Source organism: Candidatus Chlorohelix sp., assembly GCF_037138995.1.
Taxonomy (GTDB): Bacteria; Chloroflexota; Chloroflexia; order Chloroheliales; family Chloroheliaceae; genus Chlorohelix.
The window spans coordinates 1-57671 of sequence record NZ_JBAXHI010000005.1 but is presented as its reverse complement, the minus strand read 5'-3'; the positions used below and the strand labels follow the sequence as shown (position 1 = coordinate 57671).

Here is a 57671-nt window from a genome sequence, read left to right as displayed (position 1 = left end):
CATGCCATCGCGCAGTTTGGATACGGCTGGCAGCGTTTTTATACATATCGGCGCAATTCGTCAGGCTGTATTAAAGCTGAAATATCGGGGTGTACGGGCGGTATCGGGTGTATTGGGGGCAGAAATGGCAGAGGCAATTAAACAGCGTGGTTGGCTGGATTCGGATTTGTTAATACCAGTGCCTTTGCATCGTACCCACTTGCAAGAGCGGGGATATAATCAGGCAGGGTTACTGGCAGAAAGTATTAGCGAAGTTTGCAAGCTTGAAATAGATGAAATACAACTGGCAAGGATTCGGCAAACTCGCTCACAGATTGGTTTGGGCTTACGCGAACGCGCCGAGAATGTAGCCAATGCTTTTGAGTGGCGTGGCGCTTCACTCATCGGAAAAAACATTTTACTGGTGGATGATGTTTGCACAACCGGGGCTACTCTCAATGCCTGTGCTACTGTTTTGAAGGCGGCAGGAGCCAACCTTGTTAGAGCTATTACCTTAACCCGTGAATAAAAGATTAGAGTTTGCGGCAGGTCAAATGAAAGCCAGTGGCGCGGTTATTGGAGGCGCGGCGATTGTCTTCTAAGTAGGCTAAGCGCCAAGTAGGGTACATGATACCTCTGGCGACCAATGCGGCAAATTTCTTTTGCCATACCGGGCGGTTTCCACTTTGCCAGTCTCGTTGCCAGTAATCAGCAATATCTAAAATCTGACCCATCAGGTGGAAACTGTAGCTTTTATCAACCAGCGTCAAGCCGTTGGCGGCAAACAAGGCGATTAGGTCGGTATCAGTTAGTTGCTGAATATGACCGATGCGCTCTTTTTTCCAACGGGCGATGGGTAAAAGGCGACTATTTCTGAGGCGATAAAAAAGCGTGCCGGGTTGTCCCTCGATGGGGATGAAGGCATGAAAGAGACCGCCCTGTTTCAGCGCTCGCGCTATTTCGCTTACCACGTTGCCAACATCTGGGACATGCTCTAGCACATCGAAAAGCATCACCGCGTCAAAATCAGCATCTGGATAAGGCAATTGCGCTGCATCAGAAATACGATACTCTACCCCATCATTATTGGCTTTGGCTTCAGCAATGGCACGTTGGCTTAAATCACAGCCATGCACCTCTAATTCTGGTCGCAGCTTTTTGAGGGTGCGACATTGTCTCCCTGCTCCACAGCCCACTTCCATAACCTTTGCGCCTGATGGCAACGCAGCGAAAGCAGCCAGAAAACGGCGTAATCGAATTGCGCCGAGGTCTCGCGCAGCAGAATTACCGATGCCGCGCCCCTCAATAATGGCTTCGTTCTCATAATCAAACTGGAAAGCTGCTTCGGTACTTTGCACTATTCAGGAATTAGGGTAATGGTTTCAATTTCAATCAGCGCATCTTTTGGTAAGCGACTAACCTCAACCGTGCTGCGGGCGGGAAAGATAGTGCCACTGAAGAATTCCGCGTAAATTTCGTTCATCTCCGGGAAATCGCTCATGTGACGCAGGAAAACGGTGGTTTTAACCACATTCGCCAATGTACAACCTTGTGCTGCCAACAGGTTTTGAATGTTGATAAACACTTGGCGAGCCTGTTCCTTGATTTCCCAGCCTGTAATTTCACCATTAGCGGGGTCTATCGGCACTTGTCCGCTGGTAAACAACAGATTGCCAACCCGAATAGCCTGACTGTAAGGACCTATGGCGGCTGGGGCTTTATCGGTTTGAACTGCTTTCTTTTCCATATATACTTTCTCCGGGTTTTATAAGACAGATTGCCATGCGGCAGTTAATTCTGGTAAGCCGTTAAAGCTTAAATCGGCTTTAAGCGGGCTTGCAGCATACTCGACAGGGCTGGTAACACCACTCAAGGTTATGATGGTTGGTATATCTAACCGCAACGCGCCCTCAATATCTGTTACAAGATTGTCCCCAATCATAACGGTTTCATGCTTTTGTGTGCCGAGTTGTTCCAGCGCAAGTTCATACATAATTGGTTCGGGTTTGCCTATGATAAAAGGTTTTTGCCCACTGGCAGTTTGTAGTAATGCGGCTACGCTACCCGCGCCCGGAATAAGCCCTTCTTCGGAAGGGAAAACCGGGTCGGCATTGGTCGCAATATAGGTTGCTCCCGCTCGAATTAGCAGAGTTGCTTTACGCAAAGATTCATATACTAGATTGAAATCTGCGCCTTGTATCACGAAGCGAGGGTTTTTGTCATCGAAATAAAAGAGACCGTTTTGTTCATCTTCGCCAAATAGGGTGCGGCGTAACGCTGCCATACCTATCACGTAGATACCTGCCCCTTCCGGCGCAATTTTACGCAAATGTATTATGGTTGCCAGCGGGCTGGTGATAATCTTCTCAGGAGGTACATCCAAGCCCATTTTCAGCAATTTGTGGTGATAGTCGTCCGGGGTCATACTGGCGTTGTTGGTGAGCAACCTATAGCCAATATCGGCACGCGCTAGGAAATCGAAAAATTCCAGCAAGCCGGGTAAGGCTTGGTTGCCGCGATACAGCACCCCATCCATATCCATAAGGGCGTAACGAAAACGGGCGAGAGCCTCTATATTTTGGGGTATAGTGTCCATAATCTCCAACAATTTCAGTCTAAAAACACATTTCTAAGCATAACACAAAGCTGCCTGATTGTGAAATATCAGCTACCTATCAAACGTGCTATCACTAAACCCATAGACAGGCACAAGCCATATACCAGTTCCAGACGACCAGTACCACCTAACGCTTTATTCAAGGCGCGTCCGGTGACGGTGAAAACAAGCTTGATTTGCTGATAGGCGAGCGGCAGTGAGAGCCATACCAGCATTGCCCACCAAGGCGCAACGCCAGACAGGCACATTGCAGGGGCTATTAGGTAAGACAAAGCCGCCAATAGCACATATTCTGCCTTTGCGCCGCTCTCTCCGATTCGTACCGCCATTGTTTTTTTGCCAGCCACCGTATCAGTTTTTACATCGCGTAGATTGTTGACCACGATGATAGCGGTTGCCAGCAAGCCTATCGGTATAGCGCACCACCACGCCAGCGCCCCAACCGTTCCAACCTGTACATAATAGGTTCCGCAAACGGCTACCAAACCAAAAAAGATGAAAACGAAAATATCACCCAATCCGTTATAGCCCAACGGAAAGGGTCCTCCGGTATAGGCAATGCCCGAAGCTATGGATAATAACCCGATGATTACGATAGGCAAGCCGCCTACTATCACCAGATACACGCCCACTAGCGTTGCCAGTCCGAACACCACCCACATTCCGGTGAAAACCTCTTTTGGCGTGAGTAAACCTGCTGCGGTGACTCGCACAGGACCCAATCTTTCGGAGGTATCAGCCCCTTTTTTGTAATCGAAAACATCATTGGCAAAATTGGTGGCAATCTGGATTAACAATGCGCCTGCCAATGCCGCCAACGCCGGGAAAAGGCTGAATCCTTTATCGTAAAATGCGACTGCCGTACCTACCAACACCGGAGCGGTGGCGGCGGGAAGCGTTTTGGGTCGGGAAGCCATTAACCATGCTTGCCGTTTGGTAAGTTTGTTTTTTATCTGTCCTGCGGGTGTCATACTACTCCGTTTTTTTCAATAGTGAATCTTTTAATAGCCGTCGTACCAGCTTTCCGGCTGCATTTCGAGGCAGACTTTTGGCAAAGACTATCCGTTTTGGCACTTTGTAGCGAGCCAGTCGCGCACTACACCATTCTATCAATCCTGTTTCAGTTGCGTTTGTGTTCTCGCGCAATTTTACCACTGCAACAGGAATCTGACCCCACCGTTCTTCAGGAACGCCCACCACGCCCGCTTCTTCTATTACCGGATGCGCCAATAGTACCGCTTCGATTTCAGCCGGGTAAATGTTCTCGCCGCCTGATATTATCAAATCGCTGCGCCTATCCACCACGTAGAGATAGCCGTCCTTATCCAGCCTGCCGAGGTCTCCGGTGTGTAGCCAACCTTCCGCTAAGGCTTGCGTGGTTTCTTCAGGGCGGTTGAAATAGCCCGCCGTCACTATCTGACCACGCACCAATATTTCGCCTACACCGTCAGGGGATGATTCTTTATGCAAGATTTTAATTTCACTTGGGTATAGGGCGCGTCCGGCTGAACCCAATTTTATTAGCGCATCGGCGGGTGAAAGGGTGGCAACTTGTGAGGCGGTTTCAGTCATGCCGTAAGTTTGGGTGATAGGTATATTCAGGGCAGCGCAACGTTCCAGTAAAGGTTTTGGCACAGGACCGCCCCCGGTCAGCACACAGCGCAAGTGGGCAGGGTAGCCACTATCGCTGCTTTCATCCATCATACGTTGGAGCATGGTTGCTACCACCGAAATAATTGTGACGCGATTTTGGATGATAGAGAGATTAATTGCGGCAGGGTCGAATGACTCATGTAAAACTACCGGGATACCGTAAAGTACGCTACGTAGCAGGATAGACATACCGCCTACATGAAAGAGCGGTAAAACCGCCATCCAGCGGTCATCCTGCTGCAAGCCAAGATTAAGGCAAGATGCCAGCGCATTCCAAAGATGGTTGTCGTAGGTAAGCATCACCCCTTTGGGTTTGCCGGTTGTCCCCGAAGAATAGATGATGCTGTGTATTTGGTCTGTGGCGTAATATTCAGCTTGTCGAAAAGTAACAGGCTCTGTTTCTGCCAATTCCTCAAGGCTGAGAATTGGGCAGGTTGTGTATGAAGCAAGTTCAATAGCTTTGGAGGCATTTGGCGCATCATACAGCAGCAAGGTAGGTTGCACATCTTCAAGTTGCCAGCCTAATTCAGCAAAGGTCAAGCGGGTGTTGAGCGGTACTACTATCGCGCCAAGTTGTGGCGTAGCATGCATGGCGCAAACAAAGGCAGGGGTATTGCCCAACAGCAATGCCACTCGCGCCCCTGCTTCTACTCCTTGCGCTGACATCTGCCCGGCATACACCAACGCCTTGTCGTAAAGCTCTGCCCAATGCAACGCCTCATCCTTGAAGATAAGGGCGATATTGTGCGGGGAAGATTCGGCACGCCGCTTCAGCCAGTCCGGTATTAGATTTTGTTCCGGTGTTTGTGTCATTAATTATGATTTTAGGATATTGCTTAAAAACAAGGGGCTTATGAACTTTTAGAAATTAATCCGTAAATATGTAAGAAAACCGGGCGCATCGCGAACCGCCCCTACAAATCGGTTCTCATGAGGGTTGGTTCGTAGGGGCGCATCGCGATGCGCCCGCGTTTGATGGTGAAATCTGGTAGATTTACCCCAATACTCATTTTACGGTTTTAATTGTTAATCTTCATAAGACCCTTGTTTTTATTCCAAATTAAGGTAGGCGCGGGAACTTTTTGAAATTGGGCTTGCGCTTTTCGACATAGGCGGTTTTGCCCTCTATCGCTTCTTCCGACATATAGTAAAGCATTGTGGCATCGCCCGCCAACACTTGCAAGCCCATCTGTCCGTCTAAATCAGCGTTGAAAGCCGCTTTCAGGAAGCGCAACGCAATCGGGCTTTTGTCCAGCATTTCCAAAGCCCATTGGATAGACTCTTCTTCCAGCCTTTCCAACGGCACTACGGTATTTACCAAGCCCATCTGTAGAGCTTCTTGCGCGTTGTATTGGCGGCACAGATACCAGATTTCACGCGCTTTTTTCTGCCCGATGATGCTGGCAAGATATGAAGAACCGAAGCCGCCATCAAAGCTACCCACTTTAGGACCAGTCTGACCGAAGATAGCATTTTCGGCAGCGATAGTGAGGTCGCAAACCACGTGCAGCACATGACCGCCGCCGATGGCATATCCTGCCACCACTGCGACAACGGGCTTGGGCATTACCCGAATCTGGCGCTGGAGTTCTAGCACGTTCAAGCGCGGCACTCCGTCCTTACCCACATAACCGCCTACGCCACGCACTCGCTGGTCGCCTCCAGAGCAGAAGGCTTTACCGCCTGCGCCTGTAAATAGCACCACGCCCACATTCGGGTCTTCATGCGCGTCCTTAAAGGCTTCGCTTAATTCAAAAAGGGTATCAGGGCGGAAGGCGTTATGCACTTCCGGGCGATTAATTGTGATTCGAGCGATACCTTCCTCGCACTTTTCATAGATGATGTCGCCATATTCTCTTGCTTTGTACCACTTTACCAACGGCATTATTTTATCCTCCTTGTAAAAATACAGAACTCACAAACAAGCGTTTTTAAACCTTTAGGAAATCCAGTACCAGACGGTCAAATTCATCAGGTTTCTCCAAATGTACCGCGTGTCCTGCCTCTTGCACAATTTCGAGGCGACTTTGCGGTATAAGTTCGCGCATTTGTTGGGCGATTGCACAGAATTTCAAATCTAGCTCTCCGGCTATGAGCAGAATCGGCATTTTCAGGCTATGTAGTTTTGCATGCAAAGGTTCTTGCATTCCAGTTCCTGCCCCGCGCAAACTGTTAGCCAATCCGATTGGGCTGTTTTGCAGACGGTGCGCCCGTTGCGCTGCTATTATGGCTGGCGACAATTGTTTTTGGCTTTCAAAGAGCGGAATATTTTCCCAATGATTTACAAAAGCTTCCAACCCTTCGCGCTCGATAAAATCTGCCAGTTTGCCATCGCTTTCACGCCGGTTAGCCCGTTCTGCCGGGTCTATTATACCGGGTGTTGCGCTTTCTAGTGCCAATTTTTTTATTCTTTCGGGCGCGGTTGTAGCAATATGCAATGCTTGTCTTCCACCCATCGAATAGCCGAGCAGAACCACCCGCGCTAAATTCAGGGTGTCTAATAGCTTTAGAAAGGCTTCGGTAGTGTGTGGAAGCAAATACAAAGCGGAGTCGGCGGGAGTGGACGAATTGCCGTGTCCGGGCGCATCTATCGCCAGCACATCGGCAAAGCCTGAAAACGCAGCAATATGCGGATTCCAACTAGCCGCGCTGCCGGTAAAGCCATGTAACAGGGCGATGGTTGTACTATGCCCTTCACGGCGGTAGTTGTAGGCTAGAGCCTGCTCCATACCCCCGCTTTTATCCTCTCGGCGATAGGTCCCCAGAACCGACGGTGCTGGATAACATTTTGAGCGCGTGTAGTCGGGACTTCGATTATTTTAAGTCCGGTTTTTGCAAAACTGCCGCTGACCGCTTCTCGGAAGGTTTGCCAGTTAGTGGAAAGGGTGTATTCTGCGCCATACAGAGCCGCGACATGGCGGAAATCCAACCCATGTGGCGTGCCGAATAATAGCTCGAAATTCTCTGGGTAAGAGGCTTGCGGGAGGAAGGAGAAAATGCCGCCCCCATCGTTATTTATCAAAATGATGGTGGCGTTCAATTGGTGCAATTTGGCAGCCAGCAGCCCATTCATATCGTGGTAAAAGGAAAGGTCTCCTATAACTAGCGCCAGAGGCGCACCAATAGCCGCACCCGTTCCCAATGCGCTGGATACCACCCCATCAATGCCATTTGCGCCCCGATTGCACATCAGCCGGATGTTTTTATCAGTGCAGGAGAAAAAGGTATCCATATCGCGCACGGGCATGCTATTGCTGCTAAACAGGATTGCGCCTTCCGGTAGCAATTCGCGCAATTCGGTAAAGATTTTGCCCTCAAACGGTTCTTCCAATTCGCGCATAATTTCCCGAACGGTTTCATGGGAAAGCCGAGAAGCTTCCAACCAACTCGACAACCATCTATTTTCGGTGGTACTTTGGGAGTCGGCAAACTGCAAGCAAAGGTCGCGGCAAATCAAGGTGGGGGCGGCATGGATAATCTCGCTTGCCAACATAGTCGGCTCTTGCCAGCCATCCCCGCTATCCACTACGATTTGAGGACATTCGGAGAAGCGTTTGAGCCACAGCAAAACAGGTTTGGCAGTGGGCATTGCCCCGAAGCGCAGCACAAGGGAGGGCGCGAATCCTGCTATTACCGCCTCATCTCTTAGAAAGGCATCATAATTATCTATTATTAGGCTCTTATCGTGTCTGCCTGTACGCAAACCGGAAAGAGGGTCTGCCAGAATTGGAAATTGCAAAGCCTGTGCTAGTTTTACCAATTGCTCCGGCAACTCCGGTTCGTCAATTGCTCCGCAGATTATTACGCCTTGTTGGTGAGAGGACAGAGCTTGCGCTAAGCTTCCAAGCTCAGCATCGGCGAGACGGCGAGGGGCTTGTGATAGAGTTACATATGCCTTTGCATTGGCGCGTCCTTGCCATACTTCAGGATTGCGCGTCTCTACGGAGGGTAACGGCTGACCGGGTATGGGCGCAGGAATGAGCGGTTCGCGGAACGGGAAGTTTATATGCACTACCCCGGATGGTTTTGCCAGCGTAGTTCCGAAAGCGCGTCCGGCGATGGTACGGGCATATCTCAGCATATCGTCGTTGGCTTCGGGCAAAGCGGCTTCAATAAACAGCTTTACATAATCCCCATATATTTTAAGCTGGTCAATTGCTTGCGGTGCGCCGTTGTTGCGTAATTCGGGTGGACGATCGGCAGTAAGTACCAGCAACGAGACTCGCGATAATTGTGCCTCAGCGATGGCGGGAAAGTAGTTAGCGGCGGCGGTGCCGCTGGTACACACTAGCGCAACAGGCTTACGGCTGGCTTTTGCCATGCCAAGCGCAAAGAAAGCGCTGGAGCGTTCATCATATTGCATCCAGATTTTTATGCTGCTATTGCGGGCAAAGCTATAAGCAAGCGGGGTGGAGCGTGAGCCGGGGCTTATCACTACATGCTGCATTCCTGCGCGTGCCAGTTCTTCTACAAAAGCGTCAATATAGGCATAGGTTGGGTTTTCAGGTTCGCGATACATTTCAGCTATTCTCTATGGCGGATAACATTACTCGCATTTTCAAATTGGACTCGGCGTACTCGCTATCGGGGTTAGAATCGCCCATAATACCGCAGCCCGCGAAAAGGGTTGCTTCTTTACCATTGACCAACGCGCAGCGCAGCGCAACGGCAAACTCTCCTTCAAAGCGACGGTCGAGCCAACCTACAGGGGCAGCATACCAGCCACGGTCAAGTTGTTCTCGCTCGCGAATGGCGGCGATGGCTTCGCGACCGGGCAAACCTCCCACCGCCGGAGTTGGGTGCAATTGCTCTACCAGTTGTAGGATACTTTTGTCGGCGGCTAACCTGCCGATTACGGGGGTAAGCAGGTGTTGTACGTTCTTGAGTTTGAGAAGTTGTGGCATTTCTGGCACATTAACTTCGGAGCATACTTTCTCGAATGCCTCTTTAATCATGCCTACCACAATCGCATGTTCGGAGCGGTCTTTGCCGCTATTCATCAAGCTATCGCCAAGACGGTTGTCTTCTTCTTGGGTAACGCCTCGCGCCATTGAGCCTGCCAGTGCCATAGTTTGTACCAAACCACCCTGTAAGCGCACCAGCCTTTCGGGGGTTGCGCCTGCAAAACACTGTTCGCCCCGGCTTATTGCATAGGTTATAGCGGTAGGGTAGCTGGCTTCTAAGCGACTCAACATTCGCGCCACATCAATTTTGTTTTCGGCGGTAACGCGGGCGGCACGCGCCAGCACCACTTTTTTGAATTTGCCGTTGGCTATATCTTCGGCGGTAGTTTCTACGATGGTTTTCCAAGTACGCGCGGGTAACAGTTCTTCAAACTTCAGTTTGCCCGGTTCATAGTCACGGTGGGCGGGTTGTACCAGAGCGTTATAAAGCTGGATAATATCTTCGGCTTTATCCCATGTATCGGTATTGGCGTTAAGGTGGACGTTGGCGGTAAGGTAGCAGCGTTCCCCGCTAAAAGTTAGTTGTACTTTTGGAAGAATCAGCAAGCCGTCAGGGTAGCCCTTCCATAGTGAGGTTCGTTTGTAAAGTGGGTCAAAGGAGTAGCCGCCCATCAGAGCAGGTCCGCTACCCCAAATATCATCCTCATTTATAATGAGCGCGTCTTGCAGAAGTTCTCGCCATTCGCGGGCAGCGGTTTCAAAACGACTTTCGCCTTCGGTGATAATTTCAAAAGCACTTCCGGCTCCGACAAGTGTAAAATTGCTATCAGGGCGCGACCAGAAAAAAGCGGTTTGGTTGCGTTGGTGCGCTCGTCCGAATAGCTCTATTGGGTTAGCCGCTTCAATCGGCACGGTATAGCTGACGAGAATGGATTTACCCAGTTCCGCCGCTTGCCGCACTCCCCTACTGAAGATATTTTCTAATTCGGTTGTACTTGTAAAAATTTCGGTTGCAATTGCCATCGAAATAACTCCGATTTTGATTCATCTTACGAATTTAACCCGACACCGCGCCTTAGCAATAACCGCAAAGTGGGGTACGCATCTTCCAGATTGGCAGGTTGCCCGGTCAACACCCAGCGCGTGACTGTTTCGTTTACCGCGCCAAACCATGCGATGCTTGCCACTTGACTATTGATTGGGGCAACTGCCCCTGCCCTTACCAGTTCGTCCAAATAGTTCTGCACCAGCGCAGAGAAACGCCCGTGTAGCTCCATTATCTTGTCATTAAATTCGTGACCTGCGCCAAGGGCTTCTACCAGAAAAAGCTGAGTGAGATGGCGATGGCTCCCAAAAGTTTTGAGCATATTTAACAAGAGAGCATCACCTTTTTTCAACAAATCTGGTTCGGCGTTAAGGGCTTCTTCGGCGCGAGAATGCAGCAAATTTGCCATGCGGTCGAGCAGAGTCAGGAATATCGCTTGTTTGTTGGGGAAATGAAAATAAATGCCACCCTTTGAAGTCTGCGACTCCACCACGATGTCATCCACACCACTATCCCGGTAGCCTTTTCTGGAGAAAATCTCTACTGCTGCCTCTAGTATTTTTTCGATTCGGTTCTGGCTGCGATCCTGCCTGTCGGTCATCCTAATTCCTTATCATACTACTGCAAAAACCGACCGACCCGTCGGTTGTTGGAATTGTAACAAATAAAACGTTGGAAATCAATAAAAATAGCGAGCAGAAAGTAAAATTTCATACTCGCTTTCTGTGAAGTATTTGAGCTTTAGTCACTGAATTGGTTCGTAGATTTCGGGAGCGCGACTTTCCAGAATGTTAAAAAGTCCGCCTACCACATATTGCTGGAAATGTGGGGAGGCACGATGTGTATCTACCGCTGCAAGGTCGGTATATTGCTCGTACAGAAAGAAGCGGTTAGATTGCGTGGGGGAGCGGTGCGCTATGTATTGCAAATTGCCCTGCTCTTGGCGAGTTGTCTCGGTCATAATTTTTAAGAGATTTATTGCTTCTTCTTCGTAACCGGGTTTGATAATATAAGTAACCGCTAGACAAATCATTGTCACTCCTTTGTTTAATACAAGCCGTGAATAGCTCTTTCGTCAGTTCGTGAGGGATGAATCAACTCAAAAAACAAATCCCTACGTTTGGCAGGACGGGGAATACCCTCGTTGAAAAGGCGGTCTTCGAGGCGGTCGAGCGCCTCTGCGAGTGGGGCGGGTTTGCCTTTTTCTAACGCCTTTGCCAGCAATGGAACTACCTGTGAGGAATCTTCCAAAGTAGTTAATTCAGCCTCAAGCCAATGGTCGAGCGGAACCCAGCGCCATTCCAGCCCAAAAATCAGCCGAGATAACGCTTTAGCTCCTCGCGCGATAATTAGACGGTTAGAAGCTTCGTAGCCTCGATTGAGGGTTTTTTCGGCGCGGCGAGGCACAATCCAAGTGTCAATAGTAGAATGTAGTAGGCGCAAATGCCTAAACTCAGGAGTCATTTGTCCCGCTTTTTTAACTGCGCTAGTTACAAGTCCGTTACGGTCGTATAATATTTGCCCACGTTGGTAGGGCCAATGGGCAAGGTCATGGGAAGAAGCGGCTCTCTGTTGTAGGTAGGAAAGGCTGATGTATTGTACATCATAAATCAATTTTTTTTTAGATTCATTCACCAGTATTTCGCCACATTCGGCAGGAGAAAGGAGAGCATGCGCTTCATCGCTCAGCACTACTTCGAGGTCATCATCGGAAAGCGAATCGGCATGCCCGTGTCCTTTGGAGCCAACCAAAACTATTCCAAGTACGTCAGCTTGCGCTTTCCATTCTTCGATTCTTGCAAGAGTTTGAGGAAAAAGCTCAGGCATAGACTTTTCTCCGGGATTAATAAAACCCCCTTACCCCGATTGGGGAAGGGGGCAATAAGTAGCATAACAAGTTTTAAATTGTTCCAGATTGATTATCGCCGGTATAGCATATAACGCTTGATTTCCTCGATAGCTTTAGTTACCGGTATATCGCGCGGACAGGCATCGGTGCAGTTAAAGACGGTACGGCAACGGAATAGACCTTCTGCTTCTCCCAGAACGGCAAGGCGTTCTTCTGCGCCTTGGTCGCGGGTATCGAAAATAAAACGATGTGCATTTACTATAGCAGCAGGTCCAATAAAATCGCCGTTTGCCCAGTAAGGTGGGCAACTACCGCTACAAGCACCGCAGAGGATACACTTGGTAGTTTCATCAAACACTTCACGTTCTTCGGAAGATTGTACCCGCTCGGCGGCAGGCGCAACATCATGATTAATCAGATAGGGTTTGATGGAACGATATTTGGCAAAGAAAGGTTCCATATCCACTACTAGGTCTTTGATAATAGTAAAACCGAGCATTGGCTCAACCTGAATTTTTTTGCCTATATCTTGTACCAACACTTTACAGGCTAGGCGGTTGCGCCCGTTGATACGCATTGCATCGCTACCACAAATGCCGTGTGCGCAACTCCGGCGGAAAGTAAGAGTACCATCCTGATACCACTTGATATTGTGCAGCACGTCAAGGATTCTATCAAGTGGGTCTGCTTCTAGTTCATAGGATTGGAAATGCGCCTTTTTATCCTTTTCGGGGTCGAAGCGCAAAACTTTCACCGTTACTTGCATCTATTTGAACCTTTCATTGCGAATTGTAAAAATACGCTAGTATTTGCGCTCCTTTGGCTGGAACCTAGTTATGGTTACGGGTTTATAGGCAAGGCGCGAAACACCGCCATCCTCGCTACGATAAGCCAGCGTATGTTTCAGGAAGTTCACATCATCGCGGTTTAACATATCCTCGCGATAGTGTGCGCCCCGACTTTCTTTGCGTTCTAGCGCACCTTTGGCAGTAGCTTCGGAGACTTCTAGCAGCGAGCCAAGCTCTAGAATTTCCAAGCGTTCGGTATTAAATTTGCTGCTTGGGTCTTGCAAGCGCACTTTTTGGTAGCGTTCTTTCAATTCCTGAATTTTCGTCAGGGCGTGGGTCATGCCTTTTTCGTTACGTACTACTTTTACATTTTCTTCCATTTCGCGCTGTAATTCTTTGCGAATGTCGGCGGCGACTTCCTTGCGCTTGGGGTCGCTGCCAGAGTTAACCCAACCAAGCAATTGGTTTGCTTGCCCTTCATGATTAGACGGCAGTTCCTCGAAATCTACCGTTTTAATAAATTCGGAAGCATGTATTCCGGCACGCCGCCCAAATACCACAAGGTCTAACAGTGAGTTAGTACCAAGACGGTTTGCGCCGTGTACAGAGACACATGCGACCTCACCCGCCGCGTACAAGCCGGGTAATACGGTAGCATTCTGATCTACTATAACCTGACCATTCACGTTAGTGGGTACGCCACCCATCGCATAGTGAGCGGTGGGTTGAATCGGCACGCCTTCCTTATACGGTTCAACTTTCAGGTAAGTACGGGCAAAATCGGTGATGTCCGGCAATTTAGCATCAATGACCTCTTTGCCGAGATGATCCACATGCAGGTAAACAAAGTCTTTATCAGTTCCTGCGCCACGTCCTTCCCGAATTTCTTGCGCGATAAAGCGACTTACCATATCGCGAGGGGCAAGGTCTTTTAAGGTTGGGGCGTAACGTTCGCAGAAGCGTTCCCCCTGTGCATTGCGGAGAATACCGCCTTCACCACGCGCTGCTTCGGAGAGCAATACGCCGATGCGATAAAGCCCGGTGGGGTGGAACTGGTACATTTCCATGTCCATCAAAGGGATTCCAGCACGATAAGCGCTGGTCATACCGTCACCAGTGCAAGCGTGGGCGTTTGAGGTAACTTTCCAGGCACGCCCGTAGCCGCCGCTGGCTAGAATAGCTGCTTTGGTTTGAAAGGTGTGCAATTCGCCCGTTTTGATGTCAATAGCCGTAACGCCAACGCAACGCCCGTTATTGATTAATATATCCATCAAGTGAAATTCGTTAAAGAAAGTTACGTTATTCTTGATGCCCTGTTGGTAAAGGGTTTGAAGAATCATATGCCCGGTGCGGTCGGCGGAATAGCAGGCACGGCGTACGGGTCCTTCTCCGTAGTTGCGGGTGTGACCGCCGAAACGGCGCTGGTCAATTTTGCCTTCGGGAGTGCGGTTAAAGGGCAATCCCATATGCTCAAGTTCATAAATGGCATCAATTGCTTCGCGTGCCAGAATTTCAGCAGCATCCTGATCGGTCAGGTAATCGCCACCCTTGACGGTATCGAACATGTGCCATTCCCAGTGGTCTTCTTCGCAGTTGCCAAGTGCGGCGCAGATACCGCCTTGCGCGGCTCCGGTATGGGAACGGCTTGGATACAGTTTGCTGATTACCGCCACGTTACCCTTGCCGACCAGCTTTATAGCAGCAGACAAACCAGCCCCGCCTGCGCCTATCACTACGGCATCATATTTATGGTACATCTCAGACTTGCTCCTCGTGAAAGAGAATTATTTTACCTGCACAACCGGATTAAAAGTAATGATGACCTGTGATCCGATTAGTATAAAGAATATACCAACCGCATATAAGGTAGATAGGGCGAACATACGCCAGCCTCTCGCGCTGACATAATCATAAATCAGCACCCTTGCGCCGTTCAAGCCATGCAGAAGCGCTAGAAAGAGCAAAATTAGGTCGTAGGTGCGCCAGAGCGGGTTAGCCCAACGATTTGCAACAAATTGGTAATCTATCACATCTACATTATTGAGTAGGTGCATAATTACAAGGTGACCGAGCGCAAAAATGATTAACAGAATACCTGAAACCCGGAAGAAGTACCAGCTATAGAGTTCAAATTGATTAGCGGGTTTTGGACGCGCGCCTTTGGACGTATAGCGGCGTTTCTGTTCGGATTTAGCTTGAGTTTCGACTGCCATAGATTTTAAAACTTCCTTTTTCTAGTAGAAAATACGGATTTTATACCCGCCATTTCATTGAAAAACCGTCTTAACTAAGTCCATTTTACGCTACTTAGCATTATTATAGCAGCGGGCAGCCACAGCGCCAGAAAAAGAACTAGGGTGAAGTAAAAAAGCTGCTTATGGTATTTGATAGCAGATTCCCAGAAATCTAGTAGGATTATACGCAAACCGTTAGATGCATGGAACAATACCGCTCCTACCAAAAGCACTTCAATAATACGAAAAGGTGGGATTTTGTAAAGAAAAACTAGGTCTTCATAGAAAATCGGACCAAGCCCTACCAGATAGGTATCGGCAATGTGCAGAAAAAGGAAGCCCAGAATCCCAACACCGGTGAGGCGATGGAGTATCCAGAGCCACATACCAAATTGACCACGATACATTTTTGTAATCCCCTTTGTGAGAAGGTTAGGTTTCTGCGTTGAAGTCTAAAGCCGTCTGTATTATCGCAATGAGCCAAATTAAAACGTTGTGAACATTATAACACTCTGAATTTAGGCTTGCAATAATGGGCTAAGGCATTTGCTTTGTGACAAGCTAAAGAGTTGATAAGCACATTGTCTTTTCACACTACCGAGTTTTTACTGGTGGGGAGGAATCGTGGGCGGTTAAGTTCATTATGAAGCGCGGATTGCGGTTAGGCTTTGCGGCGGCACACGTAGATTAATTTTTCGCTACCCGTGTTGTATTCATCAAACTCATAAGAACCATATAAATCCTCAATAGCGAACCCGCTTTTGTCGAGTAGTAGTTCCGCTTCGTAGCGATAAATGTAGCGCAGGTTAAAAGAGGTTGTGGTACGCCTCAACCTATTATCAATCTCGATTTCATCGAATAGATAACGATAATGGCGTTGTTGTATAGATGGCTCTGAGGTGGCGCTCAGGAAAACCTGTACTAGATTGCCGTTTTGGGGATTCTGGAACTCGCTATCCAGTTCAAGCCTTCCATCGGCGGGGTATTGCTCCTTGATTTCCGGGTTTTGTATGTCAAGAATAAACAGACCGGCGGGCGCAAGATGTTTGCGAGCAGCGTTGAGGCAGTCTATTTGTTCAGTCTGGTTAAGCAAATGCTGGAATGAATTTAGCGCGATGAAAACAAAATCGAATTGTTCGCGCAGGTCAAAATCGCGCATATCAGCTTGAAAGAAGCGAGCCGTTTCTTTAAAGCCAATCGCTTTTTTACGCGCAATTTCCAGCATTTTTTCGGAAGCATCCAAACCGGTAACTCTATAACCTGCTTCTAATAGCGGAAGTGTAACCCGCCCTGTGCCACACGCCAATTCCAGCACACGCGCATTAGCTCCAGCGCGGCGTACCATCTCAATGTAAAAATCAAGGTCAGCGTCAAATTTCGCATACTTGGTATCGTAATATTCGGCGATGTTATCGTAGGGATTCACAATTGTTCCGGTTCTGCTTTCTGGCAAATATATATAATGCGTGGGCTTTCGGTGGCATACTCTTCAAAGTAATAACTGCCATAAGACTCTACTATTTTGAATCCGGCTTTTTCTAGCAGACTCTTTAGCTCGTCCGCGTAAAAATAGCGCAACTTAAGGGTGGTATTACAAACCAAATCGTTATTACCGCCCGGTAGCCTTTCGTAGTACATGTAGCGACGAGTGCGAATCTGGTGGTGAGGAAAGTCTGTGGTAATGACCTTCAAGGTGACGGAACTTTGACGTTCGGAATCATGCATGACACCATAAAGCTCGATTAGTTTGTTGGCAGGCTCTTCATCGGGGGTTGAATTATCCATTGCCAGCACAAAAATACCCTGAGATGCCAGCATTTCTCGCGCATTCTCAAGGCAAGCAATCTGATCTTCTTCTTCATGCATGTGTTGGAAGGTGTTGAAGCCCAGAATGACCATCTCGAACTTTTCAGAGCCAAGAACGGCGCGAGGGTAACGCATGTCGCCTTTAAGCAAGCGGGTACGCGCTTGAGTGCGTACAGGTAGGGCTGTTAACTTATTACGGGCGCGTGCCAGCATTTCATCGGAAAGGTCTAACCCGGTGACTCGATAACCTGCTTCTACCAAGGGCAAAAGCAAACGCCCTGTACCACACGCCAGTTCCAGAATATGCGGGTCAGCCCCTACTTGCCGAACGATTTCCAGATAAAATGGATGGTCGGCGGTTACATCAGAATAATACAGGTCATAATAGTAGGAGAAGCCCGCATATTCATCCAAAATTACGCTCCGCGCAATGCTTCCACCAAGCAGTCAATCTCTTCTTTGGTGTTCATTTCGGTGCAGCAAAAGAGCAAGCAATCGTCATATTGCGGGTACTCATTGCCAAGGGCATAGCCGCCGATTATTCCGGCTTTTTTACAAGCTGTTTGCACCTTTTCTACGTTCGGCACACGCACTAAGAATTCATTGAAGAAAGCGCCTGACAACGGCAAGCTGTAACCGGGAAGTTTGGCAATTTCGTTAGCAGCATAATGGGCTTTGTGATAGCATTGTTCGGCTACTTCGTGCAAGCCCTGTTTGCCCATTGCGCTCAGGTAAACGGTAACTATTAGTGCAATCAAGCCTTCGTTGGTACATATATTGCTGGTGGCTTTTTCGCGGCGGATATGCTGTTCGCGAGTCTGAAGGGTTAGCACAAAAGCGCGTTTGCCTGTTTTATCGGTGGTTTGTCCAACTATGCGACCGGGCAAGTTGCGGATATATTCATTGCGACAGGTGAAAACACCCACGTAAGGTCCGCCAAAGCTAGGACGCATTCCGAGACTTTGCCCTTCGCCTACCGCAATATCCGCGCCACATTCACCGGGCGGTTTGAGCAAGCCCAATGAGGTAGGATAGGCTGAAACTACAAACAACGCCCCTTTGGCATGGGCAGCATCCGCCAGCTTTTTCAAATCTTGAATCTGCCCCAGAAAATCAGGCTGTTGAACCAATAACGCAGCCGTCTGGTCATCAAGGGCGGCAACCGCTTCCTCTATGGTTTCGTATTCAGCGATAATAATACCTTGCGGTTCAGTGTAGGTGCGCGTAACGGCACGGGAGTCAGGATGAACTGTTTTAGGGATAATTACTTTGTGCCTGTTAGTGACGTTTACTGCCATAATGGCGGCTTCTGCCAACGCGCTTGCTCCGTCATACATAGAAGCGTTTGAAACATCCATGTTGAAGAGTTCGCCCATCATGGTTTGGTACTCGTAAATGGCTTGCAAAGTACCCTGACTTACTTCGGGCTGGTAAGGAGTATATGCGGTATAGAACTCGGAACGCCCAACTAAATGCCCGATTACACTAGGTACATAGTGGTTGTAGCTACCTGCGCCTAGGAAAGAGGCATGCTCTCCCAAATTCCAGTTACGGGAAGCCAAACCGTTCATCAGGCGAGTTGTTTCCAGTTCAGAAAGGGCTTTGGGGAGGTCAAGTTTAGGAAAGCGTACCTGTTGCGGCACAACCTCGAAAAGCTCTTCAACCGAATCTACACCGATGCTTTTGAGCATTTCTTGACGCTCAATATCGGAATGCGGCACATAGTTCATCTCGTTTACCAGCCTGTTTCTAGTAAAAGTATCCTTACCTATGGGTTATCCCATAGGTAAGCACAAAATTGATTAACGTTAGCGGGATTCTAGATAAACCTGCTATTTGCCGATTAAGGCGCGATAAGCCACTGAATCCATCAGATTATTCAATTCAGCCAGATTACTGGCTTTTAGTTTGATAAGCCAGCCCTCACCGTGAGGGTCTTTGTTTACCAGTTCGGGCGTGTCCACTACCGCTGCGTTAACCTCGATAACTTCGCCAGACAAGGGGCTATAGAGATCCGAAACGGTTTTGACCGATTCAATTACGCCGAAAGTCTGGTTTTGGGATAGTTGCTTGCCCACATCAGGCGCGTCCACATAAACAATATCGCCCAGTTCATCCTGTGCAAATTCGGTAATGCCCACGATGGCGACATCGCCTTCCACTTTTACCCATTCATGTTCTTTGCTGTACTTCAAATTTTCAGGGAAATTCATGGGATTAACCTCTCCTTACTTTTTTGCTTTCTTATAGAAAGGCGTTTTAACCACGACCGCCTCCGCTGGCTGGTCGCGTACCACTACCTGAAACGTTGTACCTACTTCGGCAAATTCTACCGAAACAAGCGCCAACCCGATATTTTTGCCCAATGATGGCGAAGGAGCGCCGCTAGTCACAAATCCGATTTCCTTGCCATCTTTGGTTATTTTGTAACCGTGTCGCCCAATTTCGCGACCTTTCATTTCAAATCCAACTAACTTACGTTTTACACCTTCTTTTTGTTTGGAAACTAGGTTCTCACGTCCTGAAAAATGACCCTTATCCAATTTTACGAAGCGCTCCAACCCGGCTTCTAGCGGGTTAACTCTGGCATCAATATCGTTGCCGTACAACGCCATTTTAGCTTCAAGGCGCAAAGTATCGCGTGCGCCCAAGCCGATAGGTTTTATGCCTTTATCCTTGCCCGCTTCTGAAAGTAAATTCCATAGATTTTCAGCGTCTGCCGCTTTCACAAAAATTTCGTAGCCATCCTCACCGGTATAGCCTGTGCGGGCTACTAACGCCTGTAGCTCGCCTACTTTGCCGCTGGCAATGCTGTAGTATTTCAAATCGCCAACTGCTACATCGGTTAGAGGGGCGAGAATTTCAAGAGAGCGTGGTCCCTGAATGGAGATAAGAGCGGTTCGTTCGGAAACATTCTGGATTATAACGTCGCTGCCTCGAATTAGGGAACATTCAAGCATCCATTTATGGTCTTTAGCGATGTTGGCAGCGTTTACGACTACATAATATTTGTCGGGAAGGCGGTAAACAATCAAGTCATCTACAATGCCACCGTCTGGGTAGCACATAAAATTGTATTGCGCCTGCCCAACTTCCAATTTAGATATATCATTGGTGCAGAGGTATTGCAAAAAATCCAGCGCAGTTGCGCCGCTAACTTCAAATTCACCCATGTGGCTCAGGTCAAAGAGACCGACAGCGGTACGAACGGCTTTATGTTCGTCTAGTATGCCGCTGTATTGAACGGGCATGTGCCAACCCCCAAATTCAATTAGACGCGCTCCGATTTGCTCGTGTACCGTGTGAAGAGGGGTTTTTTTCAAACTCTTGATATCGGTCATTTTGTTTTAGACCTCAAACTTTGCTGTCGTTCCGATTGTAGTTTTAACCTGAAGTAAAAGACTTTCTCTATTTTAATGTCCAGCCTCATCTAAGTCAAACCGCCTCAATGGCTGACTCAGGGCAATTCAGAGAATACTATTTGTAACTACTAGACCGGGAACGAAAAAGGGTGCAAAGGAAGGGTAGGGGTTAATAGTTACAAGCATCAGGCGAAAAGTAAGCTTTACATAACAATCCTATATTCCGAGCAAGTGATAAAGTAGATGAAGGGTAGGACTGAAAATTTCTTGTTCCAAGAACTCATTGATTGGGGTAGTTACGAGCTTTCTAGCGAAAATGACGTTAAGAGATTTAGCTTATTAGGAAGCTTTAAGGTCAAATCAAATTGTAAGAACTTAAAAGCTGTTATACTGTAATCGTTTATTGCCAACCTTAGACGGAGAAATTAGTTGAAATCTGACCCTTCTATAGCTCTTACCGAGCAACAGCAAACTATCGTCCAGCATAATTTTGGACCAGCACGGGTATTTGCAGTAGCAGGCGCCGGGAAAACTACCGCGATGGTGCAGCGTATTCGGCGGTTGGTAAAAGAGCAAGTCTTCCCGCCCGGCAGGATTTTGGCTTCCTCTTTTAATAAATCTACAGTTACTGACCTCCAAACCGCCTTACAAGAGTGTCCTCAATGCCATTTAGTTAAAACCCGCACTTTGCACCAAATAGGAAATTGGGTTTTGAAGGTAGCGCAATCACAGGGCTATTTAAATCCTACTGCTCAAACCTCTGAAGAACTTGAAATGCAAGGGGCAGACAGAAGAATTTTACAAATAGCGGTTGCCAAATCCAGAGAGCAAAAAGTAGCTTATTGGGAGAAATTGAATGACCTAGACCAAGAAGACTTCCTTAGTCAACTTGGTCAGTGGAAAGGAAACCTTCGTTATGCTAACTTGGCACAAGCCAACCTACCACCGGCAGCCTTAAAAATAGCTACTCAGGCGGTTGCCCCTCGCGGTTTCGAGTGGTATCTCGACCTTTATCGGCTTTTTGAAGATATTCGTAAGCAACACGGTTGGATTACTTTCGATGATATGCTTCAAACAGGTTGGGAATTGTTAATTCGTTATCCAACTTTGCGGGATAAATTAGCGCAGCAAGCTGATTGTGTATTGGTGGACGAGTTTCAGGACATCAATTTGGCTCAATTTGAAATTCTGGACTTGATGACTTCTGGTCATCGAAATTATATGGTAATCGGAGATGATGACCAAACTATTTATGAGTGGCGGGGAGCTAACCCCAAGTTTATATTGGAGGAATTCGGGCGGCGTTATCAGCCGCAGGATTATCTGATAAATGATAACTTTCGCTGTAATGCTGCTCAAATAGCCTTAGCAAACCGGGTAATCGAGCTTAACCAACAACGCCACCCCAAACATCTTAGCCTAACCAGAGGCTTCGAGGGTATTACCGAAGTTCATACTGAAAAAAGCAAAGAAGAAATGGGTCGCCACATAGTGACCAGAATCAAACAGGTTTTGGCGGGTGGCACAAAGCCTACCGAGATTGCAGTATTGGTGCGTTTGTATAGCCAAACTTCCTACATCGAGCAGCATCTTATAAGAGAAAAAATAGCCTACCGCGTAACCGGCAATTTACCTTTCTACCAACGACCTGAAATAGTGGCGCTGCTGGATTATTGTCGCTTGGCTAAAGTTGAGCATAACTTAATCCGTAATAATGGACTTACTCCAGCCGAAGTACAGGAGTTTGAGAATGCCTGGAATAATACGGGTCTTCCGCTGATACGCTATCTACCTAAAGAACTTAAGAAAGCGATTCGGTTAGCCGTAGTACAAGCTTCGCTACCATTAAGCTCAATATTGCTCGGTATGAAGGACGCAGTCGAGAAGCCGAGCATCGCCGATAACCTAGAGAAAATAGCTCTTTCGCTACAGTGGTTGGCGGCAGAATTGGAAAACCCTTTTGTTGGACAGATATTGGATGAATTGGACACCCGCCTGAAATATAAAGATTATTTGCGTCGCCAGAGTGGGTTTGCTGAAACCGGTGAGAACCGCGCAGTCAGTGTGGAAGCTTTTATTGATTATTCACGGGATAAGGGCAGTTTGCTAGAATTTATGCAGCATATTGTTGAACTTGGGACACGCAGGACGGGATATATCAGTAAAGAGCCACAGAAACAACTCATTATTAGCTCGATCCATCAGGCTAAAGGTTTGGAATGGCAGGTAGTATTTGTGCCAGATTGTAATCAGGGAACTATCCCGTTTGGGGTAGGAAGTAGCCAGTCAGGAAAATTAGAGGAAGAACGCCGCCTGTTTTATGTAGCGCTTACCCGGTCAAAAAGCGAGCTTAATCTGTATGTGGTTGAAGGTCGAGAACTGTCGCAGTTTCTTATGGAAGCCCGTTATCGTCAAACTTTGGAGGGAGTAAAAGCGATTGACGCTACCCTGAAATTATCGCCGGGCAGTTGGCAAGCGGGAGATGTATTGCCACTAGCCAAACAAATTAAACCCTTACATCTGGAACGTTATTTCAAATTGTGGTGGAAAGCCGAATCGGAAGAAAAACAGCAAATTGCTGACAAAGTTCAACACTTTTATACAGCGGTGAAGGGCTTAAAGGCTGAGGCTAAGCTAGGTTTGCAGTTAGGAGATTTGGCATTTTGGAAAGAAATTGCCCCTCGGCAAATGCCATTGTCAGGCTTAGAATTTCCCGGTCTGCAACAGCTTATAAGTTTTTCCACTCCGCTTGTGGAAAGCGAGAAGGTTGTTAACTTCAAATTCGGCGATGATATAAAACATCCCACTTTTGGCGTTGGTAAAGTGATAGCAGTGGAGATTTCAGAGGTTGACCAGTTAGTTACAATTCTATTTGACAAACTCGTTATACGAAAGATTTCTGCTCTTTATGGGAAATTAGAATTAGTTTGAGCTATTGCTATTACCCTAGCCCTGCTTTCCTCAATGCGAAAATTTGACACACCCCATATTACTTCAAATTGTGGAAAAGAGACCCGGACTATGCTATTATTCCTCTGACTATTTTGGAGTAAAAATCGTCTTTTTCAGGCTATTTTGAAGACTAAACCTAAAACCAACACTTCCCATTTTGAACCATCTGCACAGGGACTTCCACCGTACCCGATTCCGGATACGCGGCGCAGTCATAGGCTTATGCTTGTTTATGTCTCGCTGCTGGCGCTACTTTACTTTGTGGCGGCTCAGCCCATTGCAAATGCGCCTGCTAATTCGCGCAGCCTGTGGGGGTTGGCTTTTGCGCTGGGCGCTGAGCAAACGTTTATTATTGATAGCGCTGCTACCGGGTTGCATGGCTCGTCTTTGCTCAAGCCGGGAGATTCCCCCAATTCTGCTTACTTTGAGGGGCATTATTATTCGGGTAGTGCGCCGGGAGCGGCTATTGTGGCTCAACCCTTTCTGCAAATCGGGCGGTTGGTAGGCAACCCTGAAGCTTGGGGATTAGCCTTAACCGCTTTGCTGGGAGCGGCAACAATTTTGTTGGTATATGCCGGAGCGTTAAAGCTCGGTTCGTCACAGCAAAGCGCCAGATTTGCCGGGCTGGCGTTGGGTCTGGGGACTTTATTGTGGAGGGCGACGGGGCAATTCACCCCTTCAATTTTCTCTATTTTTTTATTAAGCGCGGCTCTATTGCTGGTTCTTCCGCCGTTGCCCCGTACTCTGGCGCAATCTGTTAAGCACGGTTATGAACGTTTAGATATATCCGAGAGTTTATTACTTGGGGCATTGCTTGGCTTTGCCGTTACGGTGGATTACCAAAATGCTTTATGGCTACCACTTTTTGCCGGATATATGTTTTTTATCAAACGTACTAGATTGCGTGGTTGGTTGGGCTTAGCGGGCGGATGGTTCGTTGGGTTAACGCCGCTATTTTTATATAACACCGCTATTTTCGGTAAACCTTGGGCTTTCAGCTATGGTTTTCTTTTAACCGATAAACAAGCTACTAGTTTCAAAGGTCAGTTTTTAAACGGGTATAACATTAGCCAACTCTGGCAAGCTTTTTTCGCATCTGGTCGGGCTTCCTTGGGCATATTTGTACTGCTTTTTGGCATTTGGGGATTAGTGGCATTGAGCGGTCAAAGGGGAAAGCGCGGCGCAACCTTGCTATTGGCAAGTTTGATTATAGGGATAGTATTGACTGGTTTAATGCGCCGCCCTATTGGGGAAGGCGAGGTAATGGCGGATTTTATCGCGCCGATTATTGTGCCGCTTGCCTATGGCAGCGCAATTTGGTTTGAGCGAATAATGTTTCTCACTCGCCTTGAATATCGAGGTCTGCCTACCTTTTCCACGCTTGGCATTGCGCTCTACTACCTGATTTCCCCGCCCGGTCCCGGCTTTCACAACATGCAGAATTTATTACCGATATTGCCGCTTATTTTGCTGGCGGCACTGGTTAACTGGCTTTTCTTGAGTAAAAAGAGACCTGTTTTTTTACAGGTTCGGTTCGATTTCAACTTCAAAGCCTTTCTTATCGGTGCTTTGATATTAATTGCGCTTATTCCAATCTTTATGTTTCCAGCAGGGAAAACTGCTTTTGCCGAAGGGCAAGGTAATAACTTGCTTTATAATCCTGAATTGAAAATAGAAGCCGGTAAGGCGGTAGGTTGGTACGGGTTGGTTTCAAACCAAGTGAAAGGCTCAGCGCAATTTCAACCTTATTTAACGCCGGTACTGGGGGGCAAGCTTTACGGACTGGAGTTCAGCGCGACAGGTGCAGGGGCTTTGAAGGTTAGTTGGATATGGAGCGATGAAGGGCATGAAGTTCTGAACAGTTTTACGAATGCTTTTGCCCTTAATAATTCCCAAACTTACCGAGATTTCCGGGCTGCCCCACCTGCCGCTACGTATTTGCAATTAGTGTTTGACCAAACCTCCGGCGAAATTGCCTACAATCATATTGCCGTTTTTGAGAATGGCGTTCGGGTTGAACCGCTGAAGAATTACGCTACTGCCGCCCTTTCCTTTAGTTTTGATTGGGAGAGCGCGATGGGCGGATTGGTACACAGTCGGGGTGGTGGGGCAAGTTCGTTGGGTGAGTCTGGCGGGGATGCGCTGACCGAGGAAAATAAAAAGGCGGTTTTAGATTACGCCGAAGAACGTGGCATGGCGATGCGACAGGGCACGGATAACCTACTCAACATTTTCCAAAAATATGGGGTATCCGGCACTTTCTATGCTACAGGTTATAACTTGCTGGATGGCAATACCGCTAAGCATACTTTCTCCGCTAACCCGATTTATCGTTGGGCTAAGACACCCTATTGGGAGAATGATTTCTGGGCGCGTAATCCTTGGTATGGCTCTGACCCTTATGGTACTTACCAATCTGACCCTGCTTGGTACTTTGGCGACCAAACCGACCGTTTGCAGCAAGGCGGACAGGAAATTGCCAGCCATACCTTTGGGCATTTGCTGGTTCGCGCCGCTACTCCTGCCGACCTTGCGGTGGACTTGAAAGAGTGGCTTACCGCAGCGCGGACGAAAAACCTAGCGTCCCCACGTTCCTTCGCCTTTCCTTGGAAGGGCAGCAACAGCCTTACCCCCGTATTTTATGATGTACTCTATGAGGCAGGTTTTCGCTTTATCACCCGCACTTACAACCTTGACCAAGGTTATGAGCAAGACTCTAAAGAGGGCTATATCTCTTATCTGAACTCACAGCGGGATGCCAACGGCAAACCCCTACGTTCTGCTACTCCTCCGCCCGATAATTATTATTTTTATCTTGACCGAGTGCATTATGCCATTACCAATACAAAAACTGGAAAAACCGAGCGTTCAACGGACTCGCGCTTTCTGGTATTGCATGACTATCAGTTGTTATCGTCTACCGCCAGTGAGCAGGTCTCTAACAACTTGGTAGATGAGCTTTTGCGGAGGCGTGGCGGTTATGGTAGCATCTGGACACATCCTGAAGCGGTCAGCAGCACATCGGATATGGCAGAGTGGGAGCGCGTGGTAGCTTACGCGGCGCAAATGCGCGAAAAAGGTTTGTGGGTGGCTGGAGTAGAGGCGATTATGCAATTCAGGGCTGATTCGCAACAAATTGGGGTAAAAAGCGAAGTTTCCGGCAAGCGCGTGAAGATTACTTTGCATAATCCTGTTGGATATGCGCTGGAAGGATTAACCCTGACTCTGCCCGCGCCTATCAAAAATGCCCCCGACGCGGTGAGCGTTCGTGGCGCTCAACTGGTTGCTCCTAAAATACCGGCAAATGACTCTATCACTTTGGAGGTAGAACTCGCCTGATAAGTGCATTTTTACATAAATATAGGGCGGGTTTGCTTTTTGGCTTGCTCATACTTGTTGGGTCAACCGCATTGCTAACATTGGCGTACTCGCTAAAAAGTGAATTTAGGCTGGCGATTGGAGAGTTTGGGGATGCTCCCTACCTAAGCGGTTTTAACAGCGATGAACCCGGCACCCCTCGCTATCGTTGGACTGGCGGTAGCCGTATTACTGGAGGGCAAACCTCCGCGCTTGTTAATTTCCCGTTCCTTCCGGCTAGTGGCGCAGAGAATCAGGTGAAAATCCAAGTGGGCGCGGCTTCGGCAAAAGATTCTGGGCAAAAGAACCCCCCTGTAGTAGCCATATTGGTGAACGGGGTTGAAATTGGCAAAGCGCAGATGCCGGAGGGAACGGTAAGCGACTTTGAATTTAAAGTTCCTGCTGCCGCGTTGCGCGATGATTATTTTCTGGTAGAATTGCGCTCCCCGATTTTTAGCGCGAGTGGGCGACAACTTGGCGTTAAGGTGCAAGAAGTAACCCTACTGACTGCCCCTACCATACGCATTCCCCCCTTTGAAGTGTGGTTCTGGGCGTTGGTTTATACAGCGGGTGACGGGTTGGTTGCCCTTAAAGTTGTACAAATGTGGCGCATACGCACCGCTATTTTTATAGCAACGGTGGCGGGTTTGGTGCTTTTAGTTCCGCTGTTGGCTATACCATATATGCTGCCGCACAATATCAACCTGTGGTACGGTCCCTCAAACTCTACGCCCTATTTGGTGCAGGTGGCGGCGTGGGTAATGGGCAGCGTGGGTGTGCTGGCATGGGTTAGGGAAATCGGGAACTGGCTCTGGGAATTTCCGGCGAAACTTGAGGAGGGCAACCTTGCTCGTACTATTTTGCTGGGTTTCAGCGCTTTGTATGTGGTTTACGCCCTGCTATTTATCGGGCAAATGGATTTTATCGGGCATGCGGATTATGCTGATAATGCGGTGGTAGCGCGAAACTTGATACGCGGAAACGGGCTATCTGCCGATTATGCCGCTCAATTTTATACCCGCTATGACTTGCCGCGCCCTGCCGATACATGGCCCCTTTTGCAACCGCTTATGATTGCGCCATTCTTTTTATTATTTGGTCCTACCGCTTTTGCTGCCAAACTGCCAAACCTGATAATTGTGCTGACGTTGACATGGGCGCTCTATCGTTGGGGTACGCGCTACTTCAACCGCAAAACGGGTTTGGTCGCAAGTTTATTGAGCTTGTCCTCACCTGTTTTCTGGGAAACAGTGGCGTATCCGATAAATGACATCGGTTTTACTCTCTTTGCCTTTCTCGGTCTGCTGAACCTGTATCGTGCCAGCCAATATCACCCTTTATCCGGTGCAGCGGTTTCGGATACCGTCCCTGTTTATCGCGCTGTTCCTCGCCAAATTTACCAATGGCTGGTGTATCCGGCTCGAAAATATTGGCTGTGGGCGGGCTTATGGTGCGGTTTGCTGCTATGGAGCAAGCCTAGCGGTGCGGTTGTGTTGGTAGCAGCGGGCTTGTGGCTACTTTACCAGAAGTTTTTTAACCGCGAAATCAGAATCGAGTGGAAAAACCTGTTACTTTGGGGCATTCTGGCGTTGCTGGTTTTCTCCCCATACATGGCACGCAGCATGCTTATGAGCGGAAGCCCGGTTAATAGCACCGAGCGTTACGATGTGTGGTTGCTGGAATACACCCCTTGGGAACATATCTACGACCTGTATTATCCCGATAACCGTCCGTTACCGGAGCCTCGCTTACTAATGAACTACGGCTTCGATACGGTCTTAAAGACCAAATACACCCAATTCCGGGATGCCGCAGAGGATTTTATACAAGGGCGTTATATTGCTCCGGTAGTGTGGGTTTTTGCGGTAGTCGGTTTGTTCGGGCTATCGCGCCGCCGTTATGGGCTGTTGGCATTGCTGGCAAGCGGTTTCGTAATATATCTGCTTTTTATAAACCTATACTGGCATTACGAGATTCGCTATTTCATGGTTTGGTTGCCATGGTTCTACCTGCTGGGGGCTTATGGATTGGGCTGGCTCTATGACAAAATGCGCCAGAATGAGAATACTGCAAAAATTGGCAAGTTGGGCATCTGGGTATTATTTGGTTCGTTTCTGATAATGACACTGCCAAATATCCCGCAAATTACCGATGCTGGTTATACCGGAAAAACCGGAATTGTGATAACCTCGGAGTGGATAAAGCAAAACACACCTGCCGATGCGGTTATAATGACTCGCGCACCTTGGGAACTGAGCTTCCATAGCGACAGGCGCAGCGTTATGATTCCAAACAATATCCAAACGCTGACGCAACTCAAGCCTGTAATTCGCGACTACAAAGTGCGCTATTTACAGCTTAATTATCTGGATACAGGCAATTCAATTTGGCGAGAGCGCCCTGCCCTCTGGAAATTGCTCAATCGTGAACAAGTTCCCGGCTTTAACAAGGTCTATGAATGGGGCGATTTTGTGGTGTATGAGATTACCGACCCGAATTTGCTCAAAGAAAATTAGAGGTTGGCACAATTCCCCACATCGTGGTAGAAATGCGCCTCTATGATTGCTTTAACGGGCAATTTACTCATTTTCTAGCCTTATTCTGTTACGCACGCCACTTACCTGTTCTTCAAGCATCAATCGTTTGCGGTATTCATTAAGCCATTGTTTGCCTTGAATAGCGCGTAAGTTATCAGGGTTGATTGTCAGGCAATTATCCAGCGCGGTTTCTATATCGTTCGGTGAGTCAACTGCTCCGCTCATCCAGAGCCAGCCTTCCTCGCTTAGTTCGTCCAGACCAAGATACTGCATAAGAAGTTCGCGTGCTTCTGCTTGCATGCCGTTAAGCACAAGACGCGCTCCATCAACGAGTAATCGCCGCGTTTCTACGTCCATTTCCACACAACTTTCTAAAATCTTGACCGAAACCTACATCGCAAAATAGCTTAGAGGCTTTCCATTGTCAGCTTTGCGCCACCCGGTACATACTTAAAGTCAATCGGATAATGTCCATTAAAACATGCGAGGCACAGGCGGTTTTTGTTGATACCGGAAGCAGTTACAAAATTATCAACGGAAAGAAAGCCTAGTGAATCGGCATCTACATGCTGCCGGATTTGCTCAACAGTCATATGGTTAGCAATCAGTTCTTCATAAGTACCGGTATCAATCCCCAATACACAGGGGTGGAGAATTGGGGGAGCGCTGATACGCAGATGAACCTCACGCGCCCCGCCGATGGTACGTAGCATACTGACAATGCCTCTAGTGGTATTGCCTCGCACAATGGAGTCATCTACTACTATCACTCGTTTACCTTCAAGGATTGGGCGGAGGGGATTTAGCTTTAACTGGACGCTACGGCGGCGCATTTGTGGGTCGGGTTGTATGAAAGTACGCCCGATATAACGGTTTTTTATAATCCCTTCACGGTATGGTAAACCGCTCTCCTGTGCATAACCGGCGGCGGCGGGAATACCGCTATCAGGTACGCCTATTACCAAATCAGCTTCTACAGAATGTTCTCGCGCCAGCCAACGACCTAATTCTTCTCGCACCATATAGACATTACGCCCCGAAATATTACTGTCAGGACGCGCAATATAAAACAATTCGGTGGCGCATAGCGCGGCTTGATGTTCTGGGGCTTCCCAACGTGGCAATCGGGAGATGGTTTTAGCTCCACTTTCGGACAATTCAAGAATTTCGCCCGGTTCAACATCAAACTCGTAACTGGCATCTACCGTGTCAAGAGCGCAGGTTTCACTGCAAACAATCCAGCCACCACCATCATTAAGTTGCCCGACACTGAGGGGGCGAATGCCAAAAGGGTCACGTATGGCATAAACGTGGTTTTGGGTCAGCACTGCTAGGCTAAAAGCGCCTCTCAGGCGTTTAGCTCCGTTATATAGTTTTTCATGCCAATTTGCGCCGGGGGCTAATGCTAGTATATGAGTTATAACTTCGGTGTCGGTAGTACCGCCTAACTTAACTCCGGCGGTTAGCAATTCTTCCCGCAATTCAGGGGCGTTTACTACGTTGCCGTTATGCCCTACCGCCACATAACCCAATACAGGGTCATGCGCTTCAAAGGGTCCGGCATTGGAGAGGTTGCTGCTGCCAGTGGTGGAGTAACGCACATGCCCTACACCCATGTAACCTTGTAACTGGCTGAGGATTCGGTCATCGAACACTTCACTGACCAATCCCATACTTTTACGCATTTGCAGTTCTTTGCCATCCCAAACCGCAATTCCGGCGCTTTCCTGTCCACGATGCTGAAGGGCGTAAAGCCCAAAGTGGATTAAGCGTGCTATTTGGCGTTTTGGAGCTACAATACCAAAAACGCCGCACTCATCGCGCGGCTTATCATCCAAAGAATCTCTAATAAGGGTATTATTATTAATTTGCAACACACGTTTCGAGTTGCTTTTTGCCACTACTTACACCCCCATATTTAAAGCTATTAATTGCAGAGTTTTCCAGCCTTCTTGAATAGGCATGGAAAAAGCCAGCAACTATTGTTACTCCTCTTCCCTCTGAGCGATGTCGTGCCGATATTGCATCCCCACAAATGCGCCCAAACCAGCATTAATGGCATTATACACTTTCTTACGGGCTAGTGAAATACTACTCTCCGTTGAAATTACGTTAAAAACTCTGCCGCCATTCGTCACGAGTTGCCCCTCTGGGTCTAGCGCAGTTCCAGCGTGAAATAGCTCTACCCCATCGAAATGAAGGTCAGCGTCGGTAATCGGAATGCCCTTTTTGTAAACGCCGGGATAGCCTTCTGCTGCCAATACCACACCCACAGAATATTTGCCGTTGTAGTTGAGGCTAGAAGCTTCGGTTAACCGTCCTTGTGCCGTCAATAGCAGATATTCCAGCAAGTCCGATTCTATTAATGGCAAAAGTGCCTGTGTTTCCGGGTCCCCAAAACGGCAATTAAATTCGACTACTTTTGGACCTGAATCGGTCAGCATTAATCCGGCGTAAAGGATGCCTCTGTAGTCAATGCCCTGTTGTTGAAATCCATGCAGAGCAGGCATCAGGATTTCGCGAAATGCTTGCGCTACCAAGTTGCTATCCATCAAACGGGTAGGCGCATATACGCCCATCCCGCCGGTATTAGCTCCCACATCACCATCCCCAATACGTTTATAATCGCAAGCGCCGGGGAAAGGAAAGATAAAACCGCTTTTGGTATCGCATAACGCCAGCACAGATACTTCCGGTCCTTGCATATACTCTTCAACCAGCAATATTGCGCCGCTATCTCCGAAGATGCGCTCTTGCATCACCTGTGCGGCAAATTGAAGCGCCTCGTTACGATTCTCTGTTACCAGTACCCCTTTACCGGCTGCCAAGCCGTCCGCTTTTAGCACATAGGGACCCGATTCTGAATACAGGTAATTTATAGCATCATTCAAGTTATCAAAGGCGTGACGGGCTGCGGTTGGAATACCGTACCACGACATAAAAGATTTAGCCCATGCTTTGCTGGCTTCAATTCGCGCACCCTGCGCTCCGGGACCAAATACATCAAATCCTTCTGCTCGAAGCCTATCAGCCAGCCCTGCCGCTAATGGAGCTTCTGGACCTACCACTATCAAGCCGGGTTTTTTTTCTTGTGCCAGCTTAACCAGACCTTCAATATCTTCGATGCCAACCGCGACATTTTCGCTATTGGCGAGACGCGCCGTGCCGCCATTACCCGGCGCAAATATCAAACGGCGTGCTTCCGGCGATTGTCTCAATTTCCAACCTAGGGCGTGTTCTCTACCGCCACTGCCCACAATAAGAATATCAATCAAGAAACGCTCCTCCTTATATCCGGGATAGACAATATAGCCGCTTTTTCCTTAGCTTGCTGATTATGAGTTAGCCGATTGCCGCTCTGCAAATCGCTGTATGTCCCATAACGCAGACCGTAACACTATAATACTCAGGCGCTGCGCCACTCCATTTTGCTACCCACATATAGCATTATTAGCGTATTAATCACCAATAGAATAACGACATCCAACCAGAATTTCTCGTTAAATTGACCAATCAAACTCAAGCGCAAGGCTTCAGCCGCATAGGTGCTTGGTAAAACTTTTCCAATCCACTGGACAACTTCAGGTAAACGGTCGGCGGCTATTAGGATGGGGCTTAAACCCATGAATAGAAATTGAAGCACTCCACTGATTGAAGTAGCCGTATCGAAATTTGGCGCAGTCACCCCTACCAAAGCTCCTACTGCCGAGAGTGAAAAGCTGGCAAGCGGCACCAATAATAAAAATAGTGGCGAAAGACTAATGGTAATATTGAAAATATACTGCCCCATTAGGACAGTTAGTAAAGCGGTTGGAAGGGTTAAAACTAGGAATCCGGCGTTTACCGCCAACACCAGCAAACCCTTGTAAACCGGCAAGGTAGCGTAATAATCCAGCACTCCGAAAGTACGCATAAAGGAGAAACGGGCGCAGGTTCCATACATCGTGGTAAAAAGTAGAGAAACAATAATATTGCCGCTCAACAAGTACAAATCTTGTTCAGCGTTACCCGATGTGGCTAACAGTTTGAAAAAAAAGAAGGTAGTAAGCGGAACAAGCAAGCCGTTAATTAGGGTCGCCGCCCACGACCAGCGCCAGTTAGCCAGTTGAATTAGAAACAAATCCCAAAAGTTGGAGAAAAAGCGTGTCACAGTTATTTTCTACTCGTCCTCATCCTCGATAGTGCGCCCGGTGAAAGCCATATACACATCTTCCAGCGAGGCAGTTTGTACCCGGAAATCCTCCAAGTTATCCAGCCGTATCCCACCTAATACCTTGTAAATATCCTCTTCGGCATTCTCGCGTGGCACCAGCACCACCCAATGGTAAGGTTTCAGTTGGCGAGCTTGCTCCAATGCAACTAGTTGGGACTCGCAGACTTCAATGCGGTCAGGTTTTATAAAAAGCTCAAGGCGCACGCTTTGGTCAATTTTGCTCTTTAACTCGCTAACCCGCCCCATCCCAACCATGCGACCCCTGCTCATAATCGCTACTCGCCCAATAACATGCTCTGCTTCCTGCACGTTATGGGTTACTAGTATAATAGTAGTACCTTGTGAGGTGTTCTGCTCTTTCAGATAATCCCACACCTGTCGCCGAAAAGCCGGATCGAGTTCATTGGTCGGCTCATCCAGAATCATCACCGGAAGGTCGCCAACCAATGTAATCGCAAGGCTGACAAGCCGATTTTGCCCACCACTCATATTGCGTACTGCTTTGCGCCGTACCTCGCCTAAACCCCATTGCTCAACCAACTGGGCAGCCGCTTTTTTAGCATCACTTCGGCTCATTCCACGCATATGCCCGGTAAAATAAATGGCTTCTTCCGCAGTCAAGTCTAGCAAAGCGTTAGGTTTTTGGGGCATATAAGCCACCTTGCGAGTTACTATCTCAGGTTTTTGGGCAATATCAACCCCGAAAAGTGAAATGCGCCCTTCACTTGGAGAGAGTAAATTTACCATTTGCTTAATAAGGGTGCTTTTGCCAGCGCCATTGCTGCCCAATAATCCAAATATTTCACCCTGCTTTATTTCGAGAGAAATATCAAGATTGGCGGGACGCGCCGATTGTGCTGCCTTACCTCGTCCGTAACGCTTGGTGATGTGTTCAACCGCGTAAACCGTTTGGTTTGGAGTAAATTCTAATCCCTGCAAATTTGCCAACTTTGTGTGAGTCATATGGTTGATTATAACAGCAGGGAGCGGCGTTTGTAAAAATAGCTTAAGGTTCAATCTGGTATATCTGCGTAGTACCAATTGTAACCAGATATTTGAGTCCGGGGGAAGCTTTATCTTGGTATAAGGCGGTCATAGCCGGAGTAGCGATGGGTTGTAGCAATAGATAACGTGCATCGTAACGTTTTGCCACCTGCAATACTATATCGAGGGGGTCAGAATTAATGATAATGGAAGGTTTGCGATTAGCATACCAGTAAGCGGTGGGGTCTGGAGTCATAACCATTAATCCGCGTGGAGTATTGGAATCAAGCCATTCATTTACCTGTTGCAATTCCCGATAATCAGTATCCCAATTAGCCGATTGTGAAAGAGTCCAGCCTATAGAAATTAGTATTGCTCCGAGCATCACCACAAACGCCAGAAAATTGCGGCGGTTCTGCTCTGCATGTGGGCGGCTTAACTTGCTCCACCAGCATGCCACCAAATCTATACCTGCGGCAATCGCCACAGAAATGTATGGCACTAACCCACCCCCTGAATGGTAAACACTCCCCCGATAGCTTGGAAAAGTAAAGATTAGAGACATAATTATATAAAGTATCAGGAGATATACTGTAAAAGGCAGTAATAAGGAATTGCGCCATAATGCCCCATTATATAGGGTCGCCACCATACTATTATCGCTACGCTTCCTGCTGAACAAGCCAATTAAGGCAAAGGGTGTAAACATTATTATGGCGGGGCGAGCAATTATTAGCAGGTTTTGCCATAACGCTTCTAACTTGCTCATGAGCAATGCGCCGATACCCCACTGTGGCGAAGGGTCTGTGATGTTCAGGTAATAGGCTAAATCAAGCGGTTTATCAAAGCTGAAAAAGTCGTTGTAATCCCTCAGAAAGATAGTTTTAGCGCCACCGCCGGGGAAAAGCTGCCCGCTTACAATGAAGTTTCGGGCATTCCATGGGATAACCGTCAAGGCTGCGACCCCAAACATCAGCGCTATTCCGCGCCAGTTTATTCCCTGTTTTAGCAATAGCAAGCATAGGGGTGGAACCAGCAGCAAAAATACTCCATCTACCCTAGTAAGATAAGCAATAGTTGCCAGCAACCCCAATGCTATCGGAATAAACTTGCGCGGCATTGGCAAAAGGCTGCCCGGCTTTATCCACTCGGCTGTCAACATTAGAAACAGCAAACTGATAAAAGCATAGGGCGCATGGTTATCGGGCATTGAAAAGACTGGGGCATAAAATCCGCAGAAAATAGCCAGCCCACCCGCTAACCAGCCATATCTTATTCCTCCAACCGCCATTCCCAAACGATAGCTGAGGGGTGGAATCAGAGCGGTTAGCAGCATATTGGGCAGACGACCAGCCCAGAAATTCTCTCCAAAAGTCAATGAATAACCCACCGCAATAAGCCATGAAGTAAAAGGCATCCAGTAGGAATGGCTAGGGTTGCCGATAACACTCTCCGGTAGCGGACGCGCTAGGTAATTCCAGATATAGTCATCCCGAAAGCCCTTGCCATTCCAGAATTGGATAGCCGAGTTCATATAGTAATAGGCATCGGTATAACCCGGTTGTGAATAGAAAGAGGCGGTAAAAATGCGGTAGAACAGGGCAGCAAAAAATAGTGTCCAACCCGGATGTAATCGGGCAAAAGCTATAATTGAGCTAAGCATTAGTCAGAAACCTGTTTAGAGGTAGCCGTTTCAGTATTTTTCTCGGTCTCATCAGGTCGAGAGTAATTATTAAGATTGCCCAATAGACGGGTGGTAAATTTGATATGGTTTAGGAAATCGGCGATTCGAATATTCTCATTAGAAGTTTGTCTTTGCGCCCCATCGTAATAAGCGCCAGTACAAATCAGGGGTAACTCTCCGAGAGTTTCTTTGAAGGCATACATCGGACCAACCGTTGGCGCAAGAGGAATTACCAGCGGGGCAAGGTCAATCGCTTGTTCGAGACTTTCTACTGCCAGTTTTACAAAGGGGTGATTTGGAGAGGTGCGAACAGGTTTTTCACTTACGCCAACCTGCCTTACTTCAATATCAGTGAAGCCGCGATTATATAGATGTTTTCGTATTAGGTCTAACGCAGTATCTGGGTCTTGATTTGGCACAAGCCTGAAGTCCAAACGAGCCTGCCCACTAGCCATCAAAACAGATTTAACATCATCGCCTAAATACCCGCCTTCAAAACCGATAATATTAGCGGTAGGCGTAAAAAACTCGGTAATCAGTAATGGTATGCTTTTTAACCCCATCAGATATTCGCTTACCCCAAACCGTGTAAGCCGCTCTTCCATGCGCTTTGTATAGCGTTTGGCTGTTTGCATGATAAAAGAGCTATCTTCATGGGAAGGAACTTGTATATCCCTATCAAAATCATCCACTTGAATATCTTCATTATCGTTCTTGATAGCGCTCATTGCCCAAATAAGCCGCCAACCGCCACTGGGCAAAATCCCGGCAAGGGAACTATTGCCATCCTGAGAAAGAGTTTTGCTGCGTAATTCAATACATAGGTAGCCTTTTTGCCCCAAACTTATTACGGGAATACCTTCTGGCGTATTTTCCCCTGAATCCCACAAACAAGCATCCGCTTTTAGGATTCCGTTTTTCTCGGCTAGAAGTTTGGAAGCAAGGCTTTGCCCATCACCGGTGCGCCCCTCTATCAGAAACTTAACGTTACACGGCACGCTGCCATACACTTCACGCCATGCTTCGTAGGCTGCCAACCGTGCAACCAGATTAGCGCGATTGTCCGCAACCCCTTTGGCATAGAGTTTGCCATCCCGCTCATTTAAGCCAAACATTGCGCTCTGCCATTCATCCATTTGACCGGGTGGCGTAATTTCATATGTATTATAAGAAAGCAGCGTGTTAGATTCAGTGCGCTGTTCCCCACGTGCAAATATAGCGCTTCGCTTATTGAGCGACCAGTTCTCCGTTTTCAAGCCACGCTCTTTTAACATATTGATAATAAGGCGGGCGGTATCGTCAGGTTCATTTTTCGAGCGGCGGGAAGATTGAGTGGTATTTGGAGAACACAAAACCCCCAATTCAGCGATGAAGCGGGGAAGATTTGTGGTTATATAATCGTCCAGTTCCCGTTCAATGTTTCCTACGGCTTCGGAGGACATTTCAAGACCCTTCCTGTCGATTCTGTGTAGCTTAAAAACCGATTATAAATTTAAGGTGACATAAATGAAATATTATTAAGTTTAGCCTAAGATTTGTAACGGCGCAAGTAGCTGATTTGTTGTTCTCCAATTTATCGCGGGTGCATGTCCGTATTTTGCGTGGTAGCATAAATCAAATTCTAGTTCTCCAACAATAGCAGCCCTGAAAAAAGCGTCTTGCGGTAGAAGTCACACTTCCACCAGTTTGGTATGGCTATGAGAGAGCTTGCTCCACATAATAAACATGGCGGAAAGAGTCAGAAAACAAAACGGGAATAGAGTCCATAAACCTGCCGATTGCATGAGATTACCCGCCATCCAAGGAAATAATGCTGCGCCACAATAAGCAATACTGGAAATAAAGCCAATCGCGCCGGTCAACAAACGTTGAGGCATATATTCTGGAACTATAGAAAGCGTAGTAGGGAAAAGTGGTCCGAAACAAAAGCCTGTAATCCACAAACCCAACGCAGACAGTACCCCGCCCGTTGAAAACCAAATCAAAATAATTCCGGCAATTGACCCCGCCATGCAATATTGCACTAGCAACCGCTTACCCATGCGCTCTACCAGAAAAGCCAGCAGCATACGCCCCATAGTCAAGCCAAGCCAATAACCGCTTACCATCCACCCGGCGGTTACTGTATGCTCACTTCTTGCTTCGGTCAGAAAAGTAAAACTCCAATTGCCAACGCTGACCTCCACCCCGACATAAAATGCCAGAAAAATTGTTGCAAACCACAAAGCTGGAATCCGCAGCATTCTAGTCATAGGGCTATTTTCATGCGGTGCGGACACTGCCATGCTAACCGGAAAGAATATCCCCAACCCTAAGGTCAATGCTATACATAAAAAGCTGATAAAAAGATAACCTATACTCCAGCCTAGCTGCAATTGAAGTATAAGAGTTGCCAGCAAAGGTCCGATAAAAGCTCCCACCCCGTAAAAGCCGTGCATATAGTTGAGCAACCGCCCGCTACTGGGCATTGGTGCGATATATGCATTCAACCCGGTACTCAACATCGCCATAGCGTAACCGATGATTGCCAGAATGAGTAAAAGCAACCAGAAGGGAGGTAATTGCCACACTAGAACCAGACAAAGGCTGATTAGCGCCCCACCCTGCAATATCAGAAAGCGCAAACCCATTTTTTGAGCCATTGCGCCACTGGAAAAAGCGGCTATTATATGCCCGATTACGCTTGCCATAAAAAGTAAGCCTACTACCGCTTTATCAATGCCGTAGTGCGTTTGCAAGCTGGGCAATAAAACACCCAAAACCCCATCGTTAATTCCCATCAAGACAAAAGAAGAAAATGCCAAAACCAAAATCATTTTTTATTCAGCCTGTAATAATAGCGCAAAAGACCCGCAACGCTCTTTGCATCGCAAATAACGCCATCTTCAATCATTTGTAAGGCTTCATCTAGCGTTACTCGTATAATATCAATTGCCTCGTTCTCATCTGGCTCTAGTTGGCTCTCCACCAGTTCTTCTGCTAGAAACAACCAGAGATATTCGCTGCAAAAGCCGGGTGCGCTGTAGAATCCGCCCATTCCGGTGAGTTTGCCTGCCTTGTACCCGATTTCTTCTTGCAATTCCCGGTCAGCGCAGTATGCCGGTTCTTCCGGCAGTTCAAGCGTTCCGGCGGGCAGTTCGATAAGAATTTTGTCCGTTGGTCTGCGCCATTGCCTAACCAATATAATTTTACCATCTGCATCCACAGGTATAATTACTACCGCGCCGTCATGCGCTACAATCTCGCGAGAGTAACGTCGCCCATCTGCTTTGGTTAAGTGGTCAACCCGCACCGAGAATTTACGACCCTTGAAAATTTGCTCGCTTTCTCGCGGGGCGTTTCTTTCCAGAGTTTCCATCTCCTCCGCTCGACCTACACTCATTTTTGCCTCTTTTCATGCGAACACGCTATTCTTACCAAATAAAGAGTCAAGGCTTATTATATCGCTAAAATGGAAATGACCAAACAAACCATTTTTGTCGCCCCTTGATAATATCTCACGCGAAAATTTGACGCACCCCCGTTTACTTTAAAATATAAAAGCCTCTCTCAGCTTAAGAAAGAGGCATAAAGTTGTTAGAGACGTTCGATAATAGTGGTGGTCGCCATACCGCCGCCGCAACACATTGTTTGTAAGCCGAAGCGCCCGCCGCTGAACTCCAGTTCGTATAGCAGGGTAGTCATCAGGCGGGCGCCACTTGCGCCTAGCGGATGACCAAGCGCAATCGCTCCGCCATTCACATTAACTTTGGACATATCAGGATTATGCTCCTTTGCCCATGCCAGCACTACCGGCGCAAAAGCCTCGTTGATTTCCACTCGGTCTATGTCGCTCAGTAATAAACCGGCTTTATTCAAGGCGCGGTGTGTTCCTTCAATTGGTCCGGTCAGCATCATGGTTGGGTCGCTGCCTACCACATCCTGCGCTATGATTGCAGCACGTGGATGTAAGCCCAACTCCAAAGCTTTTTGACGGCTCATAACTAATACTGCTGCTGCCCCATCGCTAATTTGGCTGCTGTTTCCGGCGGTAATCTTGCCATCGGTGTGGAAAGCGGGTTTCAAATTTGCTAACGCGGCGAGGGTGGTTTCAGGACGAATACCTTCATCGGTAGCCATAACCGCGCCGTCAATAGTTAGCGGCATGATTTGGCTTTTAAACCGTCCTTCAGCAGTGGCGATGGCTGCCCGGCTATGGCTTTCCATACTGAAGCGGTCGAGTTCTTCCCTGCTCAGATTCCATTTTTGGCACAGTAATTCGGCAGAAAGACCTTGCGGTATCATTTCATACAGCTTCATAAGTTCAGGCGAGAAGGGATACCCCACACCATCCGGCAAAGATTTGCCCGTACCAATACTGCTACCCATTGGCACACGGCTCATTGATTCGACCCCGGCGGCGATTACAATATCGTTATAACCGCTCAATACCATGCTGGCAGCTAGATGAATTGCTTGCTGGCTGCTGCCACACTGGAAATCGAGAGAGGTTGCCGGAATGCCAATCGGGAAACCCGCCATTAATGTGGCATTCCGCGCTATATTGAAAGCTTGCTCACCAACTTGTGAGACACAGCCCATAAAAACCTGATCCACCATGCTTGCCTGTATTCCGGCGCGTTGCACCACTTCGCGTAAAACTGCGGCGGCGAGGTTGGTTGCATGGGTGTTTTTTAGTTTACCGTTGCGTTTGCCTGCGGGGGTTCGCACGGCTGCTACAATTACAGGCTGTCTTTCTTTGTCCATTAATACGCCTCCTTGCGTGATAATCACAATTGGTAACTTACTTTAACCTGTCCGTTTTTTTCGTCAATTGCAATAACGGTCAAACTGCCAACTTCGGCAGTATTTTGTACCAGTGTTCCGCCATCTGCCACCGAACCAACGCCATCAAGTGTGAGCTTTCGTAATGGTTTGTGGATAGGCAAACCCGGTTGTAAATAGATTGCATCATTTTGCAATACTTCTAGTGGGACAAATTCCCAACTCAATTTACGTTCTTCTTTTATCAGTTCTGCTACTGCTTGAGTCAATATGTCAAGACTCAATTTTGGATGAGAAGCGAGAGAACCTTCGTATAATACAAAGGGCTTTTTCCCATGGTCTCCCTTGAGCGGTTTTAATATTTCTGGCACTAAACCTAGCCTGAATAGCGCAAAATCCACCAGATGACCGCCCGTATGCACCCGCATATTCTGGTAGCGCCGCTCCCAATCAATTTCCCCTTCCACCTGTTGCCCTACTTCTAACAAAAACCTTTCAGGTTGTAGCGGTTCAAGGTAATGCCAGATTTCGCCCTCTTTCATCATTACTTGATAAACTTTAGCCTGTGGCGAGTCATCCCATCTTAAAATACCTTGATCGGTGGGTTGCCCGCCCCCCATCGGGTAAAAAACGGTATTATCCAGTAATAACCTAAATCTTTTTGCCGATTCGGGCAAGATTTCCAGTGCTTTGGCGGACATCCGGCGCAGATATGGTTCACTCAGATAGACGGGTTCTGTTTGCATAGCTCCATTCTCAACTCAAATTTACAGATTGCTAAATTTTACCATAACCCCTTTTCTTGCAGACTGAGTAGTTACAACTTTTTTAGTGGTCAGCCAGCACCGAAAGTTGCCAGATAAAGGCGAAAATGGTGCAAACTATTAGCCAGATGTCGCGCAGCGTGATATGCAGCGATAGTAAGCCGTTGTTGGGCAATCCCGTACCGATGCGTCCCAAATCATAGGGTAGCAAGAACAGGGAAAGTATTATTAACACTACCGCCGTAACCCCCGCGACTGTTACGATTTTGTATGACTGGTGAAGTTCGCGCTCATACAGATAGCGCACATAACGAGCAAACAGCGCCGCCCCATGTACCATCATGCAAATTGCCAGCGTATATAACGCCAGCGAGCGCAAGTGTTCGCTTATGGCGAACAACTCGCCGTTTACCAGAAAAATACCCGCTACTAGCTGGATAATACTCGCGGCAGTGACGATAATTGCTCCGGTTATCCATTCCATCATCAGAAAAATTATGGGCGAGTATCGTTTGAATCTGGGGAGGAAATAGAGATGCGGCAAGGTAAATGAGCCAAAAATTGCCAGAAAGGAGAAAAGGAAAGTGCCGACTGTAAGCCCAATATTAAAAGATGAATCTTTCGCTGGGGCATAGTACATAGACATAAACAGCATAAGTTCGGCGAAAAGCGCGGCAAAGCCGATGCTTATCGTGTACAAAAAGCGCGGATGCTGCTTGAGTAAGCCGGGGAGGATGTCTTTATCCTCAGAGTCGCCGACATTACGGGGTAAATCATCAATGGTGGATGTTTTAGTTTGCATTCCGGGTTTAGTCAATCCTGTCTCAGCATAGTGATTAATAAGTTTAATTGTTAGATTTTAGCCAGCTTTAGTGGAAATGGCAAGCCCCTCTAAAGCATTGTACAACTGTTCCCACTCCTCAAGGCTAAGGGTTTCGGCGCGTCTCTCGGCAGCAATATGTCCCGCCGCTAAAACCTCGCGTATTATCTCTTTATCCAGATGAAGCCCTGTTGCCAGTGAGTTTGCCAGTTGCTTGCGTTTTTGCCCAAACCCTGCTCTAACAACTTCAAAGAGCCTTGCTTCATCTGTAACTCGGCAAGGTCTTTCCGCATCAGGGTAAACCTTAATGACCAGAATTGCCGAATCTACTTTGGGTGGCGGGTAAAAAGCCCCTGCCGGTACTGTCGCAAACAGCTTAGGCTTGCCGTAGAACTGCACGCTTACCGCCAGCAAGCTCATTTCAGGCGGTTTAGCGACAATACGTTGTGCTACCTCTTTTTGCACCATCAGCACAATTTGCTGTGGGCGATGCGAGCTTTCTAGAAAGTGCCGAAGAATAGCAGAGGTAATGTAATAGGGGATGTTTGCGATAAGTTTATAGGCAGAAGGTTCAAGCTCTTTCGGCTGGAAATCCAGCACATCCCCTTCCACCAGTTTTGCGCCCAAATAAGGCGACAGCATCTCGCGCAAAAAAGGGTAGAGACGTTGGTCAAGTTCAACCGCTGTAAATTTCGCTGCCGTTTGAACCAACAATCTAGTCAGTACCCCTACGCCGGGTCCAATTTCTATTACCGCATCCTCACTTTTTAATTCGGCGGCTGCCAGAATTTTAGCTGGAACCGAAGCATCCACCAAAAAGTTCTGACCTAGACCTTTGCTTGGCTTTATTTCAAGCTGTCGCAGCAGCACTCTTGTCCCTATAGAATCGTTCAAATAATCAGCTACCTACTCCCATAATAATCCTGAGCCACGCTATTAATTTTATCATATCTATCCGGTGTCTGTGGAAAACTTTTACTTGGGGAAATACCCTTGAATTATCAAAGATTGCAGAATAAATGATTGACAACTCAACGAATATACGCTATTTTATACCTATTAATTATTAAAAAGGGATTAATAAACAATTATTTTCGGGAAATATATGGATAAGTTAAACAACCCAACATCTAATTTACAGCAGTTCTTTTCAGACCAAAATGAAGATTCGTTTTTGCCACGTCTGTTAGCGCAAACCTTGCATGTGATAAGACAGGTATTGGAAAAAACTCTAGGAGTCAACCATATTACAGGGCGAATAATGCTAATCCTTGCTCATAAGGATGGGATAACCCAGAATTATATTACCAGTTGTATTGGCGTAGATGCCAGTATGATTACTCGCACCGTAAAAGAAATGGAAACCGATTTGGGTTGGATTCGGCGGGAGCGTGACCATACGGATAATCGGCTTGTAAGGGTTTTTTTAACCGAAAAGGGGCTTATACAGGCAACTATTATGTTACAACAGTTCAAAGCTCTTAACCAGCAATTGACCAGCAAGCTCAGCCAGTCCGACTTAGCTCAAATGAAAAACTATCTCTATATTCTTGAAGAAACCGCTCGAAGTATTTTTGAGAACAACTTTAATGAGACTGAACACAAATAGATTTAGAAAGGAAAGTATATTTTGAAAAAGATACCTTATCGCTATGCCGTATCTTTAAGCGCCGCTTTAGGTCTTTTTATGGCGGTGCTGGACAACACTATAGTGAACGTTTCGCTTACGGCTATGCTGAAAAGCTTCAACGATCAAGACTCTACTGTTACCATTAATACAATCCAATGGGTTATAACCGGATACTTCCTATCACAGGCGGCAGTCATACCGGTAGCCGGATATTTCAGCCACCGCTATGGTTTAAGACGAATTTTCCTTATCGCTTTGGCTATGTTTACGCTAGGCAGCTTTCTTTGCGGCTTTTCGCATGAACTGGATCATTTATTCGGTGGCGGCGGCGTGCCGATGTTAATCATTTTCCGGGTTTTTCAGGGTCTTGGCGGCGGCATGCTTTTTCCGTTGGCTACCTCGATTTCGTTCAATGTTTTTCCTCCTGCCGACAGGGCGAAAAGCTCTGCGGTAGTGGCAATTCCGGTACTGCTTGCCCCTACTTTAGGACCTACTATTGGAGGTTTGCTAGTTGATAGCCCCTTTGACTGGCCCTCGATATTCTTTATAAATATTCCGGTTGGCTTGCTGGCAATATTCTTGATTGCTCGGTTGCTAAAACCCGATTTTGGGCGCAAACCAACGTGGGCATCCGAAACTTGGTCGGAAGGCGCTAAACCAGCCGGTACTGCTGCTCGTCCCGTTGTTGCTCCTACCACGCTCGAAAAGTTTGATTTTCTGGGCTTGCTACTTTCAATTGTAGGCACAATTCTGGTAGTTTATTCCTTTTCGCTTGTCAGCGATACGCGAGAGGGAAGTATTACATCTCAAACTCCTACCGGTGAAATCAACGGTTGGGGCTATTGGTTAGTGTGGGCAATGTTAGGCACAGGTTTGGCTATATTAGGCATCTTTAGCGCCTACGAGTTACGGCGTAAAGACCCTGTGCTAGACCTTCGGGTTTTCAAGCATCGTGAATTTACTGTCTCAACCTTAATGACATGGGTTGTTCGTGCAGTGGTTTTTGGAAGCTTCTTTATACTACCGCTCTTTCTCGAAAGATTTAAGAATATGAGCGCGGTACTTACCGGCTTATCGCTTATGCCTCAAGGTATCGGCGCTGCAATCGGGATTATCAGCGGTAGCCGCATCTATGATATGGTTGGTCCGCGTATTCAGGTAATAATGGGAATCATTACCCTTACGATAAGTTCGATAATGCTCATGAATGTAAGCCCTGAAAGCGATGGTTGGTCTTTCGTGCTGATATTACTTATTCGAGGCGTTGGTTTTGGCTGGTCTAACTTGCCATTACAGACAGTAGCTCTTTCCCGTTTTGCAGGTCCAAGTTTGCCTAAAGTAAGTTCGCTATATAATGCTACTGCCCAGATATTCAGTTCAATCGGTGTTGCAGTATTGACAACTATCTTTGTGACCGGGCTTACAGAGCGCATGACTAATGGGGTAAAAGCAGTAACGGCAAGTGGACAACGCCCGGATAGCCAAGCTATCGCGCTTAATGCGGCGGCAGGTTCAATGGGTAATGTCTTTACCTTCGTAACTGTCGGTACGGCGTTGACTATATTTCTGGCGCTACTTTTACCAAAGAAAAGCATCAAGCAAGAGCAAATCGAGGCAGCCCGTAAAAGTGGAGCTAATTCTCAAGAAGAAACGCCCGTTGTGATGATGGAATAAAACTTTGTAATAGAGACAAGGGGATTAAACCGCTTGTCTCTAATCTTTTCTCAAGCTGTTATTTTCGCGCCAATGCTATTTCTTTGTGTTTAAGTAATTGTACTAAGCTGTTAAGGGTAGTTTTAGCATCGCCGAACACCATTAAGGTATTTTTGGCGTAGAATAGCTCGTTATCTTCTCCGGCAAACCCCGAACCTAGGCTACGTTTCAGGATTATTACCGAATGTGCCTTGTCCGCATCAAGTATCGGCATCCCATAGAGTGGGCTGTCTTTCTTGTAGCGTGCTGCCGGGTTAACCACATCGTTTGCGCCAATTACCAGCACTACGTCTGTGTCAGGAAAATCATCATTAATCTGTTCTGCCTCAAACAACAAATCGTAAGGCACATTTGCTTCCGCCAGAAGCACATTCATATGACCGGGCATTCTACCGGCTACCGGATGGATGGCGTAGCGCACCTTTATGCCTTGGCGCATTAGCAAATCCCCCAATTCTTGCACCGGATGTTGCGCTTGGGCTACTGCCATTCCGTAACCCGGTATGATAATTACCGATTGGGAGCTGCTCAATAGAAATTCGACATCTTCGGGGGTATATCGAGTGACAGTTTTTGCTTGCGCTTGCTCATGTAGTTCACCGGGTTTTGCGCCAACTGCCCCAAAAAGCACATTGGTAAAGGAGCGATTCATAGCTTTGCTCATAATCATTGCTAGGAAGAAACCGGAGGCGGCGTTTAATGCTCCCGCGATAATCAGCACATCGTTATTGATGGCGAAACCGGTAGCAGCCGAAGCCAACCCCGCATATGAGTTTAAAAGCGCCAGCACTACTGGCATATCTGCCCCACCAATGGGCAACACTAGCAAAACCCCAATAAGTAAGCCTGCCCCCAACATTAAGTAGAAAACAATCGAGGTAGTAGGATTTACCAGCAAAAATACAAACAAGCCCATTGCGCCAATAAACAAAATCAGGTTAAGGATATTCTGAAAGCGATAGGTTATTGGCGCTCCGGGAATGAGTTCTTGCAATTTTACAAAAGCCATCAAACTGCCGGTAATTGTCAGCGAGCCGAAAAGTACCTCAATTCCCAATACTGCCATTAGTCCGCTATCTATATTGGTTGATACGTGTTCCTCGAATTTAACCACACCCACCAACGTAGCCGCTAACGCGCCAAAAGCATGGGAAATTGCCACAAGTTGGGGCATCGCCGTCATTGGCATCAATCTTGCCAATAGCCCACCGATTAGCGAGCCTAGCATAATCCCCACAATAATCCATTCGTAGCTAACAATCTCATTTTTTAGCAATGTGCCAATGATAGCCAACAACATGCCTAACTCGGCGTATAGCATCCCGCGCCGCGCCGATACAGGCGAGCAAAGCGCCTTCAAGCCCATAATAAATAATATCGAAGCGGCGAGGTAAGAAGCCTCAAGCAAATAATCGTTCATTGAGCTTTTTCCTCCTTCCGCTTGAACATCTTTAGCATGCGGTCTGTGACAAGAAAGCCACCCACAACATTTATAGTGGCGGAAGTGACGGCAATAAAGCCAAGCGTTGTGCTTAGTATTCCTTTGTTGCTGCCTGCCGCAACCAGTGAGCCAACCAGTGATATGCCGGAAATAGCGTTGGTAGCGGACATCAAAGGGGTGTGAAGCAGGGGCGGCACACGGCGGATTACTTCAAAGCCTAAAAACCCTGCCAGCGTTAGAATATAAATCATTTCAAATAATTGTAGATTCATACCATTACTCCTTGATGCAACAAAGTTTTCACCTGTTCATTTAGAATTTCCCCGCCCCGTGTTACACATGCCGCTTTTACAATTTCGTCTTCATACGAAGGGCTTTCTTTTCCATTGGGGAAAAGGTATTCAAACAGGTTGAGAAGATTGTGGCTATATAGAAGGCTTGCATCCGCCGGTACTGCCGCCGGTAGGTTTACTGCCCCAATTATAGTTACATCGTTTGATTCGATTGTTTGGTTTGGCGCGGTCAATTCACAGTTGCCGCCCTGTTCTGCTGCGAGGTCAACGATTATCGAACCCGGTTTCAGGAGTTGCACCATTTCACGACTTATTAACAAGGGCGCACGTTTGCCAAATACCTGTGCAGTAGTAATTACCACATCTACTTTGGGCAATCGCGTGCTGATTACCTCACGCTCTTTCATAAGAAATTCGTCAGATTGTTCTTTGGCATAGCCCCCGCTTGTTTCTGCGTCTTTTGGTAGCTCCATCTCCACAAAATTTGCGCCCACACTTTTAACCTGATCTCTAACAATCGGGCGCGGGTCAAAAGCCTCAACTCTAGCGCCAAGCCGTTTGGCAGTGGCTATCGCTTGCAAGCCTGCCACCCCTGCGCCCAATACCAGCACAGTTGCGGGTGATACTGTACCGGCGGCAGTCATCATCAAGGGGAACATTTTCTTGAGCCTACCTGCCGCCAGCAGCACTGCTTTGTATCCGGCAATTGTCGCCATTGCGCTTAAGGCATCCATATTTTGGGCGCGGGCTATACGCGGTATTAATTCGATGGCATAAGCGGTAATTTTGCGATTTGCGAGAGCTTCTATAAGCTCAGGTTTGGCAAAGGGAGACAGGAAACCGAGCAAGGTTGCGCCTTCTTGCATCATTTCAGTTTCGTATTGCCCTGCCGGTGAATGAAATTGAGGCGGTTGCACTTTAAATATTACATCAACTTGTTGGTACAATTCATTGGCATTATCTACCAATCGTGCGCCTACCGCTTCATATTCTTCATTGCTGCAAAATGCCAGTTTACCCGCGCCTTTTTCAATAAAAACTTCATGCTTTTGTTTTTTTAGAACCCCAACAAGACCGGGAATTAACGCTACTCTGGTTTCACCAAGATATATTTCTTTTGGAATACCGATTTTCATTTTATGTTTGTCCCTTTCTTTCACTATGAAAATTTATTATGGTTCAGGCATGAAAGCGAATAATACACTCATACGGGAGGGGAAATTATTTTGATACTACCGATTTCACTTCATTAATCATAGTTTATGAGAATTAATAATGAGGTCTAAGTCGGTGAATATAGGGTAGATAGACATAAAAAAACCCTTTCCATTGCTTTTTTACAATTGGAAAGGGTTTATAGTGATTTATTTTAAGCTTAATGCGGTATTATCGAGAATAGAAACTTGGTTTTTACCATAGCCCACAATAGTAGTGTTGAAGCGAGTAGGGCGAAACCGTAAAGGAAATAGGGCAGGTCGCGCACGCCCGGTATATTGTAGAAAATGACAATGACAACCAAGTGCATAGCAAAGGAGTAAAGGCTAACTTCGCCAATCGGGATTAATAGCCAACCCACCATAGGTTGCAATAGTTTCCAGAGCCAAGTAGAAATCAGAAAAAGCCCTTGGAATATTATGAAGATTGCAAACATACGCTCCGGCGGCAGCAAAGATTTATCGTGTAGGTCTGCGATGTAGAAATGCACATCAATTGACCCGAAGATATTTTCTACGCCACCGTTGATTTCAGCAATATACAGACTCAGTAGCAATACCGACATCGCGCCTATTGACAATGAGTAATACTGATATAACTTGCCCCTTGCGTTAAAAAACTCAGTTATTGCCCGGTGATGGTAGCCAATTACCATAGTTGTAACGAATAGCATTTGCCATGCCGCCAACGGAAAGTTGCTGGCAAAAGGCAATGTGAAATTGCTGGGATAGTACATATTAGCAAACCAGATAACCCCGCTTACTATCAATATGTGCTTGGTTTTGCCTTCTTGTAGCAGAAAGAGAATTAGAGGGCTAATCGCTAGGAAAATCACGTACATAAACAGAATACTGGCGCCATGATAAGCGAACCGCATTGTTAGCGTACCGATTAGCAGGTCAATCGGGTCTTTAATATCAATCCATTCCCTATCAGCCCATAATTGCAGCGGAGAATAGTTTGCCAGTAGCACAAAAAACAGGGTTAACCCCACCGCCAGCCAGTATATTTTTAAGGCGCGTTTCAGTATTTTGGTACTAGCAACGCGCAATCCTTCTTTTTCGATAACCTTGAAATAAACTATGCCAAGGATAAAGCCGCTTATGATAACGAAACCTTCAGCGGCGCTTATATAAAATTCCCCGCGGGCAGTGAGGAAATAAACCCAACTATCTGGACCAAATACCCCGATATGATCCATCAGCATTACAAATATGCTCAAGCCCCGCAGAAAATCAAGCCGTAAATCCCGTGAACTTGCTGCTGTTGCTTCATACTTCCAGCGCCAGCGCAATCCTTTAACAGCGGTTACTGCTGTGGTACCTGCAAGAGTGCCTTGCAAATTAGATTCTTTAGCGGTTAACATCTATATATTCTCCTGAAAAGCTAATAAAAAACGAAAGCTACGGATACGTTATTTAAACTTTCTCCATATCTGCTGCAATCGTTACCTACGAGTTAAGCAAATGCTTACTTTTCACAAGGCTTTTCTATTTTATATATTAATTTTATCTTCTATTTGTAAAATGAATGTAAAATCCAATCAAGGAAAAGGTAAAATCATAATCATATATGTTCATACTAATTACATCACTTGTGTTATATTTACTACTTTTAATACAACCAAATAGGTTTAATATAAATGTATGGGAGATAAGTATTTGCAAATATCGCGGAGAATATGGCTGGAATTAATAATCGCCTTTGACTTTGTGCGAGGTTTTTTCGAGCCGTTTATGGCTTACCGAATTGGCTATCTGGTGATAGTCAAGCGTCGCTATCGCCGCCCGTGGACTACCACTCTAAAAGATGGCACTATTTTGCGCCGGGGCGATAAAATCATTAGACTGCATATGAAGCTTTTTATGCCACGTTTCAGGGGTGTTGACAACGATTTATCCTATTCACGCTATCTATTCGGGCTATTAGCTCCTGAAATGCCTTATCTCGCCTCTGTATTAAGGACTGACCCCGCTTGGGCTGATTTTAAGGCAATTATGGGTCAATCTCATGTGGTAGGAAAATACACCGAAAAATTGGGCTTTGAAACCAGAGCAATACCGGATTGGTGGATTGTGGTGGTGGATTTGCTTGGTCGTGGCGCAATGCTCTTGACTGACCCAACGCCACGTTGTCTGTTGAAGATTCTGAAGCCGCATGGAGTACGAAAACCGCGCGAAACTTGGATTGGCTGTTCCTCTTTAGTGGCGCTGCATAACAATAATCAAGTAGAACCGCCACGATTGCGCCGCTTATTCAAGTATTTTTGATAAAGAGAGCTATTATGGCTGAAAGAAAACAAGTGAAGTAAACCTATTAATCGTCAATATGAGCCGGGATGAGTAAAGCGCATCCTGATTTTTAAGTGCGCCCATGAGTTTTTATCACAGTATCTTTTGTTTTTTGGCTGGCATCCCCTGTTACTGTAAAAGTTACGCTGGCTTTCAAAGTAACGCTTCGTGTAATGCTATTATCAACTAAGAATGAAATTCCGCCGATATTCCAAGAATAGTTCCAATCATTTCCGCTACTAATAGCCATTAGAGCGGCAGTACCGATGGATGTTCCCGAATTTGTTTGAACGGTATAATTGAAACTCACCCCATTGCTGGAATTAATAGAAACTCCGCTAAAAGGTATCACAGTAGCAGTCAGATTACGTGTGGAGAGTGCGCCCGTTTGTATATAAGAGTCATACGGGTTTGTTGTGCCATCGTATGGTTTCCATAAAACAACCGCGCCCATATTAGCATCAAAAGAGCCTTTCCAATTTGAACTCATCTGGGCGAAAAGCTTTCCATCCCAATCGCTACATGTAACAGCGTCCAGTGTAGCGGGAGTAGTTTCGGTGCAATACTGGATGCCAAGTGAAACTTTACGGTCGGTTGCATTATTTATAAGCTTTGTAGTTATACCGGATTCATCGAGGGACCAAAATGCCGATAAATTCCATTGCAATAGCCCGGATGAAATAACTGCATTGGAAGGCGTGCTGGTATCATCGGTATGATTACCCAGTATTATCGTGTTTGCTATGGACGGGTTGTTAGTAGGATAAGCAACTATTCTTACCAATTTAACCGAATCAAGCGCACTTAGCTCAATTAAAGCTTGTGGCGAAGAATTAAAATAGTCAGTAGCTTTTGGAACTGTTCCGGGCTGATTGTCGGTCAGGTTAGAGCTACTCAAATTGAAGCGAGCGCCGCCGAGAGTCAGACCGTTAATACTGGATAGGTTGCCCGCTAATCCCGGAGATTGGCACCCAGAATCATCCGGTGAAGCTGTAGCACAGAGTCTCCAGTGTAGAGTTATTTCATTTTGTGGGTCTATTTTAGGCGTATCAGTGGTATGATCCCAAGTAACTGTCCAAGGGCCAGATCCGGTAGGCAAAATACTTTTAGGTCCTGAAATTGTGCTTAATGCGGTGGTTGTACTGACCCCTGAAGAGTTTTTGTAAGTAGCATCAAACATTACTCGTTTGATTAAAGCGGCATTTGCTGGAATGGCTACTGTAAATGTAGTTACACTGGAAAGCATCAAGTAATTCGCAGGGGTAGGCGACCCGCTTACTGGAGCCAATTGTACAGGGGCTGCCCCTTTGTTGTTCATGCTGACCGTCATGTTTACCAACTTGATTTTAAGTTGAACAATGTTGGTAGAACCGCTATATGAAACGCCACTGGAAACAGTTCCCCATACCGGTACGGCTGTAATGAATAAAGTGTCGTTAAGTAAATCTACCGTTGCTGAAAGCTGTTGCAAATTAAGTAGCAGGTTTCCAGTTGCCTCCGGGGTTGTGCTGTTCACCTGAGAATTCTGAAGCAATATTGTAGGCGTTATACTCCCTGCTAGGTCACTCAGAATCCATTTAACCCCACCCACATTATTTCCGGTTATGGTAGCAGTTAGCGGAATCGTAATTGAAGCAAGCGGTGACGCGGTACTATCGAAGGCGATAGGTAAAACATTTACCACATTATAGGGGCTAGTACCGTTGACAATTATATTTGTTACCTGTGGTTCAGGTATGGTCAAACTACTGTAATCTGTAATATCCTTAGTATGGCAGTCTTGAGAATCTAATTCCCCTTGCCCCCAGCAAATCCGATAGGTAAGTTTGACTCCGGGTTGTGGCGGTATAGTAGCGGTACTCCAGACGTAGCTAATGGTATCCGATACTACTTTATTATTTATTGTTGTCAGCGAGGTTGTAATAACAGTAGTTGGATTGGTAGGGTCGGATAGATAAGTTGCCAACAGAATAATCGCAGATGCCCCACGCCCTGTAACCGTACCCGTTATAGTGGTGTTCAGGCTGAGGGTGGTAGTTACCGGAGATGTAAAATTAATTGCCGCTTCAGGTACATTCCAGTTCAGCGGGGTAGCGTTAAACGGTCCGCAATAGCCACTGCTATTACAGGCTTTCAATTTTATAATAATTTGCTGATTTGGCTTGATTCCCAAAGCTGTTGAATCAAAGGCAATCCCAAAATTATTGGCGCTGTTGGCATCTCCGCTTAACAACACGTCTGGGCGAGCCGTACCATCATTTGCTTGATAGGTAGCATAGTAGCGAATTGATTTTACTCTTGCAGTTGGTGTGCCGGATACGTTCAAAATAGTGGATTTGGATAAATCCGTTGGTATAGGCGTGGCAAATTGAGCGATTAAATCGGGAATAGTGCCTTGTACTGCTGCTTGCACCGGATAACAGAAAATGCCCGTAGCATTTCCATCCCAGCATATTTTAGGGGTAAAGGTGATTTGTTGTGGGGGCATTGCTGCCGTGTTTATTTGTATTGACCATGTAGCAGCCCCATTTGAAACCGCGCTGAGTGTCGCCGTGTCGTTTTTCTCAACCTGTTCCCCGCCTACTGTCGGGATATATTTATAGTTAACAAATACAACGGTACTGACGCTGCTGATTTTAGAAGCAGCGCCGCTCAATGACACTAGCACTGGTACATTCGCTTGATCGGTGCTGCTAAGCGGGCTAACTGTTAGCGTAGGCGCTTCTACGGTAAAGGCAGAAGGTAACTGATTAGTAGGGGTAGTGCAATTAGCTACGTTATCGTCAGTACCCCAACATACTTTAGCGTCAAGGGTGATACCGGTTTGGGGCGGAATTGCGGTAGTATTCCACTTTACGGTATTGTTATTAGCTGCGTTAGACTTTTCCAGAGTTTTAGAAACGGTTGCGCCAGTAGCATCATTGTAGGTGTAAGTATAAGTTATATGGTCATAAACCCCTGTAACCTGTGCGCTTAGTGTGACTGTACCACCTAGCTTGTCGGAATTAGGATTCAGGGTAATGGTTGCTGCCGGTTTGGGAATACTCAACCCCGCCAGCGGTTGTACCAGCTTTATACAATTGCTTTCATCGGCTGTCCAACACAATTTACCGCCAATCTCTATCGGGGTTTGGGGCGGTAAGGTTGAAATATCCCACGTAACACCCCAACTATTGCTTGCATTGGCTTGTCCGGGAATGGGTAGTTCCGCAAGGCTACCGCCAACGCTCGCAATATATTTGGCTGTAAAGCTCATATGATTAGGAGCAGCCAGCCCCGTTGGTATAGCGGTAACTTTTATATCAACCGTTTTACCGTTTAAGGGTCCCGGAATAGGTGAAATAAATTGTACGGTAGGGGTCGGCTGTTGAATTATAACGACGTTTATCGGCATTTGCGCTGCGCCGTTGTTATATACAATGTTAAATACGCCGTTTATCGGAGCTTGGGTTAGGTTAAAGGCATTTAGGCTAACCGTTAACTGAGTATTACCGCTAGGAGGGATTGTACCCGATTGCAAGTTAAATTTTAGTAGGGATGCTAATGTTCCACTCGGTTGCTGAATATTCCATGCCACTGTACCTTGCCCGCTATTGGAGAGTTGCAGGAATGCTTGGTTAGTGAAAGCATCGAAATTCAAAGCATTTGGAGCTACTGCCAATACTCCCGGCATAGCAGTAGGCTGTGGAGTTGTATTTGCCCCTTCCCCTGCTCCATTACTGCCGCCTTGCTGGTTGCTACCCGCCGCAGTAGGGGATTGGTTGGCAGTGCCGCTCTGGCTTGTAACCTGCCCGGTAGTCGAAATTAGCGCGAAGGTGAGGTTGCCTTCTGGGGTGCGATTGCCCGCGCCGTCAGTAGCGCGGTAAAGAATAGAATAATCACCCGCTTTTTCAATTGTAATCGGTACTGCTACACTGTCGTTATTGTATGGTTTCCAATCATCTTGATTAATTTTATACTCTATAAGTGAGACACCGCTTAAATTATCGGAAGCCTTAAATTCGAGGGATATTTTGTTTCTGGCTACAAGCTGATTACCTTGTGTGCCGGTTGGGTCAAAGTCGCTCAATTTTGGGCGCACCAAATCAAGCCGCGGTGGGGTTTTGTCAATTATAAAATGAGCAGAAATCTGGTTAGTTCCGTTATCTAGCACAAGGATATATGCGCCATCTTGCTCGACAATGGCGCCCGGTATCACATTTGAATTGGTTTCAAGTCCGCCACTTGGCAATAGGTTGCCATCAGTGCTGGTAGTAGTTAGCATGTTCAATGTCGCGTTGACTTTGGTAGTACCTGAAACCTGATAAGTAAGCGGTACCGCTTGGTTATAAAGCTTGCCATCAACCGGACTTGTCAGAGTTATTCCAGTTTGCTGGGTGGCAGTAGTGTCGAACCGCCCCTGACAACCGCTTTGACCCGATGCCCCATAATTTATCAACCAACGTAATTGATAGCCCTTTTCCAGATAATAGGCAAGCGATTTGTAACTGGTACCATCCCAAGGGTCATTAATCCGGTAGGTAGCCGCAATGCTGTCTGAGCCGCTAACCACTACTACAAATTGTGTTCCGGTTTGACCACCTAGAAAACCTACTAAGGCGGGTTGCCCCGATTTCAGAATTGAGTTGAGGGAATCCCAGTTAAAGTCCTGACGCTGCGCCCCAGATAAAACCCCTTTGCTGCAACGAACGGCAGTAAGAGACCAATCCATCGGAATTGCATCTAGACCCAAGCAACTATTTAACTGGTCGGGGTCGGTATCCGCTTTGCTATAGTTAAGCAGCATTGCAGCGGCGGTGATGGCACAGCCGGAATCGCCAATTTTAAATGTCTGCGCCCCGATTTGGCTGTTGCGCCAGCGCGGGTCATTCTGGCTGTAATTTATAACAAAACAATCACCGCCGAGGGCTGGTGCAGGGGTAAGGTTTTTGGTAGGTACTTGCTGGAATCTATCGGTAACAATCGCAAAGTTTTGGGTTTGTCCCAATTTGGGGAGAGCATTGACTTTTTTATCGGTTACATTGACGGTGAAGGCATTATTAGTTGAATTAACAATGATGCGCGAATTATCGGTTGACCAACAAAGAGGTCCCTCCTGACCGGTATCACCATAAAAATATTCAGGTACAAGTTGGTCGGGTATGCCAAGTGATATTTCGCGTTCTCTACCACTGGCAGCAACCTTGAACAATTCCAGCTTATTAGTATTGCGAACTATATAGCCGAGTTGGGCGCTATCCGCAGACCAAGTTGGGCGCGTAGTCCATAATCCATTGGCAACACTTACTGCTCTGGTTTTGGAGCGTGAGTTAAGGTCTAATATATTGATAGTAGCATTGTCCAAAGCTGCATTTTTGGCGGTTATGTATGCCAACTTACGCCCATCCGGTGAAATAGACATCAGGCTGGCAAAATTGCCGGGTAAAATATCCACCGATTCCTGAAAAACGCTTCGAGGGCGAGAACCATCCGATTGGACAATTATTATATCGGTGGCGGTTTCGCCCATTCTGAGAGTTGCGTTCAGGGTTATATTGCTAGGAGTGCAAATAGCAGGCGGTAAAGCCTGATTGCTTGTGCTTGTTTGTACGCCGGAGGGCCACATCAAAATAAGCAGCATTAACACAAAAGCCAACGGCAATAGCAGCGCCAACGCCAATAGAACCGGGCTTAGCGCAACGCTACGTAGCCAAGGTAAAGCACACGCTTGATTAATAACACCGTTTGTTTCGGTGGTCTGTCCCTCGATACCTATCGTAAAGTCGTACATACGGGGAGAACCAACCCAATTACGCTTTCGTAGCTTTATTTCAAGCGAACTGGCGGTTATTTCCGCTTGCGATGGCACTGTCACTATCGGTGGATTAATCAGAATTTCCATGCCTTGCACATTAGTACGTGCATATAATTTCAGATTGACCGGCTGGTACTGATTATTGGAAATTCCGATCTGGGTTACGGCTGTTTTTTTGCGAGTTTGTAACTCTTGCGGTTGCAACTTGAGTTCTTGCGTTATCTGTTTTATTTCTTCAACATTTAGCAGTAAGGGCTGGCTTGCTATTATACCCGGCTGACTGCTACTACCCACCAACAACACCGGGGCATAAGTACCGGGCGCAGCATTGGCTGGTAGGTTAATCCTTAATATTGTAGAGCCTTCGTTGCCGGGCGCATCAGGATATAAAAGCATCTCAAGTTGGTCGAGTTGCGCCCATCCGGCGGTAAGTTCACCTATGCTAAGCTCAAAACGTTCTACCCCTTTTGTATTATTAATCAAGGTGACGGTAAGCTCGGCGGTACCACCCGGTTTTAAGGTTATTTGTTCAGATGAAAGCTTTATTTCAACTTTCTGGCTCAACCTTAAGCTCCTGCTGCATCTATCAATAATTGGTTGCTGTCAATTTAAAGCCCTGCGTATCATTTACTGGCACAGCTACATTTATATATATATCACGTATAACTACCCTTATCGGTTGCGCCCATTGGCTCTATATATGTTGTGATGCATGTGTATGGGTAGGCTGGAATTTGCAACTGTAACACGCTCTCAGGGTGTATTGGTCATTGAGAAATTCAAGTTGGTAGCGCCGCTAACCGTTACCGAAACTGTAAATACTCCTGCTATGGTATTGGCGGTGAAAGTACCGGGGTTTGCTACACCGCTGGAATCGGTGGTCACTGTTATAGAGTTGGTAGAAAACATGCCAAGATAGATAAAAGTTCCGCTTGCTCCGGTAGATGGGGCTGTGAAAGTGACATCGTAACCGGATGATACA

At 47.0% G+C, this 57671-nt stretch carries 47 protein-coding genes (1 of these 47 running past the window's edge); 7 read left to right on the top strand and 40 right to left on the bottom strand.

The annotated features are described in order from the left end of the window. Positions 1-508, top strand: partial view of a ComF family protein gene (locus tag WCK19_RS03885; RefSeq protein ID WP_342396049.1) — the 3' portion only. It extends 179 nt beyond the left edge of the window; 508 of the gene's 687 nt are visible here — the last part of the coding sequence; its start codon lies off the left edge, out of view; the stop codon is at positions 506-508. Between the two features lie 4 nt (positions 509-512). Here WCK19_RS03885 and WCK19_RS03880 read toward each other — a convergent pair whose 3' ends face one another. The 21 genes from WCK19_RS03880 to gcvT form a co-directional block, all read right to left on the bottom strand. Next, complete coding sequence (locus WCK19_RS03880) at positions 513-1337, bottom strand: class I SAM-dependent methyltransferase (protein WP_342396048.1); 825 nt, start codon at positions 1335-1337, stop codon at positions 513-515. Further along, positions 1337-1726: a RidA family protein gene (locus WCK19_RS03875; protein WP_342396047.1), complete on the bottom strand. Its 390-nt coding sequence runs from the start codon at positions 1724-1726 to the stop codon at positions 1337-1339. Before WCK19_RS03875 ends, WCK19_RS03880 begins: the two co-directional genes overlap by 1 nt. An 18-nt stretch (positions 1727-1744) precedes the next feature. Next, on the bottom strand, positions 1745-2575 hold the full coding sequence (locus WCK19_RS03870; protein ID WP_342396046.1) for an HAD-IIA family hydrolase: 831 nt from the start codon (positions 2573-2575) through the stop codon (positions 1745-1747). 68 nt (positions 2576-2643) lie between these two features. Beyond that, complete coding sequence (locus tag WCK19_RS03865; protein WP_342396045.1) at positions 2644-3567, bottom strand: 1,4-dihydroxy-2-naphthoate polyprenyltransferase; 924 nt, start codon at positions 3565-3567, stop codon at positions 2644-2646. A 1-nt stretch (position 3568) separates the two neighbouring features. Continuing rightward, positions 3569-5062: an o-succinylbenzoate--CoA ligase gene (locus WCK19_RS03860; protein ID WP_342396044.1), complete on the bottom strand. Its 1494-nt coding sequence runs from the start codon at positions 5060-5062 to the stop codon at positions 3569-3571. A 247-nt stretch (positions 5063-5309) separates the two neighbouring features. Continuing rightward, a complete protein-coding gene (menB, locus tag WCK19_RS03855) occupies positions 5310-6134 on the bottom strand; it encodes a 1,4-dihydroxy-2-naphthoyl-CoA synthase (protein WP_342396043.1) in 825 nt (274 codons plus the stop codon). 46 nt (positions 6135-6180) lie between these two features. Further along, the gene (gene menH, locus WCK19_RS03850; RefSeq protein WP_342396042.1) at positions 6181-6978 is read right to left on the bottom strand and encodes a 2-succinyl-6-hydroxy-2,4-cyclohexadiene-1-carboxylate synthase; all 798 of its coding nucleotides are present in this window, start codon (positions 6976-6978) and stop codon (positions 6181-6183) included. Further along, positions 6963-8768, bottom strand: coding sequence for a 2-succinyl-5-enolpyruvyl-6-hydroxy-3-cyclohexene-1-carboxylic-acid synthase (gene menD, locus WCK19_RS03845; RefSeq protein WP_342396041.1), 1806 nt, complete (start codon positions 8766-8768; stop codon positions 6963-6965). Before menD ends, menH begins: the two co-directional genes overlap by 16 nt. A gap of 1 nt (position 8769) precedes the next feature. Beyond that, the gene (locus WCK19_RS03840) at positions 8770-10176 is read right to left on the bottom strand and encodes an isochorismate synthase (RefSeq protein WP_342396040.1); all 1407 of its coding nucleotides are present in this window, start codon (positions 10174-10176) and stop codon (positions 8770-8772) included. A gap of 26 nt (positions 10177-10202) precedes the next feature. After that, on the bottom strand, positions 10203-10799 hold the full coding sequence (locus tag WCK19_RS03835; protein ID WP_342396039.1) for a TetR/AcrR family transcriptional regulator: 597 nt from the start codon (positions 10797-10799) through the stop codon (positions 10203-10205). Positions 10800-10943: 144 nt separating this feature from the next. Further along, positions 10944-11231, bottom strand: a complete 288-nt coding sequence (locus WCK19_RS03830; RefSeq protein ID WP_342396038.1) for a putative quinol monooxygenase — start codon at positions 11229-11231, stop codon at positions 10944-10946. 14 nt (positions 11232-11245) lie between these two features. Then, positions 11246-12025 (bottom strand): hypothetical protein, encoded by a 780-nt coding sequence (locus tag WCK19_RS03825; RefSeq protein WP_342396037.1) that lies wholly within the window; start codon positions 12023-12025, stop codon positions 11246-11248. A 92-nt stretch (positions 12026-12117) separates the two neighbouring features. Then, positions 12118-12813 carry a succinate dehydrogenase iron-sulfur subunit gene (locus tag WCK19_RS03820; RefSeq protein ID WP_342396036.1) on the bottom strand — a complete coding sequence of 232 codons (696 nt, stop codon included), beginning with the start codon at positions 12811-12813 and terminating at the stop codon, positions 12118-12120. A gap of 36 nt (positions 12814-12849) precedes the next feature. Beyond that, positions 12850-14592: a succinate dehydrogenase flavoprotein subunit gene (gene sdhA, locus WCK19_RS03815; protein ID WP_342396035.1), complete on the bottom strand. Its 1743-nt coding sequence runs from the start codon at positions 14590-14592 to the stop codon at positions 12850-12852. Between the two features lie 27 nt (positions 14593-14619). Continuing rightward, positions 14620-15048, bottom strand: a complete 429-nt coding sequence (locus WCK19_RS03810; protein WP_342396034.1) for a hypothetical protein — start codon at positions 15046-15048, stop codon at positions 14620-14622. Between the two features lie 74 nt (positions 15049-15122). Next, positions 15123-15476 carry a succinate dehydrogenase, cytochrome b556 subunit gene (gene sdhC, locus WCK19_RS03805; protein WP_342396033.1) on the bottom strand — a complete coding sequence of 118 codons (354 nt, stop codon included), beginning with the start codon at positions 15474-15476 and terminating at the stop codon, positions 15123-15125. A gap of 254 nt (positions 15477-15730) precedes the next feature. Then, complete coding sequence (locus WCK19_RS03800; RefSeq protein WP_342396032.1) at positions 15731-16495, bottom strand: class I SAM-dependent methyltransferase; 765 nt, start codon at positions 16493-16495, stop codon at positions 15731-15733. Next, positions 16492-17289 (bottom strand): class I SAM-dependent methyltransferase, encoded by a 798-nt coding sequence (locus WCK19_RS03795; RefSeq protein WP_342396031.1) that lies wholly within the window; start codon positions 17287-17289, stop codon positions 16492-16494. The genes WCK19_RS03800 and WCK19_RS03795 overlap by 4 nt, the downstream gene beginning before the upstream one ends. Positions 17290-17291: 2 nt before the next feature. Then, positions 17292-18605 (bottom strand): aminomethyl-transferring glycine dehydrogenase subunit GcvPA, encoded by a 1314-nt coding sequence (gcvPA, locus tag WCK19_RS03790; RefSeq protein ID WP_342396030.1) that lies wholly within the window; start codon positions 18603-18605, stop codon positions 17292-17294. Positions 18606-18707: 102 nt separating this feature from the next. Continuing rightward, a complete protein-coding gene (gene gcvH / locus WCK19_RS03785; RefSeq protein WP_342396029.1) occupies positions 18708-19088 on the bottom strand; it encodes a glycine cleavage system protein GcvH in 381 nt (126 codons plus the stop codon). Between the two features lie 15 nt (positions 19089-19103). Further along, the gene (gcvT, locus tag WCK19_RS03780; RefSeq protein ID WP_342396028.1) at positions 19104-20216 is read right to left on the bottom strand and encodes a glycine cleavage system aminomethyltransferase GcvT; all 1113 of its coding nucleotides are present in this window, start codon (positions 20214-20216) and stop codon (positions 19104-19106) included. A gap of 450 nt (positions 20217-20666) precedes the next feature. On the opposite strand from gcvT, the gene WCK19_RS03775 reads away from it, so the two are divergent. The 3 genes from WCK19_RS03775 (at position 20667) to WCK19_RS03765 (ending at position 29062) form a co-directional block, all read left to right on the top strand. Beyond that, complete coding sequence (locus WCK19_RS03775) at positions 20667-23168, top strand: ATP-dependent helicase (RefSeq protein WP_342396027.1); 2502 nt, start codon at positions 20667-20669, stop codon at positions 23166-23168. 144 nt (positions 23169-23312) lie between these two features. After that, positions 23313-26528, top strand: coding sequence for a polysaccharide deacetylase family protein (locus WCK19_RS03770; RefSeq protein WP_342396026.1), 3216 nt, complete (start codon positions 23313-23315; stop codon positions 26526-26528). 44 nt (positions 26529-26572) lie between these two features. Beyond that, positions 26573-29062 carry a glycosyltransferase family 39 protein gene (locus WCK19_RS03765; RefSeq protein WP_342396025.1) on the top strand — a complete coding sequence of 830 codons (2490 nt, stop codon included), beginning with the start codon at positions 26573-26575 and terminating at the stop codon, positions 29060-29062. 63 nt (positions 29063-29125) lie between these two features. On the opposite strand, the gene WCK19_RS03760 is transcribed toward WCK19_RS03765, so the two are convergent. From WCK19_RS03760 to rsmA, 13 genes are all read right to left on the bottom strand, one after another. Continuing rightward, a complete protein-coding gene (locus WCK19_RS03760; protein WP_342396024.1) occupies positions 29126-29440 on the bottom strand; it encodes a hypothetical protein in 315 nt (104 codons plus the stop codon). A gap of 50 nt (positions 29441-29490) precedes the next feature. Further along, a complete protein-coding gene (gene purF, locus WCK19_RS03755; RefSeq protein WP_342396023.1) occupies positions 29491-30984 on the bottom strand; it encodes an amidophosphoribosyltransferase in 1494 nt (497 codons plus the stop codon). 84 nt (positions 30985-31068) lie between these two features. Next, positions 31069-32358, bottom strand: coding sequence for a phosphoribosylamine--glycine ligase (gene purD / locus WCK19_RS03750; protein WP_342396022.1), 1290 nt, complete (start codon positions 32356-32358; stop codon positions 31069-31071). Between the two features lie 131 nt (positions 32359-32489). Further along, a complete protein-coding gene (locus WCK19_RS03745; RefSeq protein ID WP_342396021.1) occupies positions 32490-33233 on the bottom strand; it encodes an ABC transporter permease in 744 nt (247 codons plus the stop codon). Positions 33234-33242: 9 nt separating this feature from the next. Continuing rightward, positions 33243-34259 (bottom strand): ABC transporter ATP-binding protein, encoded by a 1017-nt coding sequence (locus tag WCK19_RS03740; RefSeq protein ID WP_342396020.1) that lies wholly within the window; start codon positions 34257-34259, stop codon positions 33243-33245. Between the two features lie 43 nt (positions 34260-34302). Continuing rightward, entirely contained in the window at positions 34303-35943 is a 1641-nt protein-coding gene (locus WCK19_RS03735; protein WP_342396019.1) for a hypothetical protein, read from the bottom strand. Further along, positions 35943-37406 (bottom strand): M20/M25/M40 family metallo-hydrolase, encoded by a 1464-nt coding sequence (locus WCK19_RS03730; RefSeq protein WP_342396018.1) that lies wholly within the window; start codon positions 37404-37406, stop codon positions 35943-35945. The genes WCK19_RS03735 and WCK19_RS03730 overlap by 1 nt, the downstream gene beginning before the upstream one ends. 228 nt (positions 37407-37634) lie before the next feature. Continuing rightward, positions 37635-38780 (bottom strand): MFS transporter, encoded by a 1146-nt coding sequence (locus WCK19_RS03725; RefSeq protein ID WP_342396017.1) that lies wholly within the window; start codon positions 38778-38780, stop codon positions 37635-37637. Then, complete coding sequence (locus WCK19_RS03720) at positions 38777-39346, bottom strand: NUDIX hydrolase (protein WP_342396016.1); 570 nt, start codon at positions 39344-39346, stop codon at positions 38777-38779. The genes WCK19_RS03725 and WCK19_RS03720 overlap by 4 nt, the downstream gene beginning before the upstream one ends. Positions 39347-39540: 194 nt before the next feature. Continuing rightward, positions 39541-40710: a thiolase family protein gene (locus WCK19_RS03715; protein WP_342396015.1), complete on the bottom strand. Its 1170-nt coding sequence runs from the start codon at positions 40708-40710 to the stop codon at positions 39541-39543. A gap of 23 nt (positions 40711-40733) precedes the next feature. After that, positions 40734-41474 carry an alanyl-tRNA editing protein gene (locus WCK19_RS03710; RefSeq protein WP_342396014.1) on the bottom strand — a complete coding sequence of 247 codons (741 nt, stop codon included), beginning with the start codon at positions 41472-41474 and terminating at the stop codon, positions 40734-40736. Positions 41475-41556: 82 nt separating this feature from the next. Continuing rightward, positions 41557-42294 (bottom strand): hypothetical protein, encoded by a 738-nt coding sequence (locus WCK19_RS03705; RefSeq protein WP_342396013.1) that lies wholly within the window; start codon positions 42292-42294, stop codon positions 41557-41559. A gap of 57 nt (positions 42295-42351) precedes the next feature. Continuing rightward, complete coding sequence (rsmA, locus tag WCK19_RS03700) at positions 42352-43206, bottom strand: 16S rRNA (adenine(1518)-N(6)/adenine(1519)-N(6))-dimethyltransferase RsmA (protein WP_342396012.1); 855 nt, start codon at positions 43204-43206, stop codon at positions 42352-42354. A 211-nt stretch (positions 43207-43417) separates the two neighbouring features. Between rsmA and WCK19_RS03695 the strand changes: the two genes are divergently transcribed. Further along, positions 43418-43921 carry a MarR family winged helix-turn-helix transcriptional regulator gene (locus WCK19_RS03695; RefSeq protein WP_342396011.1) on the top strand — a complete coding sequence of 168 codons (504 nt, stop codon included), beginning with the start codon at positions 43418-43420 and terminating at the stop codon, positions 43919-43921. 21 nt (positions 43922-43942) lie between these two features. Next, the gene (locus WCK19_RS03690; protein ID WP_342396010.1) at positions 43943-45616 is read left to right on the top strand and encodes an MDR family MFS transporter; all 1674 of its coding nucleotides are present in this window, start codon (positions 43943-43945) and stop codon (positions 45614-45616) included. A 58-nt stretch (positions 45617-45674) separates the two neighbouring features. Here WCK19_RS03690 and WCK19_RS03685 read toward each other — a convergent pair whose 3' ends face one another. The 4 genes from WCK19_RS03685 to opgC all read right to left on the bottom strand — a co-directional run bounded on the left by WCK19_RS03685 (position 45675) and on the right by opgC (position 49970). After that, the gene (locus WCK19_RS03685; protein WP_342396009.1) at positions 45675-47075 is read right to left on the bottom strand and encodes an NAD(P)(+) transhydrogenase (Re/Si-specific) subunit beta; all 1401 of its coding nucleotides are present in this window, start codon (positions 47073-47075) and stop codon (positions 45675-45677) included. Further along, a complete protein-coding gene (locus tag WCK19_RS03680; RefSeq protein WP_342396008.1) occupies positions 47072-47368 on the bottom strand; it encodes an NAD(P) transhydrogenase subunit alpha in 297 nt (98 codons plus the stop codon). The genes WCK19_RS03685 and WCK19_RS03680 overlap by 4 nt, the downstream gene beginning before the upstream one ends. Continuing rightward, positions 47365-48525 carry a Re/Si-specific NAD(P)(+) transhydrogenase subunit alpha gene (locus WCK19_RS03675; RefSeq protein WP_342396007.1) on the bottom strand — a complete coding sequence of 387 codons (1161 nt, stop codon included), beginning with the start codon at positions 48523-48525 and terminating at the stop codon, positions 47365-47367. The genes WCK19_RS03680 and WCK19_RS03675 overlap by 4 nt, the downstream gene beginning before the upstream one ends. Positions 48526-48764: 239 nt before the next feature. Next, positions 48765-49970 (bottom strand): OpgC domain-containing protein, encoded by a 1206-nt coding sequence (gene opgC, locus WCK19_RS03670; RefSeq protein ID WP_342396006.1) that lies wholly within the window; start codon positions 49968-49970, stop codon positions 48765-48767. Positions 49971-50265: 295 nt separating this feature from the next. Between opgC and WCK19_RS03665 the strand changes: the two genes are divergently transcribed. Beyond that, on the top strand, positions 50266-50874 hold the full coding sequence (locus WCK19_RS03665; RefSeq protein ID WP_342396005.1) for a hypothetical protein: 609 nt from the start codon (positions 50266-50268) through the stop codon (positions 50872-50874). A gap of 91 nt (positions 50875-50965) precedes the next feature. Here WCK19_RS03665 and WCK19_RS03660 read toward each other — a convergent pair whose 3' ends face one another. Together WCK19_RS03660 and WCK19_RS03655 are read right to left on the bottom strand one after the other, a co-directional pair. Further along, on the bottom strand, positions 50966-57253 hold the full coding sequence (locus tag WCK19_RS03660) for a hypothetical protein (protein WP_342396004.1): 6288 nt from the start codon (positions 57251-57253) through the stop codon (positions 50966-50968). 189 nt (positions 57254-57442) lie between these two features. Then, positions 57443-57671: hypothetical protein (locus WCK19_RS03655; RefSeq protein WP_342396003.1), on the bottom strand; the 229-nt coding region annotated here is incomplete at its 5' end.

Bases quoted from the DNA above. Each gene is read 5' to 3' on its own strand.
- WCK19_RS03875 (WP_342396047.1), bottom strand. From the start codon at position 1,726: ATGGAAAAGAAAGCAGTTCAAACCGATAAAGCCCCAGCCGCCATAGGT.
- WCK19_RS03870 (WP_342396046.1), bottom strand. From the start codon at position 2,575: ATGGACACTATACCCCAAAATATAGAGGCTCTCGCCCGTTTTCGTTAC.
- WCK19_RS03865 (WP_342396045.1), bottom strand. From the start codon at position 3,567: ATGACACCCGCAGGACAGATAAAAAACAAACTTACCAAACGGCAAGCA.
- WCK19_RS03860 (WP_342396044.1), bottom strand. From the start codon at position 5,062: ATGACACAAACACCGGAACAAAATCTAATACCGGACTGGCTGAAGCGG.
- menB (WP_342396043.1), bottom strand. From the start codon at position 6,134: ATGCCGTTGGTAAAGTGGTACAAAGCAAGAGAATATGGCGACATCATC.
- menH (WP_342396042.1), bottom strand. From the start codon at position 6,978: ATGGAGCAGGCTCTAGCCTACAACTACCGCCGTGAAGGGCATAGTACA.
- menD (WP_342396041.1), bottom strand. From the start codon at position 8,768: ATGTATCGCGAACCTGAAAACCCAACCTATGCCTATATTGACGCTTTT.
- WCK19_RS03840 (WP_342396040.1), bottom strand. From the start codon at position 10,176: ATGGCAATTGCAACCGAAATTTTTACAAGTACAACCGAATTAGAAAAT.
- WCK19_RS03835 (WP_342396039.1), bottom strand. From the start codon at position 10,799: ATGACCGACAGGCAGGATCGCAGCCAGAACCGAATCGAAAAAATACTA.
- WCK19_RS03830 (WP_342396038.1), bottom strand. From the start codon at position 11,231: ATGATTTGTCTAGCGGTTACTTATATTATCAAACCCGGTTACGAAGAA.
- WCK19_RS03825 (WP_342396037.1), bottom strand. From the start codon at position 12,025: ATGCCTGAGCTTTTTCCTCAAACTCTTGCAAGAATCGAAGAATGGAAA.
- WCK19_RS03820 (WP_342396036.1), bottom strand. From the start codon at position 12,813: ATGCAAGTAACGGTGAAAGTTTTGCGCTTCGACCCCGAAAAGGATAAA.
- sdhA (WP_342396035.1), bottom strand. From the start codon at position 14,592: ATGTACCATAAATATGATGCCGTAGTGATAGGCGCAGGCGGGGCTGGT.
- WCK19_RS03810 (WP_342396034.1), bottom strand. From the start codon at position 15,048: ATGGCAGTCGAAACTCAAGCTAAATCCGAACAGAAACGCCGCTATACG.
- sdhC (WP_342396033.1), bottom strand. From the start codon at position 15,476: ATGTATCGTGGTCAATTTGGTATGTGGCTCTGGATACTCCATCGCCTC.
- gcvPA (WP_342396030.1), bottom strand. From the start codon at position 18,605: ATGAACTATGTGCCGCATTCCGATATTGAGCGTCAAGAAATGCTCAAA.
- gcvH (WP_342396029.1), bottom strand. From the start codon at position 19,088: ATGAATTTCCCTGAAAATTTGAAGTACAGCAAAGAACATGAATGGGTA.
- gcvT (WP_342396028.1), bottom strand. From the start codon at position 20,216: ATGACCGATATCAAGAGTTTGAAAAAAACCCCTCTTCACACGGTACAC.
- WCK19_RS03760 (WP_342396024.1), bottom strand. From the start codon at position 29,440: ATGGACGTAGAAACGCGGCGATTACTCGTTGATGGAGCGCGTCTTGTG.
- WCK19_RS03740 (WP_342396020.1), bottom strand. From the start codon at position 34,259: ATGACTCACACAAAGTTGGCAAATTTGCAGGGATTAGAATTTACTCCA.
- WCK19_RS03735 (WP_342396019.1), bottom strand. From the start codon at position 35,943: ATGCTTAGCTCAATTATAGCTTTTGCCCGATTACATCCGGGTTGGACA.
- WCK19_RS03730 (WP_342396018.1), bottom strand. From the start codon at position 37,406: ATGTCCTCCGAAGCCGTAGGAAACATTGAACGGGAACTGGACGATTAT.
- WCK19_RS03725 (WP_342396017.1), bottom strand. From the start codon at position 38,780: ATGATTTTGGTTTTGGCATTTTCTTCTTTTGTCTTGATGGGAATTAAC.
- WCK19_RS03720 (WP_342396016.1), bottom strand. From the start codon at position 39,346: ATGAGTGTAGGTCGAGCGGAGGAGATGGAAACTCTGGAAAGAAACGCC.
- WCK19_RS03715 (WP_342396015.1), bottom strand. From the start codon at position 40,710: ATGGACAAAGAAAGACAGCCTGTAATTGTAGCAGCCGTGCGAACCCCC.
- WCK19_RS03710 (WP_342396014.1), bottom strand. From the start codon at position 41,474: ATGCAAACAGAACCCGTCTATCTGAGTGAACCATATCTGCGCCGGATG.
- WCK19_RS03705 (WP_342396013.1), bottom strand. From the start codon at position 42,294: ATGCAAACTAAAACATCCACCATTGATGATTTACCCCGTAATGTCGGC.
- WCK19_RS03695 (WP_342396011.1), top strand. From the start codon at position 43,418: ATGGATAAGTTAAACAACCCAACATCTAATTTACAGCAGTTCTTTTCA.
- WCK19_RS03685 (WP_342396009.1), bottom strand. From the start codon at position 47,075: ATGAACGATTATTTGCTTGAGGCTTCTTACCTCGCCGCTTCGATATTA.
- WCK19_RS03680 (WP_342396008.1), bottom strand. From the start codon at position 47,368: ATGAATCTACAATTATTTGAAATGATTTATATTCTAACGCTGGCAGGG.
- WCK19_RS03675 (WP_342396007.1), bottom strand. From the start codon at position 48,525: ATGAAAATCGGTATTCCAAAAGAAATATATCTTGGTGAAACCAGAGTA.
- opgC (WP_342396006.1), bottom strand. From the start codon at position 49,970: ATGTTAACCGCTAAAGAATCTAATTTGCAAGGCACTCTTGCAGGTACC.